This window comes from Nesterenkonia marinintestina, from assembly GCF_025420485.1.
Lineage (GTDB): Bacteria > Actinomycetota > Actinomycetes > Actinomycetales > Micrococcaceae > Nesterenkonia > Nesterenkonia marinintestina.
The window spans coordinates 1-41,547 of the sequence record NZ_JAOEFD010000016.1 but is presented as its reverse complement, the minus strand read 5'-3'; the positions used below and the strand labels follow the sequence as shown (position 1 = coordinate 41,547).

The window sequence follows — 41,547 nt, the reverse complement described above, 5'->3', positions numbered from 1 at the left end:
ACCTGTGGCCGGGTGAACCCCTGCACCGGTGATTTCGCGTCCCACACGCGGTCGGCTACCGTCGGGATTCAGCACTCAGCACAGGGCGGAGGCAGCACCGGGCGAGGGACCGGTGCGGGAGGGGAGGCCAGTGGCCAGCACGCAGCAGTGGGTCGCCGGAGCGCGGCCCCGCACCCTCCCCATGGCTGTGGCCCCGGTGGTCATCGGTTCCTCCGCCGCCGCATCCATGGCCGCCTTCGACCCCGGCATCGCCCTGCTGGCCGCGCTCGTGGCACTGGCCCTGCAGGTGGGCGTCAACTACGCCAACGACTACTCCGACGGGGTCCGCGGCACCGACGACGACCGGGTCGGTCCCATGCGTCTGACCGGCTCCGGCGCGGCCGAACCGGGACAGGTGAAGGCCGCCGCGTTCGGGTGCTTCGGCATCGCCGGCATGGCCGGGGTGCTGATCGTCCTGCTGTCCGGGCACTGGTGGATGCTGATCGTCGGCGCGGTCTCCGTGCTGGCCGCGTGGTGGTACACCGGCGGTTCGAAGCCCTACGGGTACATGGGCCTCGGCGAGGTCATGGTGTTCGTCTTCTTCGGTCTGGTGGCCACACTGGGCACCACCTACGCCATGGCCGACCAGCTATCCCAGGGGACCTGGCTGGGCGCCATCAGCCACGGACTCATCGCCTCGGCGCTGCTGATGGCCAACAACGTCCGTGACATCCCCACCGACCGCGCCGCAGGCAAGATCACCCTGGCTGTGAGACTGGGCGAACGCAGCGCACGGCTGAGCTACGTGGGGATGATCCTCGGGGCCGTGGCTCTGCCGCTGCTGATGCTGCACATCAGCCCGTGGTTCCTGCTGTCGCTGGCCTCGGTGGTCTTCTGCCTGGGCCCCAGCCGCATCATGCTCTCCGCGCACCACCGCGGGCCGGCGCTGATCCGGGTCCTGCAGCTGACCGGGATCCTCTCACTGGTGTTCGCGGCCACCTACTCGGTCGCGCTGCTCCTCTCCTGAGCCGGCGGGGTCAGCGCGTGACGGTCCTGGTGAATCCGGTGGTCGTGTTCGTGGCCGGGACGACGACGCGGTAGGTCCGCGAGCTCTTCTGGTTGAGCACCACGTTCGCCCGGCCGTTGACGAGGCTGACGGTGCTCACGGTGCGCCACCCGGAGGCGGTCTGCACCTGCACGGTCGCCTTCGGGCTGTAGTTCCGGTAGGCGTAGGCGTTGGTCGAATAGCGCTGGGCCGAGACGTTCAGCGTGACCCGGCCGCCGCTGCGGCTGGAGCTGACCGATCCCTTGGAGTGGGCGCGCACGTAGAAGCTGCCGGCCGTCCTGTCCGTGCGGATGACGTCGCGGTCCCGCCAGTTCTTCGCGAAGGCATCGACGTCCGAGGGGCCGAGGGTGTACCGGCCGAGCCCGTCGATGCTCGGGCAGATCAGCACCCGGTTCGTGCGCGTGTTCCCGCCGGAGTAGTAGAAGGCGGAGGTCTTCAGCGATCCGGCGCGTCGGACGTCGGTCTCGACGCTCCACGTCCCGATGCCGCGCTTGGAGTGGGCCATCGTCACGGTGGTGCGCTGGCAGTTGCCGTCCTTGACGACGATGTCGGGTGCGCTGACCCGGGTGACGTCGAAGGATGTGGTGGCGGCGGCGGCCCCCGGGGCGCCGGCGAGCACCAGCCCCAGGGACGTGGCGGATATCAGGGCGATGCGCAGGAGCTTCTTCACGGTGTGTCCTCATCAGGATCAGGGCGACGCGGCGCGCGTCAGTCAGCGGCCGTGTCCGGAGACGGGGGATGCCCTGAGTCAGGCGAGGAGTACGAGGTGTGGTCCGGGCAGCTGCTGGTGAGGAGATTCTCAGGTGACGCTGAGCCAAGCATACGGCGATCCGGGCGTCTGTCCAGAGATGCGGGGCGTGGCCTCAGCGGGGGCGGTCGGTGCCGGTGCCGCCGTCGTCGAGCCGGGGGTCGTCGGGATCAAGCTCTTCGTCCGGGTCGACGTCGTCGCGGTGCCCCGGCCGCGGGGGCGGCGGGGAGTCGGGCCACGAGTCGGGTGAGGCCGGCGCAGGGTCGGCGTCGTGGGGCCCACCGTCGCGGGGCTCAGCCTCGGGAGTCTCCGCGTGGGAGGACTCATCATCGTCGGACTCGGCCGGGTCGCCCGAGGGTTCGGCCTCAGGTTCGGCCTCGGCTTCGGAGCCTTCGATCTCGGGCGCCTCCCCCTCGGAGGAGTCGGCGTCCGGGTGCTGCGCCCCGGTCGCACCACGGGCGTCCTCGGAACCCCTGCGGCGCTCATCCTCCTGGCGCTGCCGCTGACGACGCTGGATCTCCAGGCCGCGGAGGAAGTTCGGGTCGTCGTCGGGCGCGGCGGGACGGTGCCGTCCGGCCTGCCCGGACTCTTTCCGCGCACGACCGAAGGCCAGCCACAGTCCGGCACCGATGAGCGGCACCAGCAGGATCACCGCGAACCACGACCACTTGCCGAGCACGCGCACCCGCTCCCGCGGAGTCTGCAGGCATTCGACGGCGCTGTAGATCATGAGACCCAGCGCCACGATGCCCAGCGGAATGATGATCCTCATACCCACAAGGGTAGTAGAAACGGGCTGACCGGGATGTTCGGCGTCCCGCCGGTGACGCAGCCCGAGCAGACGGCCCAGGACGGCCGGACGACGACGTCGCCGCAGGTCACGGGGCCGACGTCGCATCGCTCCGACGGGGACCTCGGACGACCTACAATCGAGGGATGGCCGTGCTGAAGTACACCCTGATCCGCCTCGCCACCTTCTGCCTGCTCTTCGCCGCGTGTCTGCTCATGGGGCTGGGCATGCTGATGGGGCTGATCGTCGGTCTCATCGGCTCATGGGCGGTCGGCTATCTGTTCTTCAACCGTCTGCGGCTCGAGGCCGGCGCACAGCTGGCCGACCGCTTCGGTGCGACCGAGCGCCGCCGCTCCTCCGCCGAGGCCTCGGACAACGAGGCGGAGGACGCCCTGGCCGAGGAGTTCCACCAGGGGACTCAGACCGGCGACGGGCAGGACCCGACCCGCGCCTGAGACCGGCAGGCCCTCAGCCGTGGGTCACTCCGGAAGACCGGCGTAGGAGTGCAGACCGGGGAAGTAGACGTTGACCACGGCGTAGTTGAAGATGATGCACCCGTAGCCGATGATCGACAGCCAGGCCGCCCGGTTGCCCGACCAGCCGCGGGTCGCCCGGGCGTGCAGGTATCCGGCGTAGACGACCCAGATGACGAACGTCCACACCTCCTTGACGTCCCACCCCCAGTAGCGGCCCCAGGCCTCCTCGGCCCAGATCGCCCCGGTGATCAGCGGGCCGAGCATCCACAGCACGAAAGCCACCGCATTCATCCGGTAGGCCCAGTTCTCCAGGGCCATCGACGAGGGCACCAGACGCATGAACGCCGCGCGGGCCAGCCGCGTCCTGCGACCGGCGTCGAGGGCGTCCTCCCGGCGGCTCTGCATCAGCTGCAGGACGTTCATGGCGAAGGTCAGGGTGAACAGGCTGATCGCCAGCACCGCCAGGGTGACGTGGATGGCGATCCAGTAGGACTGCAGCGCCGGCTGCACGTGGGCCACAGGTGTGGGGAAGCCCATCTGTGCCGCGGTCGTCATCACCACCACGAGCCCCAGGGCGAAGGTCCCGAGGAACCGCACGTCCTTGCGCAGCAGCACCAGCAGGAACACGGTGGCGACGATGGCCGCGCCGGTGGTCAGGAACTCGTACATGTTGGCCACCGGCACCCGGTGGGAGGCGAGCCCGCGGGCGACGACGGCGAACCAGTGGGAGAGCGCCGCGATCACGGTCAGGGCGACGGCGACGTTGGCGATGGGGCGCTTCAGTCCCACATAGTCCATGTCCTCGTCGACGAGGTCCTCGGCCGAGGCGATCCCCGCGGTCCCGTCCCCGGGGACGCCTGCGTCACCGAGGCGTCCCCCCGCGTCGGCCGACTCCGAGGCGTCGGCGACGCCGGTCCCGGCATGGGCGAGCTGCCGCTCCGCGCGGACCGACTCCCGCCGCTCGGCGTGCTCCTGGGCCAGCTCCGCCTCCAGCCGGCGGATCGTGGCCGAGCTGCGCGCCATGTCGACGGCGAAGGCGATGAACGCAGCGGTGTAGATGATCGCTGCGGTCCACATGAACAGGTCGCTGTACTCAGCGAGCTCCTGGTCGATCGGTGACATCCTGGGGGTTCCTCGTCAGTCGTCGCGGTCGGTCGGGCGGGCGTTCGGGCGGTCCGTCGGGCGGTCCGTCGGGCGGTCGTGCAGAGAGGCGTCCGGCTCATCGTCCTCGGCCTCGGGGGCGCGCACCGGCCAGATCTTCTCCATCTGGCGCCTCAGCGCGATGTTCTCGTCGCGCAGCCGGAAGTCCTCTCCGCGGGCGAGCAGTCCGTAGGACACCAGTGTGCGCCCCTGCTCGGTGGTTGTCACCGTGACCCACGCGCGGCGGCGGCGCAGGAACAGCGAGACCACCAGTCCGCTCAGGGCCAGCAGCGAGAAGCCGAGCACGTAGAGCTGAGCAGGGTTGTAGTGGATGTCCATGGCGATGTAGTCGATGGTGCCCTCGTAGGAGATGGACCCCATGTCCTCGGGCAGGTCGTAGGTCTCTCCGGGGGAGAGCTCGATGCCTCCGGCCTCCAGCTCGCGGGAGTTCAGTGCGGTGAGGTCGTCGGTGTCCAGGACGTAGACGTTCTGCGGCTCACCCTCGTCGAGTCCGAGGTCCCCGTGGTAGGAGTTCAGCTGCAGCTCCGGGTTGCCCAGCTCGGGGTCCACCGAGATCGCCGCGCCGGTGTCGCCGTCGTGGGCGGTGGGCAGCAGGAGTCCGACGAAGCCGAGCTGCTCGGGCTGGGCGTCGGGGACCTTGAGCACCATCATCGAGGTGTAGACCTGGTCGTCGGGACGGGTGACCACCGGCCCGGAGAAGGCGACCTCGCCGTCGCCGTCGCGGACGGTGACCTCCGGGGCGTACCCGTTGCCGACCAGGAACACCCGGGTCCCGCCGATGGTGAGCGGATCGTTGACCTTCAGCTGCTCCTGCTGCGGCTCCCCCTCGACGCCGTCGCGGACGGTGACGTCGGCGGTGAAGTCCAGGGCCTGGCCGAAGTGGGTGGCCGACTCGCGGTCGAAGACCCGCTCGAATCCGTCCAGCTGCACGGAGAACGGGTGCAGGTCCTCTTCGTCGAAGTAGGTGCCCGGGTAGAAGTTGTCATAGGCGACGAGCGCGTTGACGAAGCCCTCGTCCTCCATGAGGACCTTCTGCCCGCGGTAGCTGAAGACCGAGCCCAGGGCCACGCAGATCAGCACTCCGACCAGCGCGATGTGGAAGACCAGGTTCCCGGTCTCCTTCAGGTAGCCGCGCTCGGCGCCCACGGAGGCCGGCACGTCGCGGCCGCGGGAGTCGGTGGCGGCCGGACGCACGTCCACCCGGTACCGACGTCGGCGCAGCACCCCGGCCGCGTCCTGCAGCGCCTGCTCGGCGTCGGGGCCGTCGGCCTCGAGCTCCAGGGCGCCGTATTCGGGCAGCCGCTCCAGCCGCCGCGGGGTCCGCGGAGGCCGCGTGCGCATCTGCTGCCAGTGCTTGCGCGCCCGGGGCACGATGCAGCCGATCAGGGAGATGAACAGCAACAGGTAGATCGCGGAGAACCAGACCGACGAATAGACGTCGAAGAGTTGGAAGAAGTCGAGGACGGGCCCGACGGTGGGGTTGTCCTCGATCCACGTCTCCACGGCGAAGGCGTCCTGCACCCGCTGCGGGAAGATCGATCCGGGCACCGCGGCCACCGCCAGCAGCAGCAGGAGGAACAGCGCGGTGCGCATGGAGGTCAGCTGCGTCCACGCCCAGCGGAGCATGCCGACGAATCCCAGCTGCGGCAGCGTCGCCTCACGCCGGGGGCGGGTTCCGGCCTCCTCGGCCGGAGGCTCCCCGGTGGCGCGGCGCACGGCGTCCTCGCGCGCGTTGTCTCGGTGTGCGGACGGTTCTCTCATCAGATCGGCATCCTCACCTCGTTGGCGAACCAGTCCTGCAGCGCGTACACCCAGGTGTTCCACACCCCGGTGAGCATGAGCAGGCCGACCAGGATCAGCACCCCGCCGCCGGCGCGCATCACGGCCACGCGGTGCCGGCGGAAGAATGACATGGCCCGCATCCCCCTCGTCAGGCCGAGGCTGATCAGGATGAACGGTATGCCCAGGCCCAGGCAGTAGACGAACATGAGCAGGGCGCCGCGGGCGGGGTCTCCCCCGGCCGGAGTCGAGATGGCCAGCACCGCGGCGAGGGTGGGGCCGATGCAGGGGGCCCAGCCGATGCCGAAGGTGGCGCCGAGCAGGGGTGCGCCGAGCAGCCCGTCCGGCGGACGGCGGTCGATCCGGCGCTCACGCTGGAGGACGCCGAACGCGCCCATGAAGATCAGCCCCATCAGCACCACCAGGACGCCGAGCCCCTGGGTCAGCCATCGGCCGTCGACGCGCAGCCACAGGGTGGCCTGGCTGAAGAGCACGCCGATCGCGACGAAGATCACCGAGAACCCGAGGACGAACAGCCCCGCGCCGAGGACCATCCGTGAACGCCGCCGGTCCGCCAGGTCCACGCCGGAGAGCCCGGTGACGTAGCCGAGGTAGCCGGGTACCAGCGGCAGCACGCAGGGAGAGAGGAAGGAGACGAGGCCGGCGAGCAGGGCGACGGGCGCGGAGAGCAGCAGCGACCCGTCGAAGACGATCTCGGCGAAACGGTTGTTCGTCACCGATGCGACGGTGAGCCCGGCCTCGAGGCTCATCCGTCCTGGTCCCCCTCCTGGTCCTCCTCCAGAGCGGTGTCGATGAGGGTGCGCAGGGTGCCCGGCTCGGCCACGCCGAGGATGCGTGCCGAGACCCGTCCCTCCTGGTCGAGGACGAGGGTGGTGGGCACCGCCGACGGCGGCACGTAGTCGGTCATGGCGAGCATGACGTCGCCGTCGCGGTCCTCCATGGAGGGGTAGGCGATGTCGAAGCGACGCTCGAAGGCCTCCGCGGTGGCCTGGGTGTCACGGGTGTTGACCCCGTAGAACTGCACGCCGTCGTCCTCGTACTCCTGGTGGATCTCGGCGAGGTCGGGGGCCTCGACGCGGCAGGGTGCGCAGGCGGCGTACCAGAAGTTGAGGACGGCGACGTCGCCCTCCCAGCTGCTGCGGTCCACCGTGCCGCCGTCGAAGAGTGTGGAGCTGAAGTCGACGGGGTCTCCGCGGTCCTCCGCGTCGTACTCCTGGACGGAGCCGTCCCCTGCGACGTAGTTGGTGCCGTCGTTCGAGGCGCGTTCGGCCAGCTGGTCGTTCTCCTCGGAACCGCAGGCGGTCAGCGCCAGGGCACCGATGAGCAGGCCGGCGGCGGCGCCGCGCAGGGTGCGGCGTTCCTGTCTGGACGTCATGGAGGAGATCTTCCTGGGTCGGGGCGGGGACGGCGGAGGGCCGGAACCCATCCGCCGATTCTACAGTCCGTAGTAGTCGGTCGGACCTGGATGAAGCCCGAATCCGAGGGCGGTCGGCTGGGCGACGTCTGCGGCGGCGCCTCAGGCGCCCGGCAGGGCGACGGCGTCCTTGAGGAGTTCCCGGTTGGGCTCCTCATAGGAGACCGACTCGACGCCTTCGGGCCCGATGTGAAGGGATGTGACGGAGGTCAGCGAGCACTCGCGGCTGCGCGGATCGTGCCACAGCGGCCGCTCCTCCGCCCACAGCCGAGTGACCCAGATCGGCAGCTGGTGGGAGACCACCACGACCTCGGCGCCGTCGCCGTGGTCCTCGACCGCACGGTCCGAGAGGTCCTTCGCCGCCGCGAGCATCCGGTTCACCTGCTCGGCGTACGGCTCTCCCCAGGAGGGCCGCATCGGGTTGCGCAGCCAGGGCCAGATGCGCGGGTCCCTCAGGTGGGAGCGGATGTCGGACATGCCCTCGAACCGGTTCTCGGCCTCGATCACGCGCGGTTCGAGGGTCACCGGCATCCCGAGCCGCTTCGCCAGCGGAGCGACGGTCTCCTGGGCACGCTGCAGGGGCGAGGACACCAGCATGCGGATCGGGCGACCGGCCTCGGCGCGGGAGCCGAAGTGCTCGGCGACGCCGGCGGCCATGCGGTGCCCCAGATCGGAGAGCCCGAATCCCGGCAGGCGTCCGTAGAGGACGCGATCGGGATTGTGGACCTCGCCGTGACGGACGAAGTGCACGACGGAGGTGCCGGCACGCTGCGATCCGGCTCGGGGCCCGGAGCGGTCTGAGGGTTCTTCGGTGGACATGGCTCCAGTGTCTCAGACGTGCCTCAGGCGCAGCTCCCCCGGATCCTGCGCCTCCGGTCGGCGGACCCGGACGGAAGGTGCTGCGGCCGGGATGACGACGACGTCGGTCCGCGGCGATACTGTGGCCGAGGACGATCACTCACTCTGCGTGGAAGGGGACCAGTGCGATGAGCACACCGGAGGACCGCGGGGCCACCCCGGGGCGGCCGCACGAGCCGGGACCGGAGGGGCAGAACCCCGGCGGAGGGCAGTCGTACGGGCAGAACCCATACGGGCAGAACCCCTACGGGCAGAACCACTACGGCCAGAACCACTACGGCCAGAACCACTACGGCCAGAGCCCCTACGGTCAGAACTCGTTCGGGCAGAGTCACTACACCCAGAATCCCTACGGTCAGGCTCAGCCCGGACAGTACCCCTATGGGGCGGGCCCCCAGTCGGCCGGCGCCGGACCCGGGCCGACCGGAGGCACGGGCCGTCCGGCGGCCCTGCGCGTCAGCCGCATCATCCAGCTGATCGTCGCCGGTCTCGTGCTGATCCTCGGCGTGATCTCGGGGATCATGATCTTCGGCGCAGACCTCACCCAGCTCGTCCCCGCCGAGCAGCTCGCCGCCCAGAACATCAGCCCGTCGGACTACGACCTGGTGATCGCCATCACAGGGGTCCTGGTCATCGTCGGCTCGATCGTGCTCTCGGCCCTGTACGTCGTCTTCGGACTCCTCGGCACGCGAGGAGGACCGGTCGGGCGGATCCTCGACACGGTCTTCCTGGGACTCAGCGTCCTCGCCGTCCTGCTGGGGCTGATCAACATCCTGCTCATCACGCTGCCCAGCATCGCCGCCCTGGTGCTGCTGTGGCTGCCGGCGAGCAGCGACTACATCCGCCGGCGGAGCTCGCCCGGACCGGCCGCGCAGTCCGGCCCGCCGGGACCACAGGGCTTCGGCGGCCCCTACTCTCCTCCGCAGCACCAGGCACCGGGCGGACCACGTCCCCCCTCGGGGCAGCCAGGGCAGCCGGGTCAGCCGGGGCAGCCGGGGCAGCCGGGTCAGCCCGGACTCTACGGCCCTCCGCCCGGTCCGCCGCAGCCCTGAGCCGGACCGCGGCTCAGCGCATCCCGGGGAACAGCCCGGTCATATCGTCTTCGAGCTCCGAATAGCACTGCATCTCCGAGCGCTCCGTCAGAGCCCCGTCCACGCATTCGTCGAAGGTCGCGGTGGCCTGCCAGAAGACGGTCTGGACCGTGGCCGTCATGGTGAACATCCCGCAGCACAGGACGGCGGCGATGGCGCTGATGTGCATGAGTGCGGGCAGCCGGCGACGGAAGCACTGCACGAGGAAGAGCACTCCGCCGACCAGTCCCACCAGTCCGGCCGCCAGGGCGAGCAGCCGGTACGGCAGCGGCAGCTGCAGGCCGATGTAGCTGACGATGATCGCCAGGAGCAGCCAACCGGTGGTCCGGGCGCAGCGGCGGAACTCCTCGGGCTCGAGCTCCTGGGTCCGCCGGTTACGTCGCCCGGGGCGCTTCGGTGACGCACCCCGCGTCTGAGGGGGCCCGGCGGGCGGAGTCGTACTCATGGATCACCACCCTACGCGGAGCGGGCTCCGCGCCCCAGGTGGGGCTCGGCCCGGCAGTAGGCTGGTCCTCATGCGCATCGTGGTCCTGGTCTCCGGTTCGGGGACGAATCTGCAGGCGGTGATCGAGGCGGCCGCGTCGCCCGACGCCCCGTTCCGCCTGACGGCCGTCGGCTCCGACGTCCCCGGATGCGGCGGTCTGGCACGTGCTGAGCAGGCCGGGATCCCCACCTTCGTCGTCCCGCTCGACTCCGGCGCCGATCGGCAGGCGTGGAATGCCGACCTGGCCGAGGGCGTCCGGGACGCCGCCCCGGATGTGGTGGTCTCCAGCGGTTTCATGAAGATCCTCGGACAGGAGTTCCTGGACGCCGTCGGCGTGCCGGTGCTGAACACCCACCCGGCCCTGCTGCCGAGCTTCCCCGGCGCACACGCCGTCCGCGACGCCCTGGCCCACGGTGTCCGCATCTCCGGGGCCACCCTCCACGTCGTCGACGCCGGCGTCGACACCGGACCGATCATCGAACAGGTCGCGGTCCGAGTCCGACCCGACGACGACGAGGCGGCCCTGCACGAGCGCATCAAGGTCGAGGAGCGTCGCATGCTCGTCGACGGCCTGACCGACCTGGCGCAGGGACGTCTGGCCCTGCCCGCCGGAGCCTGAGCGGCGACCGGCAGGACGATCCCCGATGACGATCTACATCGATCCGCCGATCTGGCCGGCCCACGGCACCGTGTTCTCCCATGTGATCTCGGACTCCTCGCTCGAGGAGCTGCACCGCTTCGCCGAGGGCTGCGGGGTCAGCGACCGGGCGTTCGACCGCGACCACTACGACGTCCCGGCCCACCGCTACGACGCCCTGGTGGCCCGGGGTGCGGTGCCGGTGAGCGGACGGGACCTGGCCCGGATCCTCTCCGGGTGCGGACTGCGGGTCCGAGGGATCGAACGGACCGAGCGGGTGCGCCGGAACCTGCGGCGGGCCTGGGGGCGACTCATGCCCCAGGCCCCCGGGCTCGGCGATCAGCTGCTCCAGAGGTGGTCCGCACCGCACCGCAGCTACCACTCCCCCACGCATCTGGCCGCCGTGCTGCGCACCGTAGGAGTCCTGGAGCGCGCCGGCGAGCTGCCGACCGAGCTGCGTCGTCGGACGCTGCTGGCGGCCTGGTACCACGACGCGGTGTATGACGGCGTCGCCGGGGAGGACGAGGAGGCCTCGGCCGAGCTGGCGGAGGAGCAGCTCGACGGGCTGGTGACGGATGCGGAGGTCGCCGAGGTGGGACGTCTGGTGCGGCTGACGGCCACCCATACCCCGGAGGACTCCGACGTCGGCGGTGCGGTGCTGACCGACGCGGACTTGGAGGTGCTGGGCCGGGATGAGACCGGGTACCTGCGCTACACCGAACAGGTCCGTCACGACTACGCCCATGTGCCCGACGACGCGTTCGCCGCGGGGCGTGCCGAGGTGCTGCGAGGCCTGTTGGAGCACCCGCCGCTGTACCGGACCGTGACCGGCCGGAGACTGTGGGAGGCACAGGCGCGGGCCAACCTCGAGGCCGAGGTCCGCCGACTCACCGGCGGCTGAGGAACGGCCGACTGGGGCGTTCAGCGTCGACGCGGGCGGGGCACCGAACGTGGGCGGACCGGGCCGACCGGGATCACCTCGGCCGCGCTGGCGGGCGCCGACCTGGGCCCCGCGGAGGAGCGCGGCCTCGGAGCCGGGCCGGCAGGCGCCGCAGCTGCTGCGCCCCCGGTCGAGTCCTCGGGCGGCTCGTCTCGCGGCTCCTCTGTCGACGTCTCTGTCGGCTCTTCGGGCGTCACCGCTGAGGACGCCGATGCACCGGTCTCGACGTCGGGCGAGGGCTCGGACTGAGGGGGACCGGCGGAGGCGGTGAGCGACTCCCCGTCGTGCGCGGCCGAGACCTCGGTCTCGGCGATCTCCTCGGACCCCCCGTCCGCCGACGGGGACTCCGGTCCCGACGGCTCGTCGGCGGGTCGGCTGCGCCGTGTGCGGCGGACCTGATGGGCGGCGGGCGTCACCAGGTACCCCACCATCGTGCCCACGGCCACCCAGACCCCCAGCATCCCGGCGGCGATCAGCGCATGCGGACCCAGGTCCGTCATCCGCCCCATCCCCAACGAGATGTGGGACAGCGCGAGGGGAGCCGCGATCACCACCGCCGCGGCGAGGCCGGTGAACAGGCCCAGCAGCAGGGTCGACAGCGCGAGGGACACAGGACGCAGCGGGATCCGGAGCGAGAACCAGTCGTCGAGGTGGTTCTCCCCCTCCCGCACGAGCCACCATCCGGCGACCGCACCGGCCAGAACAGGCAGCAGCACGACCAGCAGCGACCACGGACCCGCCCCCGCGGGCAGCGCACCCAGGATGGGGGCGGCGGGCATGGGCCCGACCTCCACCGCGTGGGGAGCCACGACCGTCCCGGTCCCCATCGAGAAACCGGCCCCGGTCGAGTAGGCCAGCGTCCACAGGATCAGGTTCGGCAGCAGGGCCAGGTGGAGCAGCGTCAGCCCGACCACGCCCCACACTCCGGGGTCCAGCTGCTGGAACATGTTGGCGATGTCCATCCACCGCAGCCCGATCTGCACCGCGAGCAGGCCCGAGGCCAGCACGACGGCGGCGACGGCGGCCACCGCCCCGGCCCGACAGACCGCCCAGGCGTAGGAGCCGGCCCACCGCATCGACTGCGACCACCGCTCCACCCGGCCTTCGACGTCGACACCGATCAGCCGCTCCCAGGACCGCGCCTCGGAATAGGCTCCGGCCAGTCCGCCGACGGTGACCAGCAGCAGGCCGCACAGCAGGGTCAGCGGCCACTGCACGTCGAATGCGGAGGTCCGTGCCAGGGCGCCGATCGCGGCGGACAGTCCCGCGTAGGTCAGGACCAGGGTCACCAGGCCCTGCCACAGCTGTCCGGAGTAGGCGCCGCGGGCCAACCGCGCACCCGAGCGTCGGGCCAGCAGCAGCGGGATCAGGGCGAGGCCCATGGGAAGCATCTGGAACCACCCGCCCTCGGGCAGCTCGACGCCCTCTCCCAGGGCCCCGGCATCCACAGTGACGTTGAGGATCACCGGGGCCCCGTGCATCACCGACCACAGCTGGGCCGAGAGCGTGGCGACGAAGCCGGCGTCCACCGCGACGAAGCCGTCGGCCAACGCCATCGCGATGATCGGCAGCAGCACCGCGAGCGCGGTGACCAGGGCGATCTGCACCGCTTCGACGATGCCCAGCAGCCACAGCGGGGGCGCGGGCAGACGGGTCAGCCGCCTCACGCGCGCCATGCGGGAGGAGCTCCCGCCGCGGGTGTCGGTGCGCGCAGCGGTGCCGTCGTCGTCGGTGGTGGTCATCGCCCTCCATGGTGCCAGCCACGGCTGGGAATGCTGAGCCGACCGTCCGGCTCGGGTCGAACTGGGCCGCAGATCACCCGAGCATCTGCCGCACCCCGGTGAACAGTGCGAGCAGGGAGCCGAGAAGGGCGAGCCCGATGACGAAGCGCCGCATCGCGTCCTCGCTGACGCGGTGCTGGACGGACTCGCCGAGGGCGAGCCCCGCACCGATGGCCACCAGGCACGCGGCCCACACCCACCAGGCCAGATCCGGCATCTGGCCGTCGTCCATGGCCCACTTGCTGAAGAAGGAGACGAACGAGATGAGGATCCACAGCGGCTGCAGGGTGGCCACCATCTTCAGGATCGACCACCGGGAGAGCACCGCATAGACGGTGACGGCCGGGCCCCCGACCCCGCCGAGCACCGTTCCGGCCCCGGCGCCGATCCCGGTCAGGACCTGCGCGGTGCGGGAGTCGTCGCCGACGACGGCCTGGATGCGGTTCAGCACCACCGAGACGATCACGCTGATGAGCACCAGTACGGCGACCACGACGTAGAGGGGCCCCGAGGGCGAGATCACCGAGACCCAGGCCGCGGCGGGCATGATCGCCACGGCGGCCAGCCCGATCCATGCGACCTTGCGCCATTCGATGTCTCGCCAGATCCTCGGGAGCATCAGCAGGGGTGTGGCGCCGCCGAGGAAGTTCACCAGCATGACACCTTCGTGGGCACCGATCATGATGACGGCGAAGGGCGCCATGATCATCCCCAGCCCCAGGCCCACGACGCGCTGGATCATCGCACAGACGAGCACGAGAAGGACGATCCCGATGCCCACCGCAGTACCCATCCCGCAATCTTGGCACACCGCTGGGACCCCTCCGGTCCTCGGCGCTCCGAGACCTCCCCGCCCGAACGGCGGCGTCGACCCTTGTCGCCGCGCAATGTGACCTGGAACACTATGATCTGTGGCGTCTGATGAGGGGAAAGAGGGGAGACAGGACACCGCGGAGACGGAGGAGTCGTCGCGGGGCATCATCACGCGGGGCCGCATCGGACTCGTCCTCGGCCCGACGCTCTTCGCCGTCTTCCTCTGGATCCCGCAGATCACCGATCTGGACCACGCCCCGCGGGCCGTTCTCGCCGTCACACTCTGGGTGGCCACCTGGTGGATCACCGAGGCCATGCCGATCCCGGCCACGTCGCTGCTGCCGGTCATCCTGCTGCCGCTGACCGGCGGCACCGACGAGGAGACCGCGACGATGGCGTACGCGGATCCCATCGTCTTCATGTACCTGGGCGGCTTCACCATCGCCCTGGCCATCCAACGCTGGGATCTGCACCGACGGATCGCCATGACCATCATCCGGATGGTCGGCACCGGCGGGTCGAGGATCATGCTGGGCATCATCCTGGCGTGTGCGTTCCTGTCCATGTGGATCTCCAACGCCGCCACCGCCCTGATGATGCTGCCCATCGCCCTGGCACTGGTCGAAGAGGTCAAGGAGCGCCAGCTCTACGACGAGGAGTCGTTCCGGCGGTTCTCCAAGGGCCTGCTGCTCTCGGTGGCCTATGCCTCGACCATCGGCGGGCTGGCCACGCTGATCGGATCCGTGCCCAACGCCGTGTTCGCCGCCCAGGCCGGCATCCTGCTCGACGCCGAGGTCACCTTCGCGTCCTGGATGCTGTTCGCCGGTCCCATGACGCTCCTCATGCTCGCCGCGCTCTACCTGTTGTTCTCCAAGGTGCTGTTCCGGGTCACTATGCAGACCGAGACTCCTCCGGACTTCGCCAAGGAGGAGCTGCGCAAGCTCGGGGCGATGTCCTATGAGGAGAAGGTGGTCCTGACGATCTTCGCCGCGGTGGGCACCCTGTGGATCTCCAGCGGGTTCCTGCCCGATGCGGTGCCCCTGACCGACACGACGATCTCGATGGTCGGTGCCGTGCTGATGTTCCTGGTGCCCGCCCGGCAGCAGAAGGGCGGACTGCTGGTCTGGAAGGACCTCGCGGACCTGCCGTGGGGGATCCTGCTGCTCTTCGGCGGCGGCCTCTCACTGGCCGCCGCATTCGAAGACTCGGAGCTGACCCCCTGGTTCGGAGAGCTGATGGAGCAGCTCGAGGTGCTGCCCTACGCACTGATCATCATCGCCGTGGCCGCCATCGTGCTGTTCATGACCGAGGTCATGTCCAACACAGCGGTGTCCAACATGCTGATCCCCGTGGCCGCAGGCATGGCGCTGGGGATGGGGGTCGATCCGTTCGCCATCATGGCCCTGGTCGCCATGACGTCGAGCTGCGCCTTCATGCTGCCGATCTCCACACCGCCCAACGCCGCAGTCTTCAGCTCCGGCTACATCACCATGGACGACATGGTGAAGGCCGGCATCTGGATGAACATCGTCGCGATCACCCTGACCTCGGTGTTCATCCTGTTCTGGCAGCCGGTGGTGCTCGCCGGACCGTGAGGCTCCGCCGCGGAAGCAGGACCCGCCTCCCGGGGCGTGATCGGAGATTTCTGCGAGGGTTCACCGTGAGGTCACGGCGTCGTGACGCCCGTGGCACCTGGCCCCGCCACTGTGGTGCACATGAAGGTCGTCATCGTCGCGGAGTCGTTCCTGCCCCACATGAACGGAGTGACGAACTCCGTCCTGCATGTGCTGAGCCACCTGCGCCGACGCGGGGATGAGGTCACGATCATCGCCCCCTCGGCCTCCTTCGCAGGAGCCGACGTCACCGCCGAGATCGACGAGGACGGTGTGGAGCGCTGCGAGGGCTTCCCCGTGATGCGGTTGCCCAGCCTCCCCTTCCCGGACTACCCCAAGGTGCGGGTCGCCGCGGGGACCGTGGCCCGGATCCGCGGGATCCTCGACGACATCCGGCCCGACGTCGTCCACGTCGCCTCTCCGTTCGTCCTGGGGTGGCGGGCGATCCAGGCGGCCCGATCCCTGGGGCTGCCCACGGTGTCGATCTACCAGACCGAGGTGCCCACCTACGCCGCCCGATACCGACTGCCGTGGGCGGAGGAGCTGCTGTGGCAGCACGTGGACAGGATGCACACCACCTCCACTCTGACTCTGGTGCCCTCGTCGTTCTGCAAGGACCAGCTGCGCCGCCGCGGGATCCGGCGGCTGAAGACCTGGCGCCGCGGCGTCGACGCCGACAGGTTCTCTCCGGATCGCCGTGACGAGGCGCTGCGCGCCGAGCTCGCGCCGAACGGTGAGCGGCTGATCGGCTTCGTGGGACGCCTGGCCGCGGAGAAGCAGGTCCAGGACCTGGCCGCGCTCGAGGGCATCCCGAACTCGCGTCTGGTCATCATCGGCAATGGGCCGGCCGAGGCTCAGCTGCGCCGGGCACTGCCGAACGCCCACTTCGCCGGTTTCCGCTCCGGCGACGACCTGGGGCGCCACGTGGCCAGCCTGGACCTGTTCGTGCACCCGGGCGAGGCCGAGACGTTCTGCCAGACCATCCAGGAGGCCATGGTCGCGGCGGTGCCGGTGGTCGCCGTCGGACGCGGCGGACCGCTGGACCTGGTGGACTCCGGGCGCACCGGATGGCTGTACACCCCCGGCGACCTCGACGGGATGCGCGCGGCGGCCGCCCACCTGATCGGCGACGACGAGGCCCGCGCCCGGTTCGCCCACCAGGCCTGGGAGTCGGTGCAGGGCCGCAGCTGGGAGTCGATCTGCAACCAGCTCATCGGCCACTACGCCCGGGCCGTCGAGGCCAACGAGCGTCTGCTGCGGATGCAGGCCAAGTCCTACCTGGCCCAGCAGAGTCGGCTCACCGGACGGGGTCGTCCTCATCCTCGAGCAGGCCGTGGTCGACGAGGCTGGTGACGATGTCCCTCCCGTCGGGACCGTAGATCCAGGGGATGCGGCGGCCCCCGGCCTGCTGCCAGCCTCCGTGGTGGAGGCGGACCTCGCCGTCCTCCTCAGCGGCCATGACCGCCTCGATCTGGGGATCTGAGGCGCGACCACCGGCCAGCACCGCCTCGGAGTAGGTCAGCTGCCGGATGATGACGACCTTCACCTTCTCCGGGTGCCGATGCGCGAAGTCCGCGTAGATCGCCGGGTCGTGCTGGCCGTCGTCGCCGATCAGGATCCACTGCATGTCCGGGAAGTCCTGGGCCAGGCGCTCCAGCTGCTCCTCCTTGTGCTCGCGGCCCGAGCGGAACCACCTGTCGTCGGTGGGCCCCCAGTCGGTGAGCAGCAGGGGCCCGTGGGGGTAGAGGTTGCGGGTGAGGAACCGGGTCAGGGTCTGGGCGACGTTCCAGGCACCGGTGGAGATGTAGAGCACGGGTGCGCCCGGGAACCGGTTCAGCAGGCGCTCCATCATCACCGCGATGCCGGGTGTGGGGGTGCGCGCGTGCTCGTCCAGGACGAAGGAGTTCCATGCGGCGAGGAACGGCCGCGGCAGCTTGGTGACCACCACCGTGTCGTCGATGTCGCAGACGATGCCGGTGCGGGTGTCCTCGGCGATCACGAAGACGTCGGCGGTGGTGGGGTCCGAGCCGGGCGCCTCGAGGGTCACCGTGTGGTGGCCGGGAGGGAGGTCCACCTCCAGCACGGCGTCGACGACGCCGCCGCGGTCGGCGACGACGTCGTAGCTCCTGCCGCCGATGCGCACGGTGATCTCGGCGAACGGGACCGGCGCGGAGACGAAGTTCCTCCAACCACGGACGCCGTCGGCGATCATCTTCGCCACACGGCGACCGTTGATGAAGTGGGAGTCCGGGGCCATCACGATCCGGGAGAACACCCGCACCCACCGACCGGTGCCGTACCCGGAGAGGGAGAGGATCGTCACGTGCTGGCCGCGGCGCCGGGCGACGTCCAGTCGGAACCGGTGCCAGCGGTCCTCCGCCCGCATCGCGACGTTCCTGCCGTCGTCGGAGTAGTGACGGGCGGCGGCTTCGAGGTCCTGGGCTACGGCGTCGGTCACCGGACCATCGTCTCACGAGCGGCGCCGCCACCATGACCTGGGCCACACTGGGGGTCCGGGTCGCATGCCGTCACCGTCCCCCTCGCCCTTCCCCGCACCCCTGTCCCACTCCCTCCCTCCACGGTGACTCTGGAGTTCGTGCGGACGGGATTCGGCGGTCAGGTCTCGAGGTGGCTGGGCGCCCACATCTTCAGCACCGTGCGGACCACGACGACGTTCGGGCCCTCGGCGCTCAGCGCCCTCCGCAGCGCGGGGCCCACCTCGTCGGCCGAGTCGACCTGCTCCGCAGGCACGCCGAACGATTCGGCGAGCGCCGCGAAGTCCGGGCGGCTCAGCTCCGTGGCTGTCGCCGCGCCGAACTCCGCCTGCATGTAGTCCCGCAGGATGCCGTAGCCGCCGTCGTCCACGATCAGCCATGTCACCGGGACGTCGTGCTGTCGGGCGGAGGCCAGCTCGGGGATCGAGTACATCGCCGAACCGTCGCCCGAGACCGCCAGGACGCGTGGGGTGTGCGGCTCGCCGTCCGCCGGAAGGCTCCCGGCCCGCCCGCTTCCGGTCCGCTCAGCGTGGACCAGCCCGACGGCCCCGCCCAGCGCCGCGCCGAACGCGTGGCCGATCCCGCCGGCTCCCTGGGCCGAGTGGAACTCTCCGGTGCGGGCGTCCCAGCAGTTCCAGGCCCAATAGGCGGCGATGGTCATGTCCCAAAAGGTCTGCATCCCGTCGGGGACCGCATCGCGCACCTCGTCCATGAACCGCCGCTCCGCCGCGAGGTCCTGAGCATCGAGCCGCGCAACCACCCGTGCGTCTGCCTCCTGCACGACGTCGTCGGGGCTGCGCCCGTGCCAGTCCGCGCCGGTCGCGCCCTGGGGCAGGATCCGAGCGACCTCCTCGTCGACCGCCTCGAGGACCGCGCCGGCGTCGGCGCAGATCCCCAGTCCCGGATGGTTGGACTCCAGGACCCGAGGTTCGGCGTCGATCTGGATGATCCGGCCCCGCGGAGTCAGGGTGTAGTAGTTGCTGGTGACCTCGCCCAGCGACGAGCCGACGACGAGCAGGGTCTCGGCGTCTTCGAGCACCTCCGAGACCGCCCGGTCCTCGACCCAGCCGCCCAGGGAGAGCGGATGGTTCCGGGGGAACGCGGAGTTGCCGCCGGGCGAGCAGACCACGGGAGCCCGGAGCCTCTCCGCGAGGCTCCTCAGCGACTCACGTGCGGCCTGACCGGACCGGCGGACTCCCCCTCCGGCGACCACGGCGACCCGGGAGGATCCGGCCAGCTGCTCGGCGGCCGCGGCGACCACGGCGGGGTCGGGCGCCGAGGTCGGCTCCGCCGGCGCTCCGTCGCCGCTCGCGGCTCCGTCCGAGGCCGGAGTCGACGTCGGTTCGAGCAGGACGTCCTGCGGCACCTCCACCCACACCGGGCCCTGGGGCGCTGCGGTCGCCTCCCGCCAGGCCCGCTTCAGGACCCCGGGGACGGAGGAGGTGCTGAGCACCGTGTGCTGGGCCTTGGTGACGCTGCGCGCGGCCCCGGCCTGATCGTCGAGCTCGTGGAGCATGCCTCGTCGTCGCCCTCCCAGGCCCGAGCGCGGGATCTGCGAGGAGACCACCACCATCGGCACACAGGTGGAGTAGGCCTCCTGCAGGCCCGCCAGCGAGGTCAGCGCCCCCGGACCGGTGGAGAGCAGGAGCACCCCCACCTCGCCGGTCGCACGGGAGAATCCGTCTGCGGCGAAGGCGGCGTTGTTCTCCACCCGGCTGGAGACGAAGCGCAGGTCGGAGCGGGAGAGGGCGTCGAAGAGGCCGAGCGCGTGCTGTCCCGGAATCCCGAAGACCGTTGTCGCCCCCAGCTGCTCCAGCGTCTCGACGACCAGGTCGCCTCCGGTGCGCGGACGCACCTCCTCGTGCTGTGCGTTCATGCTCGGCCCTCATCTCCTCGACGCGTGGTATCCAACGGCAGGGTCGACGACGAGCGCCGCCCCACCAGTATCCAGTGCACGATCGCCTCCTCGTCACCCGGGTTCTCCCAGGTGTGGGGCTCGGTGCCGGGGAAGGTGACGGTGTCACCGGCCTGCAGGGCGTACTCGCCGTGCTCGGTCTTCAGCACGAAGGATCCGCTGATGACGTGCAGCGCCTCGACCTCGCAGTCCATGGTGTACATGTCGGACTCGCCGACGCCTCCGGGGGCGACGACCGCCCGGACCAGCTGGAGGTCGTGCTGCCCGGGCGGGGACAGCAGCCGGTCGGTGATGCCGTCGCCTCCGAGGCTGATCATCGGCGCCTCGGACAGGCTCACCTTCGTGGGCTCCGGGGTGTCCAGCACCTCACCGGGGCTGACCCGCAGCACCTGGCAGATCGACACCAGGGAGGCCACCGACGGGCTGGTGAGGTCCCGCTCCACCCGGGAGAGGAAGCCTTTGCTCAGGCCGGCATAGTCGGCGAGCTGCTCGACGGTCAGCCGTCGACGCTCCCGCAGCGACCGCAGCCTCCGACCGAGCGCGGCGGGCGCCGGACGGCGCATCTCCGGAACCGACTTCATCGCACACCCTCCTGACCTCGTCCGACAGAGCAGCTGTTGCCCCACAGGCAACTTCGGTTTACCGTATACCTGCCAGCTGTGATTGACAACACAGAGCAGCAGGCGTCAAGCGATCCCCGGGAGGCCGACCTCCCGAGAAGAGAGGGGACTTCCATGGAGACGCTCAACGTGATCATCATCGTCGTATATCTGGCGGCGATGCTCCTGTTCGGCTGGTGGGGTCGGATGCGGACCAAGAACTCCTCCGACTACCTGGTCGCAGGTCGGCGCCTCGGACCGCTGCTCTACACCGGCACGATGTCGGCGCTGGTGCTCGGCGGCGCATCGACCATCGGCGGCGTCGGCCTGGGCTACACCTTCGGCATCTCCGGGGTCTGGCTGGTCACCGCCATCGGCGTGGGCGTGATCATCCTCAGCCTGGCCTTCGCGCCCGCCCTCCAGCGGCTGAAGATCTACACCGTCTCGCAGATGCTCACCCTGCGATACGGCTCAGAGGCCACGAAGGTCTCCTCGATCGTCATGCTCGGCTACACACTGATGCTCGCGGCCACCTCCACGGGCGCATACGCCTCGATCTTCGTGGTCCTGTTCGGCTGGGACCGGTGGCTGTCCATCCTGATCGGCGGCGGGATCGTCCTGATCTACGCCGTGGTCGGAGGCATGTGGTCCATCACCCTGGCGGACATGGTGCAGTTCGTGATCATGACCGTCGGCCTGTTCCTGCTGATGCTGCCGTTCTCGCTGTCCCAGGCCGGCGGCTGGTCCGGGCTGCAGGACCGACTCGGCTCCGAGTTCTTCGACATCGGCGGCATGGGTCTGCAGTCGATCATCACCTACTTCGTGATCTACACCTTGGGCATGCTGATCGGTCAGGACATCTGGCAGCGCATCTTCACCGCCCGCTCTCCGACCACGGCGCGCTGGGGCGGAGCAGCCTCGGGCGTCTACACGGCGCTGTACGGTCTGGCCGGAGCGATCATCGGGATGGCCGCGGCCGTGGTGCTGCCGGGCATCGAGAACCAGGACGACGTCTTCGCGGCCGTGACCACCGAGATCCTTCCGATGGGCATCGGCGGCATCGCCATGGCCGCCGCCGTGGCCGCCATGATGTCGACTGCGTCCGGTGCGCTAATCGCCTCGGCGACGGTGGCCCGGGCCGACGTGGTGCCCCTGGTCCGGGGCATCATCGCCGGACGCGGGCCCAAGCGCCTCGACGCCCGGGAGACCGCGGCCGGGGCGGAGCGGCAGGCCGGGCAGGACGAGGCGGTGACCACCTCCGACGACGTCGACCGGTTCGAACGCGACATCGCCTCGAACCGGTGGTGGGTGCTGTGCGCGGGCGTCGTCGTGCTCGCGCTGGCGATCCTCGTCCCCGACGTGGTCGCCGCACTGACCATCGCCTACGGCATCCTGGTCGGCGGCCTGCTCGTCGCGATCCTGGGCGGACTGCTCTGGAAGCGCGGCACGGGCACGGCGGCCGCCTGGTCGATGGGTGTGGGCGCGACGGTCACCCTGGGCACGATGGTGGTCCTGGAGATGCAGGCCGAGGACCGGTTCGCCGGGATCTACGCGAATGAGCCGATCTACTACGGACTGCTCGGCTCGGCGGTGGTCTACGTCGTGGTCAGCCTGGTGACCCCGCGCACAGACCCGAAGGTGCTCACCGCCTGGCAGCACCGGACGATCTACGGGGCCGAGACCGACTTCGTGCCCGGTTCCACGGTCAGCGACGCGGTGGTCGACGCCGGCACCGACCGCTCTCCACGGTGACTCTGGAGTTCGTGCGGCTCTGAGGCCGAAGACCGCCCGAAAGCAGCATGAACGCCAGAGTCATCGAGAGGGGACGCATAGGGTGGTGGGCGTGGATCACAGAGACCGGTCACCGGAGCGGCTGTGCACCATCGCACGTGAGGCCGCCGCCTCGGTCGCAGGACCATTGGTCGACGCCTTCCGCGGGAGCATCTCCGCGCGGACGAAGGCCTCGGCCCATGACCTGGTGACCGAGCACGACGTCTACACCGAGGGTCGCCTGGTCGAGCTGCTCACCGCCGCCGTCCCCGGATCCTCCGTCCTCGGCGAGGAGGGCGGGCGGATCGGCCCAGGGCACGACGACGACGGCACCCGGGTCGGGTGGATCGTCGACCCCATCGACGGCACGTCGAACTTCGCACACGGCTTCGAGATGTTCTCGGTCTCGATCGCCGCGACCCTTGAGGACGAGGTCGTCGCCGCGGTGGTCCATGCGCCCGCCGCCGGGTTGGCGTTCTCGGCCGTCCGAGGACGCGGCGCCCAATTGGTGGATCGGCACGGCGTCCGCGGCCTCCACGACCCCTCCCCACGGGCGCAGGAGCCCGAGACGGCGCTGAACCTGGTGACCAGCTTTCCCGCCGCCGAAGCCCTCGAGCTCGAAGGCCCGGCCGCGGCCGAAGACTTCTCCCGGCTGGTCACGACCTACTCCACGGTCCGCCGTGTGGTCTCCGGGGCGTTGGAGCTCTGCTTCGCCGCGGCCGGGTGGGCCGATGCGGTCCTCACCGTGGACGCGCGGCCCTGGGACGTCGCGGCCGGCCAGCTGATCCTTCAGGAGGCGGGCGGACGACTAATCCCCCGGGACGACTTCGGCCGCCCGGTGGACCCGCCGCACCTCGCACCGCACTGCATGGGTCTCGCCCCGGGCGTCGAGGCCCCGACGGCGATCGAGGTGCTCGAGGAGATCTGCGCCCGCCGAAGCGCGGCCAGGAGACCGACTCAGGAACCCTGAGCACCAGGGCCGTCAGCGCCGCCGGGCCCCCCGGCACGGCCGGCGTCTCCGTCGTATCCGGCGGCTCCGTCGTATCCGTCCTCGTCCGCGGCGTCGCTGCGTCGGAAGGTGCGCAGCGCGGTGTTCCGCCAGAGGATCCACCCCATCCCCAGCAGACTCAGGGTCCCGCCCAGGGCCAGCGCCGCGGGAGCACCCACCACAGCTGCGACGGCGCCGGCGCGGGCGTTGCCCAGGTCCGGTCCGGCCACGGCGATGGCGTCGTCCACGGCGGTGACCCGTCCGCGACGGCTGTCGGGGATGCGCAGCTGCACCAGCGCGCCGCGGGCGATCACGCTCACCGTGTCGGCGGCGCCGGCCACCGCCAGCGCGGCGATCACCGCGATGAGCCCGGGGCCGAAGGCGAGACCGACCATCGCCGCGCTCCAGACCGAGGCGCCGGCGATCTGGATCAGCCCGAGCCGCTGACTGCGGGTGATGTGACCGGAGAGCACCCCGGTGATGGTTCCGCCGACCGCCATCGCGCTGGTCATCAGGCCCAGGGTCTCGGGGTCGCCGCCGAGCCGCTCGTCGTTGATCATCGGGAACAGGGCCACCGGCATGGCCATCAGGGTGGCGAACAGGTCCGTCCCGAAGGCTCCGCGGATCGCCCCGGGTCGGGTCACGTATCGCAGGCCCTCCCAGGTCATCGCCAGCGGATTCCGCGGCGCGTCGGCGGCCTGCGGCGGGACGGCCGGCAGCAGCAGGACGGCGAGCAGCGCGACCACCGCGCAGACGGTGATCACCGAGTAGGTCACGGTCAGGCCCCAGGCGCCGATCAGCAGACCGCCCAGTGCCGGGCCGAACAGTCCCGCGGCGTGGAAGGTCAGCATGCCCAGGGCGACGGCGGCGGGCAGCAGCTCGCGGCTCACCAGCCGCGCGATCATGCTGCGGCGGGCGGCGGCACCCATGCCTGCGGTGAACGAGTTCGCTCCGACCAGGGCCAGCACGGGACCCACACCGTCGAGGCCGGTGACGAGATCCGCCGAGTGCAGGGCCAGGCCGAGCACGGCGGACGTCTGTCCGCAGGCGGCCCAGAGCAGGACGAGGCGTCGGTCGCGGGTGTCGGACAGGGTGCCGCCGAGGAGGCTGCCGGCCAGGCGGGGGAAGGCGGCGGCGAGGCCGACCATGCCGGTCATCAGGGGGTTCCGGGTCTGCTCCCAGACCTGGTAGAGCACGGCGATGACGGTCAGCTGCCCGGCGAATGCGGCGAGGGTGCTGCCCAGCCACAGGGTGCGGAACGTCGGGCTGTCCCGCAGGGGCCGGACGTCGAGCAGGCCTCGCCTCATCCGCCCGACGCTATCAGGCCTCGCACGGGGGTTTTAGCCGAACCCCAGATCCGCAACAGTAGCCTACGGTCTTCGTCGCTGAGCCCGATCCGGAGACAATGGTGTCCGTGGACGAGACCAGAGACCCCGCGCGTCCCGAGGCGACGCCTCGGCAGATCCGGCGATGGCGGCGGTACCTGGCCGATGAGATCGCCGAGGAGAGGCTCTACTCGGACCTGGCCGCGCGCCGTTCGGGGAGCCAGCGCCGCGTCCTCGAAGGTCTGGCGGAGGCCGAGCGGCGCCACCAGCAGCACTGGAGGGACCTGCTCGGCGAGCACGCGGACGACCCGCCCCGGCCCTCGGCGCACCGGATCCTGCTGCGCCTGATGGCCCGGCTCTTCGGGTCGGTCTTCGTCCTGGCGCTGGCCCAGCGCGCCGAGGGCGACTCCCCGTACGCCAAGGACGCCGACGCCACTCCGGGCATGGCCGCCGACGAGGCCATCCATGAGGAGGTCGTGCGCGGGTTGGCCGCCGAGGGTCGGGAGCGGCTGGCGGGGAACTTCCGCGCGGCGGTCTTCGGGGCCAACGACGGCCTCGTCTCCAACCTGGCCCTGGTCATGGGCATCGGAGCGACGAGCGTCTCCTCCTCGGTGGTGCTGGCCACGGGCGTGGCGGGGCTGCTGGCAGGCGCTCTGTCCATGGCGGCCGGGGAGTTCGTCTCGGTGCGCTCCCAGCGGGAGCTGCTGGAGGCGTCCTCCCCCACGCAGGTCACCCTGGAGGCGGCCCGACACCTCGACGTCGACGAGAACGAGCTCGAGCTGGTCTACCTGGCACGCGGCATGTCCCCCGAGGACGCCCACCACCGGGCCATGGAGCGGATGGGACGCTTCTCCTGCGACTGCAATCCGTCGTTCTCCGCCCATCCCGACGGGGCCCAGGGGCCGGTGGACCGCTCGGAGGACCACCACGCCATCGGCAACGCCTGGGGTGCGGCGCTGTCCAGCTTCTGCTTCTTCGCCTCCGGCGCCCTGATCCCGATCATCCCGTTCCTCCTCGGCGCCACGGGGCTCACCGCGCTGCTGATCGCCTGCGGACTGGTCGCGGTCGCGCTCATGGTCACCGGCGGCATCGTGGGGCTGCTGTCGGGGTCGTCGCCGCTGACTCGTGGGCTTCGTCAGCTGGGGATCGGGTTGGGAGCCGCGGCGATCACCTATGTGGTGGGGTCGCTGCTGGACGTCGCCGTCACCTGACCCCTCGCCCCCGTCCGGAACCTTCGTCTCGGCCGTGCCCGCACCTGTCCACGCCTGTCCACCCCTGAGCACCCTGCCCGAGCCCGGAGCCGGTGGCTAGGATGGAGTTCCCACCTCTCCGCGGTCCGCGCGGGATCTGCGGCGGAACAGGAAGGACGGAACGAGATGGCAGACAGCAGGCATCTGATGTTCGATCACCCCGACGACGAGCCGGTCCTGGTGCTGGACGAGGATCAGGCGTGGCAGCTCCTCGAGCGCACCTCCCACGGGCGTCTGGTGGTGGTCCCGGGCGGACGGGTGGAGATCTTCCCGTTCAACTTCGCCGTCCAGGACCGCACGCTGGTGATGCGCACGGCTCCGGGGAACAAGCTCGCCGGGATGGTGATCAACGAGAGCGTCGTGGTCGAGGCCGACGGGATCCTGGAGGATCAGGCCTGGTCGGTGGTGCTGCGCGGTCAGGCGCAGCTGCTGGAGAGCGACGCAGAGGTCGCCCGCGCCGAGGAGCTGAACCTCAAGCCGTGGGTCCCGACGATGAAGGACCACTACGTACGCATCGTCCCGGAGGAGGTCTCGGGACGGCACTTCGCCTTCGGCGAGCACCCCGAGCGCGAGTACTGAGCCCGGGACTGCTCCCGACACACATCGAGTCCCCGATCTCTGCAGCATCTGCGGGCGGAATGCCCGTGGAATGCGCCGGAGATCGGGGACTCGATGTCTGGGGAGGCGGGTCTCAGCCCTTGTAGATCTCCCGCAGCAGCTCGGCGGTCTGCGACGGGGTCTTGCCGACCTTCACGCCGGCGGCCTCGAGGGCCTCCTTCTTGGCCTCCGCGGTGCCGGAGGAGCCGGAGACGATGGCGCCGGCGTGGCCCATGGTCTTGCCCTCCGGTGCGGTGAACCCGGCCACGTAGCCGACGACCGGCTTGGTGACGTTGGCCTTGATGTAGTCGGCCGCGCGCTCCTCGGCGTCGCCGCCGATCTCGCCGATCATCACGATGGCCTCGGTGTCCGGGTCGTTCTCGAAGGACTCCAGGGCGTCGATGTGCGTGGTGCCGATGACCGGGTCCCCGCCGATGCCGATGGAGGTGGAGAACCCGATGTCCCGCAGCTCGTACATCATCTGGTAGGTCAGGGTGCCGGACTTGGACACCAGACCGATCGGACCCTTGTTGGTGATGTTGGCCGGGGTGATGCCGGCCAGCGCCTCACCCGGGGTGATGACGCCGGGGCAGTTCGGGCCGACGATGCGGGTGGTCGGCTTCCCGTCGGCCCCGGTCTTGGAGGCCGCGTAGTTGTAGAACTCGGCGGTGTCCTGGACCGGGATGCCCTCGGTGATGACCACCAGCAGGCCGATGCCCGCGTCGACGGCCTCGATCGCGGCGTCCTTGGCGAACTTGGGCGGCACGAAGGCCACCGAGACGTCGGCGCCGGTCTCCTCCATGGCCTCGGTCACGGAGCCGAACACGGGCAGCGAGATGTCGTTGCCGTCCTTGTCCTGGTGCTCCACCGTGGTGCCGGCCTTGCGGGCGTTGACACCGCCGACGATGTTGGTGCCGGCCTTGAGCATCAGACGGGTGTGCTTGGTGCCCTCGCCGCCGGTGATGCCCTGGACGATGACCTTCGAGTCCTTGTTCAGGTAGATAGACATTGGGAAGTCTCAGTCCTTACTTGTTAGCCAGTTCGGCGGCCTTGTCGGCGCCTTCGTCCATGGTGTCGGCAATGGTGACCAGCGGGTGGTTCGCCTCGTCGAGGATGCGGCGGCCCTCTTCGACGTTGTTGCCGTCGAGGCGGACGACCAGCGGCTTGGAGGCGGTGTCGCCGAGGATCTCCAGGGCTTTGACGATGCCGTTGGCCACTGCGTCGCAGGAGGTGATGCCGCCGAAGACGTTGACGAAGACGGACTTCACCTGGTCGTCGCCGAGGATGACGTCGAGGCCGTTGGCCATGACTTCGGCGGAGGCGCCGCCGCCGATGTCGAGGAAGTTGGCGGGCTTGACCCCGTTGTGGGCCTCGCCGGCGTAGGCGACGACGTCGAGGGTGGACATGACCAGGCCGGCTCCGTTGCCGATGACGCCGACCTGACCGTCGAGCTTGACGTAGTTGAGGTCGTTCTCCTTGGCCTTGGCCTCCAGGGGGTCCTCGGTCTGCTCGTCGACGAGGTCGGCGTGGCCGGGCTGCCGGTAGGCGGCGTTCTCGTCGACGGTGACCTTGCCGTCGAGGGCGATGATCTTCCCCTCGCCGGTCTTCACCAGCGGGTTGACCTCCACGAGGGTGGCGTCCTCCTTCTGGAAGACGGTCCACAGGGTCTGGAAGACCTCGACCAGCTGGTCCAGGTCCTCGGTGAAGCCGGCCTTCTCGGCGATCTCGCGGGCCTTCTCGGCGTCGACGCCGGTGTTGGGGTCCACGGCGACCCGGGCGAGGGCTTCGGGGCGCTCCTCGGCGAGCTGCTCGATCTCGACGCCGCCCTCCTTGGAGCACATGGCCAGGTAGTTGCGCTGGGCGCGGTCCAGAAGGATGGAGAAGTAGTACTCCTCGGCGATGTCGGCGCCCTGGGCGATCATCACGCGGTGGACGGTGTGTCCCTTGATGTCCATGCCCAGGATGGCCTGTGCGTGCTCGTAGGCCTCGTCGGCGGACTTGGCCAGCTTCACGCCGCCGGCCTTGCCTCGGCCTCCGACCTTCACCTGGGCCTTGACGACGACGGTGCCGCCGATCTTCTCGGCCGCTGCCTTGGCCTCTTCCGGGGTCTGCGCCACGATGCCGGCGAGCACGGGAACTCCGTGTGCCTCGAACAGATCGCGCGCCTGGTACTCATACAGGTCCACGGGTGGTGTCCTTCTGCGTCGAAGTCATCTCTTGTCCGGGCCAGCGGAGCACTCCGTCACGGCGCAGTCGGTCCGCCGGTGATGGTGGCCGATCGACCGACGCGCAGGCGGCGCAGCGCTGAGCCCCGAAAAGGCGGCTGGTTCCCGGCCCGTGACGGGCGCGGATCTCAGTCGGCCTTCTCCAATGGAGCATATCGCAGGAGAAGTCGCTTCTCGCTCCCGGCGAAGCTGACCTTGGCCACCGTCTTGTCGCCTGCGCCTTCGACGGAGAGGACCTCTCCGCGGCCGAACTTCTGGTGGGTGACGGCGTCCCCCGGGGACAGGGACGGGATCTCCCGGTCCGGGTTGACCTGGCGGGGTGCGGAGCCGGCGGCGTGGCCGGTCGGACCGCCGGCGGAGGACCCGGACGACGGCCCGGACATGGACCCGGCCGCCCGGCGCGCACCGGGCAGCGAGGAGGATGTCTTCTCCGACCCGGGCGCGCCGTAGACCAGGGGCCGGCCGGCAGAGCCTGAGCGGCCGGAGCCTGCTCCGCGGCCGCCGGATCCGCCGAACTGCGGGGAGGAGTAGCGGGACGCTGCCCCGTATCCTCCGTCGTACCCGCCGGAGAGGCTGCCGCTGAGTCCGCCGCCGAGCCCGGCGGAGGAGGCGGCGTCGACCTCGAGGAGCTCCTCGGGGATCTCGGTGAGGAACTGGCTGGGCGGGTTGTACTGGTGCTGGCCCCACAGGTGCCGGGATTCGGCCCGGCTGAGGTAGAGGCGACGGCGGGCGCGGGTGAGTCCGACGTAGGCCAGCCGCCGCTCTTCGGCGAGCTGCTCGGCGTCGGACATGGACCGGGCGTGGGGGAAGATCCCGTGCTCCATCCCTGTGAGGAACACCACAGGGAACTCGAGTCCTTTGGCGGTGTGCAGGGTCATCAGGGTGACCTGGCCCTGCTCCCGGGCCAGCCGCTCGGACTCTTCGTCGCCGGCCGAGGGGATGGCGTCGGCGTCGGCGATGAGGGAGACCTGTTCGAGGAAGTCGGCGAGCGCGGCTCCTTCGGTGGAGGCCTCGTACTCCTTCATCACGGCGACGAGCTCACCGAGGTTGTCGGCCCGGGATTCGTCCTGCAGGTCCTTGGACTGGCGCAGCGCCTCGAGCATCCCGGTCTGCTCCAGCACGGCTTCGAGCACAACGGCCGGGGACTCGTCCTCGTTGAGGGCGATGAGGTCGTCCATCATCCGCACGAAGGAGGCGACCGCCTTGGCGGAGCGAGCGGCCATCGCCGGGGCCTCGTCGGCCCGGCGCAGGGCTTCGAAGAAGGTGGTCCGGTCCCGTTGCGCCAGCGCGGCGACGGCGCCTTCGGCCCGGTCTCCGATGCCCCGCTTGGGCTCGTTGAGGATCCGGCGGAGGTTGACGTCGTCGTCGGGGTTGTTGATCACGTGGAGGTAGGCGAGGGCGTCCTTGATCTCTTTACGGTCGTAGAACCGAGTGCCGCCGACCACCCGGTAGGGGATGCCGCGGCTGATGAGCCGTTCCTCCAGGGACCGGGACTGGGCGTTGGTCCGGTAGAACACGGCGACGTCGGAGGGCCGGATCCCGTGGTCGTCGCCGAGGGCGTCGATGGTGCGGGCGATCCATTCGGCCTCGTCGGACTCGGAGGGCGCCACGTGCAGGGTGACCGGCTCCCCCTCCCCCAGGTCGGTCCAGAGGTTCTTCTCGGTGCGTCCGGCGTTCTGGGAGATGACCGCGTTGGCGGCGTCGAGGATGGTCTGGGTGGAGCGGTAGTTCTGCTCCAGCCGGACGGTGCGCGCCTGCGGGTAGTCGCGTTCGAACTCGACGATGTTGCGGATGTCTGCGCCGCGGAAGGCGTAGATCGACTGGTCGGAGTCGCCGACCACGGTGAGTTCCGCTCCGGGGGTCTCGACGCCGTCGACGTCGCCGGTGAGCTGGCGGACCAGCCGGTACTGGGCGTGGTTGGTGTCTTGGTATTCGTCGACCAGCACGTGGCGGAACCGGCGCCGGTAGCTGTCGAGCACGGCGGGGAAGGCGTCGAACATCCACACGGTCTCGGTGAGCAGGTCGTCGAAGTCGTAGGCGTTGGCGGCCCGCAGCCGTTCGGTGTAGTCCCGGTAGACCGCGGCCACGGCTTCGGAGAACGGTTCGTGCGGTGCGGTGCGCGTGTACTCCTCGGCGTCGACGAGCTCGTTCTTCAGCGTGGAGATCCGCCCGCGGATGGCGCGGGGGGCGAAGCGCTTGGGGTCGAGGTCGTGGAGCTTGGCGATGGTGGTGATCAGGCGCAGGGAGTCGGCGGCGTCGTAGATGGTGAAGGTGGACTTCCGGCCCAGGTTGGCCGCTTCGGCGCGCAGGATGCGCACGCAGGAGGAGTGGAAGGTGGAGACCCACATCCGTTCGGCGACGGGGCCGACCTGTTCGGCCACGCGTTCCTTCATCTCCCGGGCGGCCTTGTTGGTGAAGGTGATCGCGAGGATCTCCTGGGGGCGGGCGGCCCCGGTCTGCAGCAGGTGGGCGATGCGCCGGGTGAGCACCCTGGTCTTCCCCGATCCGGCGCCGGCGACGATGAGCAGCGGCGAGCCCCGGTGGACCACGGCCTCCGCCTGAGGTTCGTTGAGGCCGGCGACGGCGTCGACCTGGTCCGGGGTGGGGCTCTGCTCGGGCCGGTGGGGGCGGCCGGGTGCGGTGTCTGGACGCTCGGAGGGCGGGGTGAAGACGAAGTCCATGGTCCCACCAGTGTAGGAGGCGGCGGTGACATCTCCGGTCGCCCTGCGGCGGGCCGGCTCGGGGTGGGATACTGTGTGCCCATCGTGGCGCGACCGTCGACGCCGGTCCGGTCGGCCGCCTCATCCTCTGTGACGGTCTCAGGAGGCGCATGTCTCGGCGCAGGAAGTCCACCCGCGGCAACCCGGCCGCGTCCTCGGGTGCGTCCGAACGTGCCCGCGGGCCGGAATCGGGCGGAACGGAGCCTGAGCGTCCGGTCGGTGGCCTGCGGGCCTTCCGGCAGGCCAAGCGTGAGGGGCGCGACCCGTCGGTGGAGCCGGCTCGTCGCGGGGATCGGAGTCCGGCCGGGGCGTCGGGCGGCGGGGCTGTGCGGTCGAATCCGCGGCTGCTGGTCTACGCGTTGGTGCTGGTGACCCTGTTCCTGTTCGCCTATCTGCACCTGTTCGCGATGCCGCAGATGACATACTTCGCCGGCGGGTTCTCGATGCCGGGTGCCCGGTTGGGCGGCTTCGACGTCGAGGACGTGGAGCGGCTGCGGTCGGTGATGGACGATGACGCCCGGGGTCAGCTGACGTTCCTGCATCGGACCGCGGGGATCCTGTTCCCGGTGTCCGCGTTCCTCTCCGCGTGGGCCTCGGCGGGGCTGCTGATGCGGGGCAAGGTGCTGCGCTGGCTGGTGCTCGCCGCGGCGGCGGTGTTCATGGTGGTGGACATCGTGAAGACGTTCATGATCGACCACATCCTCGGCTCCGCGGAGCTCTCAGAGTCGGCGGTGGCGACGGCGTCGTCCCTGACCGTGGTGTCCTGGGTGCTGCTGGTGGTGGTCGGCGCACTGGTAGTCGGTTCAGTTGTGGTGGACGCGATCCGCCGGTCCCTGCAGGAGAACCGCACGCCGTGACGCCGAGTGCGAACCGGTAGGATGGTCCGCGGCGCGACGAGGTGCCGGGCCTGTGCCGGACCGACGATGCCTCCCCGCCTCCGTAGCTCAGGGGATAGAGCACCGCTCTCCTAAAGCGGGTGTCGCAGGTTCGAATCCTGCCGGGGGCACCATAAAAGCACTTGTCAGCGCGATATAGAGGCGCTGCGAGGCTGGTCGGATTCTCCGCCAGTACGCAGTGAGTACGCAGCGGAATCGATCTTCTCCGCCAGTCCGGTCAGATCGTCCTCATACAACGCCCCATACACATCGAGGGTCAGCGCGGCGCTCTCATGGCCCAGCATCCGCTGCAAGGCAAGGATGTTCGCCCCGGCCGAGATTGCCAGCGACGCAGCCGTACCCCGCAGGTCGTGGATCCGCATCGACTCATCACACCCGGCCCGACCCAGGGCAGGACGGAATACACGCCGGCCCCAGTTCCGGTGCCGCAGCACCGCACCGGAGGACGTGCGGAACACATCGTCGGTCGCCGTCTTACCCTTCAGCAGCGGACGCAGCGCCTCGATCACCGTCGGCGCAGCGGGCACCCAGCGTGTCGCGTGATTCTTAGGCACCCCTTCGACAATCTCGCCGTTCAGGTCGGTGTAGGTGCGCTCCACCGTCAGCCGTCGCCTGTCCACGTCCACAGCTCCCACCATTAGCGCCGTGACTTCTCCCCAGCGAACTCCGGTCAGCGCCAATGTCAGCAGCAGCGCCCGGTCCACCTCCGTGGGCATCTCATCGGCGACCTTCCACAGCTCGGCAGCGGACAGGCGCACGCCCTTACGCTTTGCGCTACCAGCGGGCAGGTCCACACCGGCAGCGGGGTTCTCCGGCAGCATCCGGTTGACGACGGCGAGCTGCAGGGCGGCCCGCAGAATGATCCCCGCCTGTCTGGCCCGGGCTGCCGACACGGCATCGTCGCCCCGCTGCAGGTCGGTGATCCACGCGCTGACGTCGTCACCGGCCACCTGGTCGAGTCGCACCGGGCCCCATCGCGGCAGGATGCGGGCATTCACCAGCGACTCATAGCCGTCCATCGTCTTTGCCTTGACCTGCCGGCCCGCCAGGTACCGGCTGAGCATCTCCCCCACGGTCGTCCGACCCGCAGCAGGGTCCACGTATCGGTGAGTGGTCAGAGCGGTCGTCACTTCATCGATGTGACGCTGCGCGTCCACCCGTCGCCTAAATGCCTTACTCCGTTCCCGGCCCTGAGGGTCCACCCAGCGGGCACGCCACCGCAGCCCGGTCCCGTCCCTCTTGGTGGGCTCACCCTTCGAGTTGCGCCATAGATCCTCGACGCCGGCGCGACGGTTACGTCGAGGGGGCATCGTCTAACCCCCGGAGGCGCTGCAGGTCGGCGTACCACCATCGGTGCTGCAGAGCGGCGTTGTCCTCGACCAGTGCCGCCACGAGCTCCATAGCGCCGTCAGCGTAGTTCTCAGTCGTCCTAGGGTCGGGATGAACGCCGGCGTTGTACTCGTCCAGGATCCATCGCAGCAGCGCCCGCTCTGCAACACGCACGGGGCCCGTCCTGTCGAGGAACCGACGCGCATCCTCTGTGAAGTCCTCACCGAACCCCAGAGTGTTCTGCCGAAGAATGCCGTCGTTGTCCAGATCGAACTGCAGCCGATCCACGGCCGCGATCATCTCCGAGACTGCATCCACCAGGTGATCCCTTGTCGGGACCGCGGCCCAGTAACTCTGACTGATACCGAGCCTCGGCTGCACGCGGGTCAGATCCTCAAACGTGACTCCCAGCACCTCGGCAATGACCACCGCTTCGCCGACCTTCACCGCACGGTGACCGTTCTCAATGTTGTTGACCGCCTGCTGGTGTATCCGCAGCCCTCCGGCCTTCAGCTCGTCGGCGAGCTTCTTCTGAGACCACCCCAGCACATCGCGGCGCGACTTGATCGACCGGGCGATGTTGTGGTCGATGCCCTCGGCTCTCGACTGATCGTTAGCGTCCGTCATAGGTCGATCATAACGGAAAACGGATTACCACGAACACAGTTGCACGCGACGACGAAGACGGCTACCATCGGAACATCGGAAACGTTGTGACACGGTTTCGATGTTACTGAACAGCATGAGGGAGGAAACCATGAGCACACCACCCACCCAAGCTCCTGCGGGACAGATGTTCCCGACCAAGGGCCCGAACGGGGCCGAGGGATACCTAGGAGTCGCCGAGGGCACCCTGCGCCGCTGGCGGCACGAAGGGATAGGACCCCGGTCCGTGAAGCTGCACGGCCTGGTGCGCTACCCCCGCGCCGAACTCGACCGCTGGCTGCAGGAACAAATCGACCAGCAGTGGAGCACCCCGGCCTGACAAGAAGGGATCGCAGATGCGACTCCGCCCCATCAAGAAAAAAGCGACTGACCCCCGTGACGTCCAATCCGAGGCCAGCCGCTCCACGATCAAACACTAAGGAGAGATCATGACTAACAACCAGCTTACTCCCAACGAGACCCTTGACGCTATCCGTCAGTACACCGGCCGGGCTATCCGATTCGTAACCGACCTCGCCGCCTATGCCGACGACAACGGGATGGAGGCCAGTGAGGTAATCACTCGAGCCATCGCCGCATACCAGGCGGGCGGTGAGCAGCGATGACGATCATTCATCCCGACCGCTGCGACCGCGACCCGCGGGGATGTGGCCCCGACTCCCGATTCGAGCCGCACCACCGCGCCGAACCGGTAACGCTCCACTTTCCGGAACACGCCTATGATGGCACGGCTCTGACCGTGCACCTTCACTACTCCGTCCTGGAAGCCGCCGACCTGAACTGCGAACCCGACTGCATCGGTGCTGACCTCTCCTTGACGGGGGAGATCGACGCAGCCGGTTACGCGACCCTCAACACCGAGCGCCTGCGACAGTTCGCCGACTGGCTGAGGATGCACGCGGACTCCATCGACGCATGGCACGCCCGCCACCTCGCCAAGCGCCGTCAGGCCTACCAGGCCGAGGACGGTGAGCACGGATGATCCCCTCCAGCACCCTCACCCGCCTCGTCGATGGTGCCCTGGTGACGGTCGTCACCGTGACTCAGATCCGACGCCGAGACAATCCGGGGCCCGTCTATCGGCGGAGCATCCACCTCTCACTGAGCGCCGCGCAGAGGGCGGTCGAGCGAGCCCACCAACGCGGCCTCTATGCGGAGTTGATGGTGTGCCGGTTGCAGCCCCTCGGACCGGCCGAGCATCGGGAGGCCGCATGACGCCGGCCGAGGTGTGGCCCACTCCGCCGAGCTGCCCCGATTGCGTCGACTGGCATGCCGGATACGAGGCGGGCTACCTCGCCGGTGATCGGGACGCCCGCGCCGAGCTGGCTGCTACGCGGCTGGAGCAACAGCGGCGGATCGCCGAGCAGATGGAGCCGGCCGCGACCGTGATCGCGGGGATAAAGGCGGCCCAGGCTCGGCAGGATGCGCGACTGACGACAGAACGGAGGCCCGCCGCATGAAGAACAAGACCGCAATCTTGGACGACGTGACCGCCTACGTCAAGCGGTTCGTCGCCTTCCCCGAGGACCACCACTCCAACCTCGTCTCGCTCTGGGTGGCGCACACGTGGCTTATCTCCGAGTTCGACAACACCGGCCGGCTGGGAGCGTTCAGCGCCGAGCCCGGCAGCGGGAAGTCCCGTCTGATGGAGGTCGTCTCGGCCCTGTCGCACCGCAGTGTCCTCTCCGTCAGCGCGACCCCGGCAGCGATCTTCAGGGAGATCGACAAGCAGGCGGGAGAGCTGACTCTCATATTCGACGAGATCGACGGGGTGTACTCCGGTAAGGGCGAGGACAACGCCGACCTGACCACGATCTTAAACAGCGGGTATTACCGGAACGCCTACGCGCTGCGCTGCGTCGGAGACAACCACGAGACCAGGAAGTTCCCGACCTTCGCGCCGGTGGCGATGGCCGGGCTGTCCCGGGCGAAGATCCCGGACGCCCTGATGACCAGGACGTTCGTGATCCCGATGAAGAAGCGTGCACCGGGGCAGGCAGTGGAGCCGTACCGTCGCCGCCTGGAGCAGCAGAACGTTGAGGCGTTGAGCGCGCGCCTGGCCGAGCTGGCCGATGACATCCGGCCGGGTCTGGCCGGGTACTTCCCAACCATGCCGGACGCGGTCTCCGACCGGGCCGCGGACATCTGGGAGCCGCTGATCGCCATCGCAGACCGCGTCGGCGGACACTGGCCCCAGACGGCCCGTGAGACCTGCGAGAAGATCGTCGCCCAGTCCTCCGACTCGAAACCCAGCCTCGGTATCCAGCTGCTCTGGGACATCAGGACGATCTTCGAGCAGGAGGGGATCACCGAGATCGCCACCGGCGACCTGATCGACCACCTGGCCGAGCTCGAGGAAAGGCCCTGGGCGGATTGGTATGGGGCACCCATCTCACCGAGGAAGCTCGCCGAGTTCCTGCGGCAGTACGACATCCGGACCCAGCAGTTCAGATCCACCATCCACGGACGCATCCGAGGGTTTCGCCGCCCCGACTTCCAGGACGCGTTCACCCGCTACCTGACCACTCAGACCCCCTCGGAGGGACACCCCTCGGAAGAAGCGGGACACCCGGGACATGCGGGACGAACCCCGAAATCACACGGATCCGCTGTCTCACATGTCGACTCGGGACCCGGGACAGGACCCGTGACAGAACAGGCCCGCGATAACAGCGATGTCCCGGATGTCACGGATGTCCCGGAAGTCCCAAGGGGTGCCCCGGAGTGCCCCATGCACGGTGCCGATTACCTCATCGGCGGGTGCTACTCCTGCGACGAGATCCACGGCGACCACTGGGCCGCCTGACCGAAAGGAACCGACTATGACTAACTCACTACACGCAGCCGACGGCACCCCGGAGCCCGAGCTGCCGCACGAGCTGCCCACCGACGACGATCACCTCGACTCATCACGGACCGGCGTGTACATGAAGGTAGAGCGCTTAGAGGCCCGAGCCGAAACACTCCGCGCCGAGCGGGACGTGTGGAGGGCACGAGCCAAGGAGAACCAGGTAACTCTGGAGCGGCAGAAGGCCCAGCTGCAGAAGATGGACGCCCAGCTGAAGGAACGAGCGGAGGCCCGGCGATGACCACCAGTGATGGATTCTCCGATGTTCAGGTCCTCACCTCAGCCCAGGCCGGACTCGCCGCCCTGCAACACGCCGCACGGGGTGACCAGGTCTCAGCACTCCAGACCGCCGTCCGGGCCCCGGACCACTTCGCAGTGCTGAATCAGATCCTCGTCACGGCGGGGTACGTGCTGAGTCGGTCAGGGGACGAGGGTGCGAGGTTCCTCGCGAACGAACTCCACAGCTTCGCCCAGATGTCCGCATGGGCCGAGGCCCACGAACCTACGGAGGTAGAGACCGATGAATGATATCCCCGTCCCGCCGCCGTGCGGAGAGTGCGGAGGGCAGCACCTCCGAGACCTGTTGCACCAGCACCGCGTGGCATGTTCCCGGTATGTGAGCGACACCGGCACCGTCGAGGCCGACCACCGACGCCGCGCCGGAGTCCGCGAGCCGACCGCCGCCGAGCTGACCACGATCGCCGAGCATGACTACCCCGCACCGCCCACCGGCTGCACGTACTGGGTCGGTTACACCCACACGGGCGGGCTGCACGAGCGCCGGGTGCTGCACGGAGACGCCAAGGGCTGGAGCACCTGGCCCGCAGAGACGACAGGAGACGACGATGCATGAGCACACGAACGAACAGACCGAACAGGAGGCTTGGGCGGAGGAAGTCACTGCGGATGACGCGCCCATCACGGAGCATCCCGAGGACGACACCGACGATGCCGAGGCCCATGACGAGGCCGCCGAGTCCGACGACCCCGAACCGGATGACGGCGACGCCCGGTTGCGCCGCGAGGCTAAACGGCACAGGCTTCGGCTGAGGGAGGTCGAGGCCGAACGGGACGAGCTGGCCGCGAAGCTGCAGGCCACCGTGACCAGCGTGATCGACGAGAAGCTTCAGCACATCGGCATGACGTCGAAGATCCTGCGGATGAGCGGGGCGAACCTGGACACCCTCATCGACTCAGAAGGCGGGTTCGATGACGCCGGGCTGCTCCATCTGGTCAACTCGACCCGAGAGGATCTGGGGCTGCCGGAGGACCCCACGGCGAAGATCTTGACGCGCACGCACGAGCGCATCGGTCGGATTGACTGGTCGCGCCACCATCTTCAGGGACATATCCCCCTGGCGGGCACCGGGCCGGAGAAGCCGTACACCGGAGGGGATTGGGGCAGCGTGATCCGCGACCGCTGATACCCCTAGCGGGTATAATGGTGAAAGAGTCCTGGCACTGAAGTAGGCCGACTCGAACGGGTGGGTAAGCCCGGGGCGCACGCCAGGCCCGGCGTCGGCGACGCCCCGGCTCCCCTCCCACTCTCGACCGCCCCCAGGCAGGGCACCGGACGCAGGCAGGGCCGCCCCGGTAGAGAACAGATCACACCGTTCTACGCCCATGCCTGAAAGGTTCAAAACATGTCAACTATGCTGACCACCAATGTGCAGGCCCTCGCGTCCAGCGACCGGGCTGCACTGATCCTGGGGCCGCTGCTCGACGAGGGACTGGGCACCCGTGCCGAGGTCGCCCAGGTCGCCCAGACCGGGGCCACCGAGTACAGGATCCCCATCGTCCGGAGCGGCGCTGCAGCCGCCTGGGTGAGCGAGGGTGAAGAGATCGCCCCGTCCGCCCTCGACGTCGGGGAGCTGACCATCACCCCGCGTAAGCTCGCCGGCCTGGTCCCGATCAGCCGTGAGCTTGCCGAGGACTCGTCCCCCTCAGCCATCGAAGAGGTCGGACGCTCCCTGGCCCAGTCGGTGATCTTCCACGCCGACGCCGCCCTGCTGGGCAACGCCGAAGCCCCCGGGCCCGAGGGACTGGCGCAGCAGACCGACGTGCAGGAGATCGACGGCGGGGCACTGGCCTCACTGGACCCGCTGCACTCGGCCAAGACTGAGATCGCCGTGGCAGGCGGTACCGCGACCAGCATCGTCGCGCACCCGCGGGACATCCTGAAGCTCGCCCAACTGAAGGATGCCGACGGGTCGAACCGCGGCCTGGTCGAGGACACCACCACCGTCGTCGGGCTGCCGCTGATCGCCTCCCAGCACGCCACGGAGGGCACAGTGTGGGTGCTCGACTCCAGTGCGATCACCACGGTGATCCGCGAGAACGTCGAGGTCGAGTCGTCCCGCGACGTGTACTTCAGCTCCGACAGGATCGCGGTCCGAGCGACCGCACGGCTGGCCTACGGCTTCGCCTATCCTGAGCGGTTGGCAAAGATCACCATCACCGGCTGATCGCAGCACGGTAACGGGGCCGGTCGGGGTGCTCACTCTGGCCGGCCCTGCCCATGCCCCTCCACAAGCGGTCGGGAAGTCGCTCCCACCGGCATAGCGATCTCTCCCCATCCTTTTTCCTCAGACAACCGCTCTGACACGGGAGGAATACCTGAACCAGTAGCCCCCACCATGCCCCTGCCCTGGGGCTAAGAGTCGCCTCCCACCGGCATAGCCGGATGCTTACACGCGAGGTCAGCGAGGACCGGTGTCACAGTCGCTTGAATGCCCCTCCAGGGGGTCCAGCGTGGCACCCCTCGGGCATTGGCCCATTCACACACAGCCCAGACTCTTGCGGTCTACCAAACCCCGCTGACGGGTGCCACCGGGGCGTTGTCAGCGCGGGAAGATAGCACCACGTCGCGCTGTTGACTAACATGAGAACAGGACCATTCGTGGCAGCCAGGACCAGGAGGGAGGCCACTATGCACCGCGTGTTCGATGTGCTGACGTATATCCAGCAGAGCGTTTCAGATGCGGGGCGAGTCAAGCGCCTCAAGCTCCTGTACTACGCCCAAGCGTGGAACCTCGTCTGGCGAGGTGAGCCCCTTTACGCTGAGAACATCAAGGCGTGGGAGATGGGGCCAGTTGTCCCACAAGCGTTCCACTACGACAGAGACACCGCATCCGAGGATCCAGGTGACCCCAAGGACTTGGACGATGCTAGCCGTGCCGTGGTGGACGCCGTGATCACATACTACGGGGACCACGACGGCGGACAACTTTCCGAATTGACTCACCAGGAGGAGCCCTGGGTGTCCGCTCGAAATCGCGGACTGGCAGTCGGTGACAAGTCCCCGCTCATTCCACGTGAGACTATTCGGGACTACTACGAACAGCAGGAGCTCCTCGGGAAGCCTGGGCCTGAAGCGCCGGTCGTCACAGCGCCAATGCCAGCCCCTCGCATCACCGACCTGGTAAGAGATCAACTAGACCGGTGGGCAGGTGCAAACGCTCTCCTCGCGGAGCGTTGAAAGTCCGCTATAGGATCTCGGCCACTCTACTAATCGAGATCAACGGCCACTTCACCGACCTCCCGGTAAGGGACAGGAACGGCCTGGAAAGCGCTTGCAACGCGCCGCACCGCGGTTACGGCGGTTGCCAGCGCTTTCCGGGCTTGTTCCAGAAGGCCGCAGCTCTCCTGTTCGAGCTTGCGACCACGCAGTATTTCGGTGAGGGGAATAAACGCACGGCGTGGGCCGCCTCGCAGTTTCTCCTCGCTGACAATGGTTACTACATTGAGGTCGAGGAGGACGAAGAAGTCGCTGACTTCGTTGAGTACATCGCGAAGACAAAACCGAGCATCGATGAAATTGCTGATTGGTTAGTCGTTCGCCGACGGCGACGTATCCCAAGGACTTGACTCCAGTACGCAGTCAGTACGCAGGAGGATGGGAAACCCCGGTTATCGGTGCACCGTCACGAACGCCCTGAATGGGGCTGACCTGGGGATTCTCCTATACGCCCTAGTCACAGGCGCAACCTTACCGCTCTCCTAAAGCGGGTGTCGCAGGTTCGAATCCTGCCGGGGGCACCATAGGCGTGATAGTCGACGTAATAGTGCGTTCGGGTACCGCCGATACAGATGAATCCAAGCGCCGATCCTCAGGGGTCGGCGCTTTGTTTTTGTTTCTGGACTGGCTCTGTTCGGCTTTCTGGATCTGGGCCACAGCCTTGCGGGTTTCGGCGCTGAAGAGCACATCGAACGGCGGCTCCAGCTGGCCTTCTAGCTCGAAGTCTCCTGGTTGGTCGGTCTCATGTACCAGGAT

At 69.3% G+C, this 41,547-nt stretch carries 43 protein-coding genes and 2 tRNA genes; 26 read left to right on the top strand and 19 right to left on the bottom strand.

Annotation, left to right across the window (positions count from 1 at the left end; all coding sequences use genetic code 11):
- The first annotated feature begins 130 nt into the window (after nucleotides 1–130).
- The gene (locus N7E59_RS11025; protein ID WP_261624990.1) at nucleotides 131–1,006 is read left to right on the top strand and encodes a 1,4-dihydroxy-2-naphthoate polyprenyltransferase; all 876 of its coding nucleotides are present in this window, start codon (nucleotides 131–133) and stop codon (nucleotides 1,004–1,006) included.
- A gap of 10 nt (nucleotides 1,007–1,016) precedes the next feature.
- Here N7E59_RS11025 and N7E59_RS11020 read toward each other — a convergent pair whose 3' ends face one another.
- Nucleotides 1,017–1,715: a hypothetical protein gene (locus N7E59_RS11020; protein WP_261624989.1), complete on the bottom strand. Its 699-nt coding sequence runs from the start codon at nucleotides 1,713–1,715 to the stop codon at nucleotides 1,017–1,019.
- A gap of 193 nt (nucleotides 1,716–1,908) precedes the next feature.
- Complete coding sequence (locus N7E59_RS11015) at nucleotides 1,909–2,565, bottom strand: PLD nuclease N-terminal domain-containing protein (RefSeq protein WP_261624988.1); 657 nt, start codon at nucleotides 2,563–2,565, stop codon at nucleotides 1,909–1,911.
- Between the two features lie 164 nt (nucleotides 2,566–2,729).
- Between N7E59_RS11015 and N7E59_RS11010 the strand changes: the two genes are divergently transcribed.
- On the top strand, nucleotides 2,730–3,038 hold the full coding sequence (locus tag N7E59_RS11010; protein WP_261624987.1) for a DUF4229 domain-containing protein: 309 nt from the start codon (nucleotides 2,730–2,732) through the stop codon (nucleotides 3,036–3,038).
- A 24-nt stretch (nucleotides 3,039–3,062) separates the two neighbouring features.
- Here the strand turns inward: N7E59_RS11010 and ccsB are convergent, their stop codons facing one another.
- From ccsB to N7E59_RS10985, 5 genes are all read right to left on the bottom strand, one after another.
- Complete coding sequence (gene ccsB / locus N7E59_RS11005; RefSeq protein ID WP_261624986.1) at nucleotides 3,063–4,181, bottom strand: c-type cytochrome biogenesis protein CcsB; 1,119 nt, start codon at nucleotides 4,179–4,181, stop codon at nucleotides 3,063–3,065.
- A gap of 15 nt (nucleotides 4,182–4,196) precedes the next feature.
- Nucleotides 4,197–5,981: a cytochrome c biogenesis protein ResB gene (gene resB / locus N7E59_RS11000; RefSeq protein WP_261624985.1), complete on the bottom strand. Its 1,785-nt coding sequence runs from the start codon at nucleotides 5,979–5,981 to the stop codon at nucleotides 4,197–4,199.
- The gene (locus N7E59_RS10995; RefSeq protein ID WP_261624984.1) at nucleotides 5,981–6,769 is read right to left on the bottom strand and encodes a cytochrome c biogenesis CcdA family protein; all 789 of its coding nucleotides are present in this window, start codon (nucleotides 6,767–6,769) and stop codon (nucleotides 5,981–5,983) included. Before N7E59_RS10995 ends, resB begins: the two co-directional genes overlap by 1 nt.
- Nucleotides 6,766–7,395, bottom strand: a complete 630-nt coding sequence (locus N7E59_RS10990) for a TlpA family protein disulfide reductase (RefSeq protein ID WP_261624983.1) — start codon at nucleotides 7,393–7,395, stop codon at nucleotides 6,766–6,768. The genes N7E59_RS10995 and N7E59_RS10990 overlap by 4 nt, the downstream gene beginning before the upstream one ends.
- Nucleotides 7,396–7,536: 141 nt before the next feature.
- Nucleotides 7,537–8,253, bottom strand: a complete 717-nt coding sequence (locus N7E59_RS10985) for a histidine phosphatase family protein (RefSeq protein WP_261624982.1) — start codon at nucleotides 8,251–8,253, stop codon at nucleotides 7,537–7,539.
- A gap of 167 nt (nucleotides 8,254–8,420) precedes the next feature.
- Between N7E59_RS10985 and N7E59_RS10980 the strand changes: the two genes are divergently transcribed.
- On the top strand, nucleotides 8,421–9,344 hold the full coding sequence (locus tag N7E59_RS10980) for a hypothetical protein (protein WP_261624981.1): 924 nt from the start codon (nucleotides 8,421–8,423) through the stop codon (nucleotides 9,342–9,344).
- A gap of 13 nt (nucleotides 9,345–9,357) precedes the next feature.
- Here N7E59_RS10980 and N7E59_RS10975 read toward each other — a convergent pair whose 3' ends face one another.
- Nucleotides 9,358–9,828, bottom strand: coding sequence for a hypothetical protein (locus N7E59_RS10975; RefSeq protein WP_261624980.1), 471 nt, complete (start codon nucleotides 9,826–9,828; stop codon nucleotides 9,358–9,360).
- A 70-nt stretch (nucleotides 9,829–9,898) separates the two neighbouring features.
- Between N7E59_RS10975 and purN the strand changes: the two genes are divergently transcribed.
- Nucleotides 9,899–10,486, top strand: coding sequence for a phosphoribosylglycinamide formyltransferase (gene purN / locus N7E59_RS10970; protein ID WP_261624979.1), 588 nt, complete (start codon nucleotides 9,899–9,901; stop codon nucleotides 10,484–10,486).
- A gap of 25 nt (nucleotides 10,487–10,511) precedes the next feature.
- Nucleotides 10,512–11,405 carry a DUF4031 domain-containing protein gene (locus tag N7E59_RS10965; RefSeq protein ID WP_261624978.1) on the top strand — a complete coding sequence of 298 codons (894 nt, stop codon included), beginning with the start codon at nucleotides 10,512–10,514 and terminating at the stop codon, nucleotides 11,403–11,405.
- 20 nt (nucleotides 11,406–11,425) lie between these two features.
- Here the strand turns inward: N7E59_RS10965 and N7E59_RS10960 are convergent, their stop codons facing one another.
- Complete coding sequence (locus tag N7E59_RS10960; RefSeq protein ID WP_261624977.1) at nucleotides 11,426–13,186, bottom strand: cell division protein PerM; 1,761 nt, start codon at nucleotides 13,184–13,186, stop codon at nucleotides 11,426–11,428.
- A 73-nt stretch (nucleotides 13,187–13,259) separates the two neighbouring features.
- Entirely contained in the window at nucleotides 13,260–14,018 is a 759-nt protein-coding gene (locus tag N7E59_RS10955) for a TSUP family transporter (protein ID WP_261624976.1), read from the bottom strand.
- A 118-nt stretch (nucleotides 14,019–14,136) separates the two neighbouring features.
- Here N7E59_RS10955 and N7E59_RS10950 point away from each other — a divergent pair, with 118 nt between their 5' ends.
- Together N7E59_RS10950 and N7E59_RS10945 are read left to right on the top strand one after the other, a co-directional pair.
- The gene (locus tag N7E59_RS10950) at nucleotides 14,137–15,633 is read left to right on the top strand and encodes an SLC13 family permease (RefSeq protein WP_261624975.1); all 1,497 of its coding nucleotides are present in this window, start codon (nucleotides 14,137–14,139) and stop codon (nucleotides 15,631–15,633) included.
- A 120-nt stretch (nucleotides 15,634–15,753) separates the two neighbouring features.
- Nucleotides 15,754–17,004, top strand: coding sequence for a glycosyltransferase family 4 protein (locus N7E59_RS10945; protein WP_261624974.1), 1,251 nt, complete (start codon nucleotides 15,754–15,756; stop codon nucleotides 17,002–17,004).
- On the opposite strand, the gene N7E59_RS10940 is transcribed toward N7E59_RS10945, so the two are convergent.
- The 3 genes from N7E59_RS10940 to N7E59_RS10930 all read right to left on the bottom strand — a co-directional run bounded on the left by N7E59_RS10940 (nucleotide 16,949) and on the right by N7E59_RS10930 (nucleotide 20,642).
- Nucleotides 16,949–18,109 (bottom strand): App1 family protein, encoded by a 1,161-nt coding sequence (locus N7E59_RS10940; RefSeq protein WP_261624973.1) that lies wholly within the window; start codon nucleotides 18,107–18,109, stop codon nucleotides 16,949–16,951. The genes N7E59_RS10945 and N7E59_RS10940 overlap by 56 nt on opposite strands.
- Before the next feature lie 158 nt (nucleotides 18,110–18,267).
- Complete coding sequence (locus N7E59_RS10935; protein WP_261624972.1) at nucleotides 18,268–20,022, bottom strand: thiamine pyrophosphate-binding protein; 1,755 nt, start codon at nucleotides 20,020–20,022, stop codon at nucleotides 18,268–18,270.
- A complete protein-coding gene (locus N7E59_RS10930; protein WP_261624971.1) occupies nucleotides 20,019–20,642 on the bottom strand; it encodes a helix-turn-helix domain-containing protein in 624 nt (207 codons plus the stop codon). The genes N7E59_RS10935 and N7E59_RS10930 overlap by 4 nt, the downstream gene beginning before the upstream one ends.
- Before the next feature lie 153 nt (nucleotides 20,643–20,795).
- On the opposite strand from N7E59_RS10930, the gene N7E59_RS10925 reads away from it, so the two are divergent.
- Nucleotides 20,796–22,412: a sodium:solute symporter gene (locus N7E59_RS10925; RefSeq protein WP_261624970.1), complete on the top strand. Its 1,617-nt coding sequence runs from the start codon at nucleotides 20,796–20,798 to the stop codon at nucleotides 22,410–22,412.
- 91 nt (nucleotides 22,413–22,503) lie between these two features.
- A complete protein-coding gene (locus N7E59_RS10920) occupies nucleotides 22,504–23,400 on the top strand; it encodes an inositol monophosphatase family protein (protein WP_261624969.1) in 897 nt (298 codons plus the stop codon).
- On the opposite strand, the gene N7E59_RS10915 is transcribed toward N7E59_RS10920, so the two are convergent.
- The gene (locus N7E59_RS10915) at nucleotides 23,388–24,725 is read right to left on the bottom strand and encodes an MFS transporter (protein WP_261624968.1); all 1,338 of its coding nucleotides are present in this window, start codon (nucleotides 24,723–24,725) and stop codon (nucleotides 23,388–23,390) included. The two genes, N7E59_RS10920 and N7E59_RS10915, sit on opposite strands and share 13 nt — an antisense overlap.
- 98 nt (nucleotides 24,726–24,823) lie before the next feature.
- On the opposite strand from N7E59_RS10915, the gene N7E59_RS10910 reads away from it, so the two are divergent.
- Both N7E59_RS10910 and N7E59_RS10905 read left to right on the top strand, forming a co-directional pair.
- Complete coding sequence (locus N7E59_RS10910; protein ID WP_261624967.1) at nucleotides 24,824–25,954, top strand: VIT1/CCC1 transporter family protein; 1,131 nt, start codon at nucleotides 24,824–24,826, stop codon at nucleotides 25,952–25,954.
- A 165-nt stretch (nucleotides 25,955–26,119) separates the two neighbouring features.
- On the top strand, nucleotides 26,120–26,572 hold the full coding sequence (locus N7E59_RS10905; RefSeq protein ID WP_261624966.1) for a pyridoxamine 5'-phosphate oxidase family protein: 453 nt from the start codon (nucleotides 26,120–26,122) through the stop codon (nucleotides 26,570–26,572).
- A gap of 112 nt (nucleotides 26,573–26,684) precedes the next feature.
- Here the strand turns inward: N7E59_RS10905 and sucD are convergent, their stop codons facing one another.
- The 3 genes from sucD to N7E59_RS10890 all read right to left on the bottom strand — a co-directional run bounded on the left by sucD (nucleotide 26,685) and on the right by N7E59_RS10890 (nucleotide 31,496).
- Nucleotides 26,685–27,599 carry a succinate--CoA ligase subunit alpha gene (sucD, locus tag N7E59_RS10900; protein WP_261624965.1) on the bottom strand — a complete coding sequence of 305 codons (915 nt, stop codon included), beginning with the start codon at nucleotides 27,597–27,599 and terminating at the stop codon, nucleotides 26,685–26,687.
- Between the two features lie 16 nt (nucleotides 27,600–27,615).
- A complete protein-coding gene (gene sucC, locus N7E59_RS10895; RefSeq protein WP_261624964.1) occupies nucleotides 27,616–28,776 on the bottom strand; it encodes an ADP-forming succinate--CoA ligase subunit beta in 1,161 nt (386 codons plus the stop codon).
- A gap of 167 nt (nucleotides 28,777–28,943) precedes the next feature.
- Nucleotides 28,944–31,496 (bottom strand): UvrD-helicase domain-containing protein, encoded by a 2,553-nt coding sequence (locus N7E59_RS10890; RefSeq protein ID WP_261624963.1) that lies wholly within the window; start codon nucleotides 31,494–31,496, stop codon nucleotides 28,944–28,946.
- A gap of 149 nt (nucleotides 31,497–31,645) precedes the next feature.
- Between N7E59_RS10890 and N7E59_RS10885 the strand changes: the two genes are divergently transcribed.
- Together N7E59_RS10885 and N7E59_RS10880 are read left to right on the top strand one after the other, a co-directional pair.
- Nucleotides 31,646–32,392, top strand: a complete 747-nt coding sequence (locus tag N7E59_RS10885) for a hypothetical protein (protein ID WP_261624962.1) — start codon at nucleotides 31,646–31,648, stop codon at nucleotides 32,390–32,392.
- A 76-nt stretch (nucleotides 32,393–32,468) separates the two neighbouring features.
- Nucleotides 32,469–32,544, top strand: a tRNA-Arg gene (locus N7E59_RS10880).
- A 12-nt stretch (nucleotides 32,545–32,556) separates the two neighbouring features.
- On the opposite strand, the gene N7E59_RS10875 is transcribed toward N7E59_RS10880, so the two are convergent.
- Together N7E59_RS10875 and N7E59_RS10870 are read right to left on the bottom strand one after the other, a co-directional pair.
- A complete protein-coding gene (locus N7E59_RS10875) occupies nucleotides 32,557–33,495 on the bottom strand; it encodes a tyrosine-type recombinase/integrase (protein WP_261624961.1) in 939 nt (312 codons plus the stop codon).
- 229 nt (nucleotides 33,496–33,724) lie between these two features.
- Nucleotides 33,725–34,387, bottom strand: coding sequence for a helix-turn-helix transcriptional regulator (locus N7E59_RS10870; protein WP_261624960.1), 663 nt, complete (start codon nucleotides 34,385–34,387; stop codon nucleotides 33,725–33,727).
- Between the two features lie 130 nt (nucleotides 34,388–34,517).
- On the opposite strand from N7E59_RS10870, the gene N7E59_RS10865 reads away from it, so the two are divergent.
- From N7E59_RS10865 to N7E59_RS10805, 13 genes are all read left to right on the top strand, one after another.
- Complete coding sequence (locus tag N7E59_RS10865) at nucleotides 34,518–34,745, top strand: helix-turn-helix transcriptional regulator (RefSeq protein WP_261624959.1); 228 nt, start codon at nucleotides 34,518–34,520, stop codon at nucleotides 34,743–34,745.
- Nucleotides 34,746–34,854: 109 nt separating this feature from the next.
- Nucleotides 34,855–35,031: a hypothetical protein gene (locus N7E59_RS10860; protein ID WP_261624958.1), complete on the top strand. Its 177-nt coding sequence runs from the start codon at nucleotides 34,855–34,857 to the stop codon at nucleotides 35,029–35,031.
- A gap of 134 nt (nucleotides 35,032–35,165) precedes the next feature.
- On the top strand, nucleotides 35,166–35,408 hold the full coding sequence (locus N7E59_RS10855; RefSeq protein WP_261624957.1) for a hypothetical protein: 243 nt from the start codon (nucleotides 35,166–35,168) through the stop codon (nucleotides 35,406–35,408).
- Between the two features lie 229 nt (nucleotides 35,409–35,637).
- Nucleotides 35,638–35,886 carry a hypothetical protein gene (locus tag N7E59_RS10850; RefSeq protein WP_261624956.1) on the top strand — a complete coding sequence of 83 codons (249 nt, stop codon included), beginning with the start codon at nucleotides 35,638–35,640 and terminating at the stop codon, nucleotides 35,884–35,886.
- Nucleotides 35,883–37,232 (top strand): DUF3631 domain-containing protein, encoded by a 1,350-nt coding sequence (locus N7E59_RS10845; protein ID WP_261624955.1) that lies wholly within the window; start codon nucleotides 35,883–35,885, stop codon nucleotides 37,230–37,232. The genes N7E59_RS10850 and N7E59_RS10845 overlap by 4 nt, the downstream gene beginning before the upstream one ends.
- A gap of 16 nt (nucleotides 37,233–37,248) precedes the next feature.
- Nucleotides 37,249–37,515 carry a hypothetical protein gene (locus N7E59_RS10840; protein WP_261624954.1) on the top strand — a complete coding sequence of 89 codons (267 nt, stop codon included), beginning with the start codon at nucleotides 37,249–37,251 and terminating at the stop codon, nucleotides 37,513–37,515.
- Nucleotides 37,512–37,802 (top strand): hypothetical protein, encoded by a 291-nt coding sequence (locus tag N7E59_RS10835; protein ID WP_261624953.1) that lies wholly within the window; start codon nucleotides 37,512–37,514, stop codon nucleotides 37,800–37,802. Before N7E59_RS10840 ends, N7E59_RS10835 begins: the two co-directional genes overlap by 4 nt.
- 88 nt (nucleotides 37,803–37,890) lie before the next feature.
- Complete coding sequence (locus N7E59_RS10830) at nucleotides 37,891–38,127, top strand: hypothetical protein (RefSeq protein WP_261624952.1); 237 nt, start codon at nucleotides 37,891–37,893, stop codon at nucleotides 38,125–38,127.
- Nucleotides 38,120–38,698: a hypothetical protein gene (locus tag N7E59_RS10825; RefSeq protein WP_261624951.1), complete on the top strand. Its 579-nt coding sequence runs from the start codon at nucleotides 38,120–38,122 to the stop codon at nucleotides 38,696–38,698. Before N7E59_RS10830 ends, N7E59_RS10825 begins: the two co-directional genes overlap by 8 nt.
- Nucleotides 38,699–38,917: 219 nt before the next feature.
- Nucleotides 38,918–39,739, top strand: coding sequence for a phage major capsid protein (locus tag N7E59_RS10820; RefSeq protein WP_261624950.1), 822 nt, complete (start codon nucleotides 38,918–38,920; stop codon nucleotides 39,737–39,739).
- A gap of 434 nt (nucleotides 39,740–40,173) precedes the next feature.
- Nucleotides 40,174–40,752, top strand: a complete 579-nt coding sequence (locus tag N7E59_RS10815; RefSeq protein WP_261624949.1) for a Panacea domain-containing protein — start codon at nucleotides 40,174–40,176, stop codon at nucleotides 40,750–40,752.
- Nucleotides 40,749–41,141 carry a type II toxin-antitoxin system death-on-curing family toxin gene (locus N7E59_RS10810; RefSeq protein WP_261624948.1) on the top strand — a complete coding sequence of 131 codons (393 nt, stop codon included), beginning with the start codon at nucleotides 40,749–40,751 and terminating at the stop codon, nucleotides 41,139–41,141. The genes N7E59_RS10815 and N7E59_RS10810 overlap by 4 nt, the downstream gene beginning before the upstream one ends.
- 100 nt (nucleotides 41,142–41,241) lie before the next feature.
- Nucleotides 41,242–41,315: transfer RNA gene (locus tag N7E59_RS10805), tRNA-Ser, on the top strand.
- The last annotated feature ends 232 nt before the right edge of the window (nucleotides 41,316–41,547 follow it).

Excerpts from the sequence above, each read along its gene's own strand:
- N7E59_RS10990 (WP_261624983.1), bottom strand. The coding sequence starts at position 7,395 with ATGACGTCCAGACAGGAACGCCGCACCCTGCGCGGCGCCGCCGCCGGC.
- N7E59_RS10930 (WP_261624971.1), bottom strand. The coding sequence starts at position 20,642 with ATGAAGTCGGTTCCGGAGATGCGCCGTCCGGCGCCCGCCGCGCTCGGT.
- N7E59_RS10860 (WP_261624958.1), top strand. The coding sequence starts at position 34,855 with ATGACTAACAACCAGCTTACTCCCAACGAGACCCTTGACGCTATCCGT.
- N7E59_RS11010 (WP_261624987.1), top strand. The coding sequence starts at position 2,730 with ATGGCCGTGCTGAAGTACACCCTGATCCGCCTCGCCACCTTCTGCCTG.
- N7E59_RS10995 (WP_261624984.1), bottom strand. The coding sequence starts at position 6,769 with ATGAGCCTCGAGGCCGGGCTCACCGTCGCATCGGTGACGAACAACCGT.
- N7E59_RS10885 (WP_261624962.1), top strand. The coding sequence starts at position 31,646 with ATGTCTCGGCGCAGGAAGTCCACCCGCGGCAACCCGGCCGCGTCCTCG.
- sucD (WP_261624965.1), bottom strand. The coding sequence starts at position 27,599 with ATGTCTATCTACCTGAACAAGGACTCGAAGGTCATCGTCCAGGGCATC.
- N7E59_RS10840 (WP_261624954.1), top strand. The coding sequence starts at position 37,249 with ATGACTAACTCACTACACGCAGCCGACGGCACCCCGGAGCCCGAGCTG.
- purN (WP_261624979.1), top strand. The coding sequence starts at position 9,899 with ATGCGCATCGTGGTCCTGGTCTCCGGTTCGGGGACGAATCTGCAGGCG.
- N7E59_RS10925 (WP_261624970.1), top strand. The coding sequence starts at position 20,796 with ATGGAGACGCTCAACGTGATCATCATCGTCGTATATCTGGCGGCGATG.
- N7E59_RS10980 (WP_261624981.1), top strand. The coding sequence starts at position 8,421 with ATGAGCACACCGGAGGACCGCGGGGCCACCCCGGGGCGGCCGCACGAG.
- N7E59_RS10960 (WP_261624977.1), bottom strand. The coding sequence starts at position 13,186 with ATGACCACCACCGACGACGACGGCACCGCTGCGCGCACCGACACCCGC.
- N7E59_RS10835 (WP_261624953.1), top strand. The coding sequence starts at position 37,512 with ATGACCACCAGTGATGGATTCTCCGATGTTCAGGTCCTCACCTCAGCC.
- N7E59_RS10905 (WP_261624966.1), top strand. The coding sequence starts at position 26,120 with ATGGCAGACAGCAGGCATCTGATGTTCGATCACCCCGACGACGAGCCG.
- N7E59_RS10890 (WP_261624963.1), bottom strand. The coding sequence starts at position 31,496 with ATGGACTTCGTCTTCACCCCGCCCTCCGAGCGTCCAGACACCGCACCC.
- ccsB (WP_261624986.1), bottom strand. The coding sequence starts at position 4,181 with ATGTCACCGATCGACCAGGAGCTCGCTGAGTACAGCGACCTGTTCATG.
- N7E59_RS10875 (WP_261624961.1), bottom strand. The coding sequence starts at position 33,495 with ATGCTCAGCCGGTACCTGGCGGGCCGGCAGGTCAAGGCAAAGACGATG.
- N7E59_RS11015 (WP_261624988.1), bottom strand. The coding sequence starts at position 2,565 with ATGAGGATCATCATTCCGCTGGGCATCGTGGCGCTGGGTCTCATGATC.
- N7E59_RS10870 (WP_261624960.1), bottom strand. The coding sequence starts at position 34,387 with ATGACGGACGCTAACGATCAGTCGAGAGCCGAGGGCATCGACCACAAC.
- N7E59_RS10945 (WP_261624974.1), top strand. The coding sequence starts at position 15,754 with ATGAAGGTCGTCATCGTCGCGGAGTCGTTCCTGCCCCACATGAACGGA.
- resB (WP_261624985.1), bottom strand. The coding sequence starts at position 5,981 with ATGAGAGAACCGTCCGCACACCGAGACAACGCGCGCGAGGACGCCGTG.
- N7E59_RS10965 (WP_261624978.1), top strand. The coding sequence starts at position 10,512 with ATGACGATCTACATCGATCCGCCGATCTGGCCGGCCCACGGCACCGTG.
- N7E59_RS10825 (WP_261624951.1), top strand. The coding sequence starts at position 38,120 with ATGCATGAGCACACGAACGAACAGACCGAACAGGAGGCTTGGGCGGAG.
- N7E59_RS10985 (WP_261624982.1), bottom strand. The coding sequence starts at position 8,253 with ATGTCCACCGAAGAACCCTCAGACCGCTCCGGGCCCCGAGCCGGATCG.
- N7E59_RS10910 (WP_261624967.1), top strand. The coding sequence starts at position 24,824 with ATGGTGTCCGTGGACGAGACCAGAGACCCCGCGCGTCCCGAGGCGACG.
- N7E59_RS10975 (WP_261624980.1), bottom strand. The coding sequence starts at position 9,828 with ATGAGTACGACTCCGCCCGCCGGGCCCCCTCAGACGCGGGGTGCGTCA.
- N7E59_RS10850 (WP_261624956.1), top strand. The coding sequence starts at position 35,638 with ATGACGCCGGCCGAGGTGTGGCCCACTCCGCCGAGCTGCCCCGATTGC.
- N7E59_RS10865 (WP_261624959.1), top strand. The coding sequence starts at position 34,518 with ATGAGCACACCACCCACCCAAGCTCCTGCGGGACAGATGTTCCCGACC.
- N7E59_RS10820 (WP_261624950.1), top strand. The coding sequence starts at position 38,918 with ATGTCAACTATGCTGACCACCAATGTGCAGGCCCTCGCGTCCAGCGAC.
- N7E59_RS10845 (WP_261624955.1), top strand. The coding sequence starts at position 35,883 with ATGAAGAACAAGACCGCAATCTTGGACGACGTGACCGCCTACGTCAAG.
- N7E59_RS10955 (WP_261624976.1), bottom strand. The coding sequence starts at position 14,018 with ATGGGTACTGCGGTGGGCATCGGGATCGTCCTTCTCGTGCTCGTCTGT.
- N7E59_RS10915 (WP_261624968.1), bottom strand. The coding sequence starts at position 24,725 with ATGAGGCGAGGCCTGCTCGACGTCCGGCCCCTGCGGGACAGCCCGACG.
- N7E59_RS10935 (WP_261624972.1), bottom strand. The coding sequence starts at position 20,022 with ATGAACGCACAGCACGAGGAGGTGCGTCCGCGCACCGGAGGCGACCTG.